At 64.4% G+C, this 55,135-nt stretch carries 56 protein-coding genes, 1 tRNA gene and 1 pseudogene (2 of these 58 running past the window's edge); 23 read left to right on the top strand and 35 right to left on the bottom strand.

The annotated features are described in order from the left end of the window. Window positions 1–479, bottom strand: the 5' portion of a protein-coding gene (gene tenA, locus IVB24_RS36015; protein WP_247771403.1) for a thiaminase II. It extends 196 nt beyond the left edge of the window; the window shows 479 of its 675 coding nt (coding positions 1–479); it begins with the start codon at window positions 477–479; the stop codon falls past the left edge of the window. 332 nt (window positions 480–811) lie between these two features. Here tenA and IVB24_RS36020 point away from each other — a divergent pair, with 332 nt between their 5' ends. From IVB24_RS36020 to IVB24_RS36035, 4 genes are all read left to right on the top strand, one after another. Then, window positions 812–2,134 carry a DUF262 domain-containing protein gene (locus tag IVB24_RS36020; protein ID WP_247771404.1) on the top strand — a complete coding sequence of 441 codons (1,323 nt, stop codon included), beginning with the start codon at window positions 812–814 and terminating at the stop codon, window positions 2,132–2,134. A gap of 5 nt (window positions 2,135–2,139) precedes the next feature. Continuing rightward, window positions 2,140–2,736: a hypothetical protein gene (locus tag IVB24_RS36025; RefSeq protein ID WP_247771405.1), complete on the top strand. Its 597-nt coding sequence runs from the start codon at window positions 2,140–2,142 to the stop codon at window positions 2,734–2,736. Window positions 2,737–3,100: 364 nt separating this feature from the next. Beyond that, a complete protein-coding gene (locus IVB24_RS36030) occupies window positions 3,101–3,952 on the top strand; it encodes a DUF4747 family protein (RefSeq protein WP_247771406.1) in 852 nt (283 codons plus the stop codon). Window positions 3,953–4,040: 88 nt separating this feature from the next. Then, on the top strand, window positions 4,041–4,688 hold the full coding sequence (locus IVB24_RS36035; protein ID WP_247771407.1) for a hypothetical protein: 648 nt from the start codon (window positions 4,041–4,043) through the stop codon (window positions 4,686–4,688). 14 nt (window positions 4,689–4,702) lie between these two features. Here the strand turns inward: IVB24_RS36035 and IVB24_RS36040 are convergent. Beyond that, window positions 4,703–4,779 (bottom strand) — tRNA-His (locus IVB24_RS36040). Between the two features lie 315 nt (window positions 4,780–5,094). After that, the gene (locus IVB24_RS36045) at window positions 5,095–5,526 is read right to left on the bottom strand and encodes a phasin (protein ID WP_247771408.1); all 432 of its coding nucleotides are present in this window, start codon (window positions 5,524–5,526) and stop codon (window positions 5,095–5,097) included. 633 nt (window positions 5,527–6,159) lie between these two features. On the opposite strand from IVB24_RS36045, the gene IVB24_RS36050 reads away from it, so the two are divergent. After that, window positions 6,160–9,612: a PAS domain S-box protein gene (locus tag IVB24_RS36050; RefSeq protein ID WP_247771409.1), complete on the top strand. Its 3,453-nt coding sequence runs from the start codon at window positions 6,160–6,162 to the stop codon at window positions 9,610–9,612. Between the two features lie 111 nt (window positions 9,613–9,723). On the opposite strand, the gene IVB24_RS36055 is transcribed toward IVB24_RS36050, so the two are convergent. From IVB24_RS36055 to IVB24_RS36110, 12 genes are all read right to left on the bottom strand, one after another. After that, entirely contained in the window at window positions 9,724–11,697 is a 1,974-nt protein-coding gene (locus tag IVB24_RS36055; RefSeq protein ID WP_247771410.1) for a methyl-accepting chemotaxis protein, read from the bottom strand. 202 nt (window positions 11,698–11,899) lie between these two features. Further along, window positions 11,900–13,072: an acetyl-CoA C-acyltransferase gene (locus IVB24_RS36060; RefSeq protein WP_247771411.1), complete on the bottom strand. Its 1,173-nt coding sequence runs from the start codon at window positions 13,070–13,072 to the stop codon at window positions 11,900–11,902. A 267-nt stretch (window positions 13,073–13,339) separates the two neighbouring features. Further along, window positions 13,340–14,929 carry a phosphoglycerate dehydrogenase gene (gene serA / locus IVB24_RS36065; RefSeq protein ID WP_140482876.1) on the bottom strand — a complete coding sequence of 530 codons (1,590 nt, stop codon included), beginning with the start codon at window positions 14,927–14,929 and terminating at the stop codon, window positions 13,340–13,342. Window positions 14,930–15,056: 127 nt separating this feature from the next. Continuing rightward, window positions 15,057–16,229 (bottom strand): phosphoserine transaminase, encoded by a 1,173-nt coding sequence (locus IVB24_RS36070; protein ID WP_094973000.1) that lies wholly within the window; start codon window positions 16,227–16,229, stop codon window positions 15,057–15,059. A gap of 79 nt (window positions 16,230–16,308) precedes the next feature. Then, window positions 16,309–16,515, bottom strand: coding sequence for a hypothetical protein (locus IVB24_RS36075; protein WP_094973001.1), 207 nt, complete (start codon window positions 16,513–16,515; stop codon window positions 16,309–16,311). Between the two features lie 157 nt (window positions 16,516–16,672). After that, entirely contained in the window at window positions 16,673–17,137 is a 465-nt protein-coding gene (locus tag IVB24_RS36080) for a GNAT family N-acetyltransferase (protein WP_094973002.1), read from the bottom strand. Between the two features lie 17 nt (window positions 17,138–17,154). Beyond that, window positions 17,155–17,745 carry a glutathione S-transferase family protein gene (locus tag IVB24_RS36085; RefSeq protein WP_247771412.1) on the bottom strand — a complete coding sequence of 197 codons (591 nt, stop codon included), beginning with the start codon at window positions 17,743–17,745 and terminating at the stop codon, window positions 17,155–17,157. A gap of 74 nt (window positions 17,746–17,819) precedes the next feature. Then, window positions 17,820–18,581 carry an outer membrane beta-barrel protein gene (locus IVB24_RS36090; RefSeq protein ID WP_166467123.1) on the bottom strand — a complete coding sequence of 254 codons (762 nt, stop codon included), beginning with the start codon at window positions 18,579–18,581 and terminating at the stop codon, window positions 17,820–17,822. Window positions 18,582–18,749: 168 nt separating this feature from the next. Continuing rightward, window positions 18,750–19,577, bottom strand: coding sequence for an outer membrane beta-barrel protein (locus IVB24_RS36095; protein WP_094973005.1), 828 nt, complete (start codon window positions 19,575–19,577; stop codon window positions 18,750–18,752). A gap of 226 nt (window positions 19,578–19,803) precedes the next feature. Then, window positions 19,804–21,051 (bottom strand): MFS transporter, encoded by a 1,248-nt coding sequence (locus IVB24_RS36100; RefSeq protein WP_247771413.1) that lies wholly within the window; start codon window positions 21,049–21,051, stop codon window positions 19,804–19,806. A gap of 257 nt (window positions 21,052–21,308) precedes the next feature. Beyond that, window positions 21,309–22,652, bottom strand: coding sequence for a phosphoglucosamine mutase (glmM, locus tag IVB24_RS36105; protein WP_094973007.1), 1,344 nt, complete (start codon window positions 22,650–22,652; stop codon window positions 21,309–21,311). 221 nt (window positions 22,653–22,873) lie between these two features. Then, window positions 22,874–23,041 carry a hypothetical protein gene (locus tag IVB24_RS36110; protein WP_162848620.1) on the bottom strand — a complete coding sequence of 56 codons (168 nt, stop codon included), beginning with the start codon at window positions 23,039–23,041 and terminating at the stop codon, window positions 22,874–22,876. A 114-nt stretch (window positions 23,042–23,155) separates the two neighbouring features. Here IVB24_RS36110 and IVB24_RS36115 point away from each other — a divergent pair, with 114 nt between their 5' ends. After that, window positions 23,156–24,292: an alpha-hydroxy acid oxidase gene (locus tag IVB24_RS36115; protein WP_247771414.1), complete on the top strand. Its 1,137-nt coding sequence runs from the start codon at window positions 23,156–23,158 to the stop codon at window positions 24,290–24,292. Between the two features lie 110 nt (window positions 24,293–24,402). Here IVB24_RS36115 and IVB24_RS36120 read toward each other — a convergent pair whose 3' ends face one another. The 7 genes from IVB24_RS36120 to IVB24_RS36150 all read right to left on the bottom strand — a co-directional run bounded on the left by IVB24_RS36120 (window position 24,403) and on the right by IVB24_RS36150 (window position 32,546). Continuing rightward, on the bottom strand, window positions 24,403–25,029 hold the full coding sequence (locus IVB24_RS36120; protein WP_247771415.1) for a hypothetical protein: 627 nt from the start codon (window positions 25,027–25,029) through the stop codon (window positions 24,403–24,405). A 65-nt stretch (window positions 25,030–25,094) separates the two neighbouring features. Next, window positions 25,095–25,928, bottom strand: a complete 834-nt coding sequence (locus IVB24_RS36125; RefSeq protein ID WP_247774238.1) for a shikimate dehydrogenase — start codon at window positions 25,926–25,928, stop codon at window positions 25,095–25,097. 111 nt (window positions 25,929–26,039) lie between these two features. Further along, window positions 26,040–27,782: a SulP family inorganic anion transporter gene (locus IVB24_RS36130; protein WP_247771416.1), complete on the bottom strand. Its 1,743-nt coding sequence runs from the start codon at window positions 27,780–27,782 to the stop codon at window positions 26,040–26,042. An 89-nt stretch (window positions 27,783–27,871) separates the two neighbouring features. Further along, a complete protein-coding gene (locus IVB24_RS36135) occupies window positions 27,872–28,144 on the bottom strand; it encodes a helix-turn-helix domain-containing protein (protein WP_094973011.1) in 273 nt (90 codons plus the stop codon). A gap of 322 nt (window positions 28,145–28,466) precedes the next feature. Next, window positions 28,467–30,515 carry an elongation factor G gene (locus tag IVB24_RS36140; RefSeq protein WP_247771417.1) on the bottom strand — a complete coding sequence of 683 codons (2,049 nt, stop codon included), beginning with the start codon at window positions 30,513–30,515 and terminating at the stop codon, window positions 28,467–28,469. 187 nt (window positions 30,516–30,702) lie between these two features. After that, on the bottom strand, window positions 30,703–31,185 hold the full coding sequence (locus tag IVB24_RS36145; RefSeq protein ID WP_140482862.1) for a DUF992 domain-containing protein: 483 nt from the start codon (window positions 31,183–31,185) through the stop codon (window positions 30,703–30,705). 158 nt (window positions 31,186–31,343) lie between these two features. Then, window positions 31,344–32,546: a pyridoxal phosphate-dependent aminotransferase gene (locus tag IVB24_RS36150; RefSeq protein WP_094973483.1), complete on the bottom strand. Its 1,203-nt coding sequence runs from the start codon at window positions 32,544–32,546 to the stop codon at window positions 31,344–31,346. Between the two features lie 528 nt (window positions 32,547–33,074). Here IVB24_RS36150 and IVB24_RS36155 point away from each other — a divergent pair. From IVB24_RS36155 to IVB24_RS36180, 6 genes are all read left to right on the top strand, one after another. Next, complete coding sequence (locus IVB24_RS36155; RefSeq protein ID WP_094973014.1) at window positions 33,075–33,725, top strand: glutathione S-transferase family protein; 651 nt, start codon at window positions 33,075–33,077, stop codon at window positions 33,723–33,725. A gap of 155 nt (window positions 33,726–33,880) precedes the next feature. Then, window positions 33,881–34,057, top strand: coding sequence for a hypothetical protein (locus IVB24_RS36160; RefSeq protein WP_162848619.1), 177 nt, complete (start codon window positions 33,881–33,883; stop codon window positions 34,055–34,057). Window positions 34,058–34,094: 37 nt separating this feature from the next. Next, window positions 34,095–34,289, top strand: a complete 195-nt coding sequence (locus IVB24_RS36165; protein ID WP_094973015.1) for a hypothetical protein — start codon at window positions 34,095–34,097, stop codon at window positions 34,287–34,289. Between the two features lie 129 nt (window positions 34,290–34,418). Further along, window positions 34,419–35,231, top strand: coding sequence for a PAS-domain containing protein (locus tag IVB24_RS36170; protein WP_247771418.1), 813 nt, complete (start codon window positions 34,419–34,421; stop codon window positions 35,229–35,231). Window positions 35,232–35,302: 71 nt separating this feature from the next. Next, the gene (locus IVB24_RS36175) at window positions 35,303–35,758 is read left to right on the top strand and encodes a GNAT family N-acetyltransferase (protein ID WP_094973017.1); all 456 of its coding nucleotides are present in this window, start codon (window positions 35,303–35,305) and stop codon (window positions 35,756–35,758) included. A 251-nt stretch (window positions 35,759–36,009) separates the two neighbouring features. Continuing rightward, window positions 36,010–36,951 carry an aldo/keto reductase gene (locus tag IVB24_RS36180; protein WP_247771419.1) on the top strand — a complete coding sequence of 314 codons (942 nt, stop codon included), beginning with the start codon at window positions 36,010–36,012 and terminating at the stop codon, window positions 36,949–36,951. A 16-nt stretch (window positions 36,952–36,967) separates the two neighbouring features. Here IVB24_RS36180 and IVB24_RS36185 read toward each other — a convergent pair whose 3' ends face one another. From IVB24_RS36185 to IVB24_RS36195, 3 genes are all read right to left on the bottom strand, one after another. Beyond that, window positions 36,968–37,282: an antibiotic biosynthesis monooxygenase gene (locus IVB24_RS36185; RefSeq protein ID WP_094973019.1), complete on the bottom strand. Its 315-nt coding sequence runs from the start codon at window positions 37,280–37,282 to the stop codon at window positions 36,968–36,970. 83 nt (window positions 37,283–37,365) lie between these two features. Continuing rightward, complete coding sequence (locus tag IVB24_RS36190) at window positions 37,366–38,583, bottom strand: DUF1501 domain-containing protein (protein WP_247774239.1); 1,218 nt, start codon at window positions 38,581–38,583, stop codon at window positions 37,366–37,368. Between the two features lie 2 nt (window positions 38,584–38,585). Next, a complete protein-coding gene (locus tag IVB24_RS36195) occupies window positions 38,586–40,139 on the bottom strand; it encodes a DUF1800 family protein (RefSeq protein ID WP_247771420.1) in 1,554 nt (517 codons plus the stop codon). Window positions 40,140–40,253: 114 nt separating this feature from the next. On the opposite strand from IVB24_RS36195, the gene IVB24_RS36200 reads away from it, so the two are divergent. Continuing rightward, entirely contained in the window at window positions 40,254–40,469 is a 216-nt protein-coding gene (locus IVB24_RS36200) for a cysteine-rich CWC family protein (protein WP_247771421.1), read from the top strand. A gap of 63 nt (window positions 40,470–40,532) precedes the next feature. Here the strand turns inward: IVB24_RS36200 and IVB24_RS36205 are convergent, their stop codons facing one another. The 3 genes and pseudogenes from IVB24_RS36205 to IVB24_RS36215 all read right to left on the bottom strand — a co-directional run bounded on the left by IVB24_RS36205 (window position 40,533) and on the right by IVB24_RS36215 (window position 42,409). Beyond that, complete coding sequence (locus IVB24_RS36205; protein ID WP_247771422.1) at window positions 40,533–41,231, bottom strand: glutathione S-transferase family protein; 699 nt, start codon at window positions 41,229–41,231, stop codon at window positions 40,533–40,535. A gap of 172 nt (window positions 41,232–41,403) precedes the next feature. Continuing rightward, a complete protein-coding gene (locus tag IVB24_RS36210; protein ID WP_247771423.1) occupies window positions 41,404–41,634 on the bottom strand; it encodes a hypothetical protein in 231 nt (76 codons plus the stop codon). Continuing rightward, window positions 41,631–42,409: pseudogene (locus IVB24_RS36215) on the bottom strand (sulfite exporter TauE/SafE family protein). Before IVB24_RS36215 ends, IVB24_RS36210 begins: the two are co-directional and overlap by 4 nt. A gap of 203 nt (window positions 42,410–42,612) precedes the next feature. On the opposite strand from IVB24_RS36215, the gene IVB24_RS36220 reads away from it, so the two are divergent. The 4 genes from IVB24_RS36220 (at window position 42,613) to uvrB (ending at window position 47,188) form a co-directional block, all read left to right on the top strand. Further along, the gene (locus IVB24_RS36220) at window positions 42,613–43,527 is read left to right on the top strand and encodes a LysR substrate-binding domain-containing protein (protein ID WP_247774240.1); all 915 of its coding nucleotides are present in this window, start codon (window positions 42,613–42,615) and stop codon (window positions 43,525–43,527) included. 71 nt (window positions 43,528–43,598) lie between these two features. After that, a complete protein-coding gene (locus IVB24_RS36225; protein WP_094973027.1) occupies window positions 43,599–43,823 on the top strand; it encodes a hypothetical protein in 225 nt (74 codons plus the stop codon). A 54-nt stretch (window positions 43,824–43,877) separates the two neighbouring features. Continuing rightward, window positions 43,878–44,108 (top strand): hypothetical protein, encoded by a 231-nt coding sequence (locus IVB24_RS36230; RefSeq protein WP_094973028.1) that lies wholly within the window; start codon window positions 43,878–43,880, stop codon window positions 44,106–44,108. A 92-nt stretch (window positions 44,109–44,200) separates the two neighbouring features. Next, on the top strand, window positions 44,201–47,188 hold the full coding sequence (uvrB, locus tag IVB24_RS36235; protein ID WP_247771424.1) for an excinuclease ABC subunit UvrB: 2,988 nt from the start codon (window positions 44,201–44,203) through the stop codon (window positions 47,186–47,188). 89 nt (window positions 47,189–47,277) lie between these two features. Here the strand turns inward: uvrB and IVB24_RS36240 are convergent, their stop codons facing one another. Beyond that, complete coding sequence (locus IVB24_RS36240; protein WP_247771425.1) at window positions 47,278–47,664, bottom strand: hypothetical protein; 387 nt, start codon at window positions 47,662–47,664, stop codon at window positions 47,278–47,280. 170 nt (window positions 47,665–47,834) lie between these two features. Then, entirely contained in the window at window positions 47,835–48,074 is a 240-nt protein-coding gene (locus IVB24_RS36245; protein WP_094973031.1) for a hypothetical protein, read from the bottom strand. A gap of 248 nt (window positions 48,075–48,322) precedes the next feature. On the opposite strand from IVB24_RS36245, the gene IVB24_RS36250 reads away from it, so the two are divergent. The 5 genes from IVB24_RS36250 to IVB24_RS36270 all read left to right on the top strand — a co-directional run bounded on the left by IVB24_RS36250 (window position 48,323) and on the right by IVB24_RS36270 (window position 51,672). Beyond that, window positions 48,323–48,769, top strand: coding sequence for a nuclear transport factor 2 family protein (locus tag IVB24_RS36250; protein WP_140482839.1), 447 nt, complete (start codon window positions 48,323–48,325; stop codon window positions 48,767–48,769). Between the two features lie 219 nt (window positions 48,770–48,988). After that, entirely contained in the window at window positions 48,989–49,429 is a 441-nt protein-coding gene (locus IVB24_RS36255; protein ID WP_247771426.1) for a nuclear transport factor 2 family protein, read from the top strand. Window positions 49,430–49,701: 272 nt separating this feature from the next. Then, complete coding sequence (locus tag IVB24_RS36260) at window positions 49,702–50,622, top strand: hypothetical protein (protein ID WP_247771427.1); 921 nt, start codon at window positions 49,702–49,704, stop codon at window positions 50,620–50,622. A 245-nt stretch (window positions 50,623–50,867) separates the two neighbouring features. Beyond that, window positions 50,868–51,290: a hypothetical protein gene (locus tag IVB24_RS36265; protein ID WP_028140177.1), complete on the top strand. Its 423-nt coding sequence runs from the start codon at window positions 50,868–50,870 to the stop codon at window positions 51,288–51,290. A gap of 244 nt (window positions 51,291–51,534) precedes the next feature. Next, on the top strand, window positions 51,535–51,672 hold the full coding sequence (locus tag IVB24_RS36270) for a hypothetical protein (protein WP_162848618.1): 138 nt from the start codon (window positions 51,535–51,537) through the stop codon (window positions 51,670–51,672). 41 nt (window positions 51,673–51,713) lie between these two features. Here IVB24_RS36270 and IVB24_RS36275 read toward each other — a convergent pair whose 3' ends face one another. From IVB24_RS36275 to IVB24_RS36285, 3 genes are all read right to left on the bottom strand, one after another. After that, entirely contained in the window at window positions 51,714–51,860 is a 147-nt protein-coding gene (locus tag IVB24_RS36275) for a hypothetical protein (RefSeq protein WP_162859507.1), read from the bottom strand. Between the two features lie 198 nt (window positions 51,861–52,058). Then, window positions 52,059–52,541 (bottom strand): MaoC family dehydratase, encoded by a 483-nt coding sequence (locus IVB24_RS36280; protein WP_247771428.1) that lies wholly within the window; start codon window positions 52,539–52,541, stop codon window positions 52,059–52,061. Next, entirely contained in the window at window positions 52,541–52,993 is a 453-nt protein-coding gene (locus tag IVB24_RS36285; RefSeq protein WP_247771429.1) for a MaoC family dehydratase, read from the bottom strand. The genes IVB24_RS36280 and IVB24_RS36285 overlap by 1 nt, the downstream gene beginning before the upstream one ends. 166 nt (window positions 52,994–53,159) lie before the next feature. On the opposite strand from IVB24_RS36285, the gene IVB24_RS36290 reads away from it, so the two are divergent. After that, complete coding sequence (locus IVB24_RS36290; RefSeq protein ID WP_094895030.1) at window positions 53,160–53,456, top strand: DUF4282 domain-containing protein; 297 nt, start codon at window positions 53,160–53,162, stop codon at window positions 53,454–53,456. A 102-nt stretch (window positions 53,457–53,558) separates the two neighbouring features. Here IVB24_RS36290 and ychF read toward each other — a convergent pair whose 3' ends face one another. Then, window positions 53,559–54,656: a redox-regulated ATPase YchF gene (gene ychF / locus IVB24_RS36295; protein WP_094895029.1), complete on the bottom strand. Its 1,098-nt coding sequence runs from the start codon at window positions 54,654–54,656 to the stop codon at window positions 53,559–53,561. A 5-nt stretch (window positions 54,657–54,661) separates the two neighbouring features. Continuing rightward, window positions 54,662–55,135 carry the 3' portion of an aminoacyl-tRNA hydrolase gene (pth, locus tag IVB24_RS36300; RefSeq protein ID WP_247771430.1) on the bottom strand. It continues 132 nt past the right edge of the window, so only the last 474 of its 606 coding nucleotides appear in the window; the start codon falls outside the window, past its right edge; it ends in the stop codon at window positions 54,662–54,664.

Here is a 55,135-nt window from a genome sequence, read left to right on the forward strand (position 1 = left end):
CGATAGGCGTTGCTCGCCGCGTCCGCGAGGGGGAGCGAGGCGAGCCGCGTCGCGATCTCCGCATACCCAATCACGCAAGGCGCAAGCGCCACCTTGAGCGCAAGCAGATCGCCGCGCATTCCCGCATCCAGCACGTAGCGCGTATAGGCCAGCATCTCGGCCGCCGGAGGGGCTTGTTCAAGGTCGCTCGGGGATAGGCCCCATTCGGCACAGAGCTTCACATGCAGGTTCATCTCGACATCGAGGATGGCCGACAGGCCGGCCGCTGCTTCTCGCATGTCGGCAAGTGTGGGCGACTTGTAGACCGCGAGCGCGTAGGCACGTGCGAATTCGATGAGGAACAAATAGTCCTGAACGAGGTAGCGACGAAACGCCGCTTCGGGGAGCGAGCCGTCTGCCAATCCGTTCGTGAAGGGATGCTCGGTATAGGCCCGCCACTCAACGGATGCTGCTGTCTTGAGACGCTCGAAGAAATTCACGATGGTTTTTGCCGGGATTGCTTGTCTGTGAATGTATTTGGCAAGCTACCGATAGCGCATTGCGACCCGAGGAGCTACGGCGACTGCGGACAGAATTGGCTTTGAGCGGAGTTGCGGACACTCTTGGCGTCGAGAGTTTTGGGCACTGTCAGCGTCCGCGCATATCTTCGCGGTGCAGTAACAGCGGCTGGTGAACCCGATATCGGGCGCGGTGGCGCTGACGACGCTTCTGGCGGCCGTTACGCTGCCGGGGGGGGGGGGGGCGGATCGTACGGTTGATGGTTGGCTGAATTTCAACTATCCGTTATGGTAGCGCAAATGTCGGGGGGCAAATGCAGAAATCAGCATCTACGAAGCACAAAGCAACGACTAAGAGCGTGCTCGATCTCTGGAATTTGTACGAGCGCAATCATTTGAACCTTGAGCCAGGTTTCCAGCGCCAATCGGTTTGGAATGAGCGCGATAGGGCCAAACTCGTAGACAGCATCCTACGGAACTATCCTCTTCCTGCTATCTTCTTGTACAAGCGTGAGGAGGACGGCCACTTAGTGTTCGACGTGATCGACGGAAAGCAGCGGATTGAGTCCCTGCTGATGTTTATCGGCGCGTTGCGCGGTCGATTTTATACACGCACTCAGCTTCCAGGTTCTGATGAATTGGAGTGGATCGACTGGCCTCTTATGAAGAGAAGAGGCCTACAACATCTCATCACAGGTTATGAGATACCCGTTATCGAGGTCGATGGCGAGCTCGGAGAAATCATAGAAGTTTTCGTTCGAATTAACTCGACCGGCAAAGCACTGACACGACAAGAGAAGAGGCATGCCCGTTACTATCGTAGCCCATTCCTCAAGGAAGCATCGAGACTGGCAAACCGATTCACGAAGTACTTCTTGAAGAACGGAATTCTTACTGCCGGTCAAATCGATCGGATGAAGCACGTTGAGTTCGTGTCAGAATTGATGTTGTCGCTCGTTCAAGGCGACGTTCTAAACAAGAAAACTGCTCTAGATAGGGTTATGCAAACGAACTCCTTCGATGGTCGGCAGTTAAGAAGAGCTGTGTCGCTGGCAACCGCAACGCTGAACCGGGTACAACGAATGTTCCCGGACTTAAAGAGCACCCGTCTGAAGCAAATCACAGACTTCTACACTTTGGCAGTCCTGATCGGAAAGTACGAGCAAGAAGGACTCGTCCTCACTGATCGTCGTCGAAATCAGCTTGCGTGGGACTTGCTCAAGGCTTTCGCAAACCGCGTCGACGAAGTTCGTGAGCTCCAGCGTAAAGCGAAGGGAGCTCGTCCAGACCAGGAACTCTACCGAGAATACTTAGTCACGGTGTCGCAGATGACCGATGACGTAAGTCAGAGGCGAAAGCGCGAACAGATCCTTGGTAGCATCTTGAAGAGTCTCTTTTCGAGCAAAGACTCGCAACGGGGGTTTACCGCCGAGCAGCGCCGCATCATTTGGAATACCTCCGCGAATCGCGTTTGCTCTCATAAGGGGTGCACAACCAAACTGAGTTGGAACGACTTTACAATCGATCATATAGATCCACACAGTAGAGGTGGTCGGAGTAAGTTGGAGAACGCCGCTCTGATGTGCAGAAGGCACAATTCGTCAAAGGGAAATGGAAACCGTAGATTGGCGGCGTAACAGCTATGGCTATTGCAGACGACAATGAGCTGAAGGCTGCAGCTGCAAATGCAGGCTCTTTAGTCCAAGACATCCAAGACTATTGTGGGCGCGCGTTCAAGCCAGAGGCTAAATTCAGCTTCCCGCGTGGAATGATCGGAACCGCTGCCCAATACAGGGTCCGGTGCCCTGCATACTTGACGCGAGATCAAATCAGCAGTTGCGCTTACGGATTCATGTTCCTTGACGTTCTTTGGTGGGTGGTTTCGCGTACGGATATCGCTAGCGTCGGCAAGCAAATGGCCTTGAAGTCTGCCATCGTAACTTTAGGAACGATATTGGAGGTATCGCTCTGCGTTCCCAGCCTTTCACGAGATAAAGTGCTATCCGCAAAAAACGGCGCCGGTGTGAATCCTCGGTTAACGAAGGCTCAAGAAGAAGGATGGATCTCCCAAGAGCAATGCGCAACTCTCAAGCAGCTTTGGAAGCATCGAAATAACGTGCACCTCAAGATTTTGGCCGAAAGCGAACTAGATTTGTATCAGCCGGAGCATGTCAACGAGCCATATGCCGCCCTCCTAGTTCTGCTCGGCCGATTGAAGGACTGGAACGGTGGCTGGTAGAGCGGCTAGATAGGTGTTTTTCGTGCACTATCACCGTAATCTGCACTGAGAGCACGAAATGGCACCAGAGTGGCCGATGGGGCTATTCTTAATTTAGGGACGCATCTCGCTAGTGACTTTGGCAATACACTGAATTGACGATCAGAGTCGTGGATACCGCCCCGGCGCGATCAGGAAGTTTGGTGCACTGTCACCGGCATTCCCCAAAGACAATCCGCAAACGCTCGATGGCTCTGGACCCCCATTCGTAAACAACGCACGTAGTCCTAAGGTATGGGCCTATTGCGACGCGGATTTAAACCTGAAAATTGACTCCTCTTTGGGTTGTGCAATTGTTCCCGCGGGGTAATCCGAGGGGGAGTTGATGGCGGGTAATCCGAAAATCCAGGTTGGCGCGTTGAACATAGCTGCGTCTCCGCACCCAGTCGGTGTTTATCGCAGACTACTGGAGCTCGCGGCAAACGTGGAAATTCATCTTCACGGCAGTGATTGGGGCAAAATCACCGCCGTGACTCCGCTAGAAGATCGACCAGAACTTTTGACGGGCAGGGTCGTGCTTTGGGCACATATAGATAAAGACGGAAAGTGGCTAAATAAGAAAAAGAACATCGAGGCCACGCCCATCGAAAAGCAGAGCATTGTGCTCCCGCCGGATTTCGAGCCGAACTTTCGCAGCTTTTATTTCGTATTCAATGAACCGACACATCGACTAGTTGTCGAGCTTAGGAACGAGCTGGGCCAAACGTTCGGCCCTTCGCGTGCAGAAAAATTCTTCGCAAAACTATTTAATCATTCTGCCTTGGCTGAGGTCGAGGTTGAAGTAGCCGTCACAGTTATCCCTACCGAAGATGCGCTCGATAGAATTTTTGATATCCCTCGTTTGCGATGGCTTCGAATACACAATACGCGCCCAAATGCCGAGGACCTCAGCGACGAGGCTGAGATACTGCATGCTAGGCTCAAAGCCATGGGCGCTAAAAGTCAGGACCTGGAATTGGCCAAGGCCGCAAAAGTCACAACGATTAAACCTGACGGCGAAATTAGAGCGCTAGCGGACGCAGCGGCAGTTGACGGCCATGTTGAAGGGCGCGGAAAGACCGAGGCTGGAGCCAATGTCTACGAATCCACGAAGCTTCATCCGAAGGTGGTTGAGATTGAGGTCCAAGGTGGCTCGTCTTTCACGGCGTTTCTATCGAGTCTGCTCAGTCTCTTATGATCAATTTCTCAGATGGTTTAAGGATCAATACGGACCATTCCGCTCGCGGATGCTTGCTCTCTTTCGAAAATTTGAGAGCAAGTTACTCATGGCGACACACGTTTTACGAATCTGGCGTAAGGCCTGCAAACGCTCTTATGATTGGTGCTTTCACTATTGGAAGAATCAGTATCGAGCATTTCTTCGATACTTCGATATTTACGGCGGACCGCGTGCCCTTCTACGCTCACCCTACGTCCACGTAGCGGTTTTCCTGACCGTTGGCTGTCGCCTTCGTTGGAGCCCATCGGTCAGTGCTTCCGACATAGCGGTAAGCGTCATTCCAAATTTGCTGGGCTTCACCGTGGGCGCCTTGGCGATCGTCTTGGCGTTCTCCTCCGCACCCATTTTCAAGATGCTTGCGCAGGATGGTGATCCGCGATCGTATTTCATGAGACTGACAGTCAACCTCGTACACTTCATCGTCGTACAGGCCTGCGCGTTGATCGTCGGCATCGTAGGGAAAGCGACAGCAAGCGCCTCGATAGACGTACTAGCGCTTTTTTTTCTGTTCTACGGCGTGCTGATCACGGTTTCAGCGGGCATCCAACTTCTCCAAACGGCAAGCCTTTACAATCAGTATGCTAGCCTTGAGGAACAGGGGAACCGAGTGGATCAACCGAAAGAATCGCGATTCTCTGAAGCACACCCAATCAGTGAGAAATCCAGCACGGGCGTCGACCGAGAAACAGATTAAAAGCAGGATCACACTGGTACAGTTGGGTGGGCTCGAACCACCGACCTCCTGTTCCACAGACAGGCGCTCTAACCAACTGAGCTACAACTGCATCCTTGCGAGCCGCGCCGCAGGCGAGCCCTTGACGGGCCGGTCACCGAGGGGGGCTGGACGGGGCGGAAACTAGGTGCAACGGCCGTTTTTGGCAAGGCCGCAAACGGACGAAAAACCGGGGTAAATCACCTTCAGCGCGATGAAATCAGGCTTGATGGCGACCGAAGCGAGGTTGCGGTCGCCCTCGCCCGCCTGGCGGCGACACTCCCCGCGGGGAGAGAGCCCTCTCCCAGCCTCTCCCGCAAGCGGGAGAGGTGAAGAAAAAACCCGGGCACTGGGCCCGGGTTTCTTAATCAATTCAGACCCGATCCGCTCAGGCGGCGGGGTAGAGCTTGGCGGCGCTGGCCTTGATCGGCTCGGCGGCGGCGGTGGCCGCGCGCTGGGCGATCTCGGCGAGCTCCTTGGCCTGGGACTGGAAGGTCTCGAGCTGGGTCTTGGAATGGCCGGTCCACAGCGCGAATGCGTCCTGCGGCGACTTCACGCTGAACAGCTGCTGGGTGAACTCGAGCTGGGCGGTGGTGTTCGCCTTCATGAACTCCATCACCTTGGCGGCGTATTCGCTCGCGCCCTTGTGGGCGGAGGAGAACACGGCCTCGACGGTGCCGTTATGGCTTTCGGCGGCGTCCTTGAACTTGGCGTAGTTTTCGCGGGCCTGCGAAACGCCCTTCTCGGCGAACGCACGCATCTGCTCCGGAACCTCGAACGGAATGACGGAGGCAGAGAATGGATCAGTCGCACCTGTCATGGTTGTCCCTCACGCTAATTGGAAAATGAAGTGAGCCTTCTGGCGCGCCCGCCGGCCAACCGGGGCCTTGTCTCAGCTTTGGAAACTGGCGGGAACGAAGACTGGAAACGCGAAACAAACGAGATGGCTCGTCCAGTGCCCAGTATTATGGCTGCCTATCATGTCAACATTGTGCAACGCAACGCGCCAACAGGGTGCGGTGCGAAATTTAATCTCGGTAAGGGTGAGGTTCCGGTATGGGGGAACCGGGGGTTGAGGGTCGGGATGGTCGGCCATGCAGGCGGTTTGCTCCCTCTCCCGCCTGCGGGAGAGAGTCGGGGAGAGGGTGCTTCCGCAATGGGACAGCCCCAATGAGGCGAGAGCCCTCACCCGCGCGCGGGACGATGCTTCGCATCGCCCGGGGCGCGACCTCTCCCGCAAGCGGGAGAGGTGACCACCCAGGTCCCCCCGAATCCCCAGGATGAACCGGGCTGCGGCTTGCGGGTTTGGGCCGATTAAGGTTATCGCGGCTTAGGGCCGCCGCCGGGGCGTGGGGCCGTGGACCTGCCCGCGGGCGCGGGCGATACTAACCCTTTCTTAAGGCTGTCATTCCCGGCAGCCGCCACCCTCCTACGTGAGACCAAAGCCGGTCGGATGACGAGTTCGGATTTCCAGTTGCGAGGTGTGGGCGATCCCCGGCTGGCCGTGCACGCGACCTCGCCGCTCGCGACCTGGCTGTGGTCGATCGACGGGACGCGGGTGCTGTGGGCCAATCCGGTCGGCGCAAGACTGTTCGGCGCGGCGAACGGCGCAGCGCTCGCGGAGCGGACTCTTGGCCCGGCAGACGGCCATCGCCGCCAGATCGCCCGGCTCGCCCGGCAGCTGCCGGCCAACGGCACCGTGCGGCTGGAACGGCTGCGCGGCTTCGGCGCCCGGCTCGGCACGCTGATGACCTGCGCCTGCGCCCGGATCGACTTTGCCGATGGCGGACACGCGGTGCTCGTCACCGCGATGGACCCGGCCTTGCGCACCATGCCGCTGGTCGAGCGGCTGCATCGCCTGGTCGAGGGCGCGAAGACGCCGATGGCGGCGTTCGCGCCCGACGGACTGTTCGTCGGCGCCAGTGTAGCCGCCCGCGCCCTGCTCGGCTTTCGCGATCTCGGCGAAGCGGGCCTCGAACAGGCGCGCAGCGATGCGCTTCGCGACGGCCGCGCCGAGACGCCGATCGGCATCGGCCAGATGGTGCTGCAGCGGGTCGGCCGAGGTGCCGATGTCGGGCTGGTTGCGCTGATCGAGCCTGCCGCGCAGGCTGCGCCGGAAGCGGCCGTGCCCGAGAGCACGCCCGAGGTCGCAGCAAGCAACGTGCCGGTCGAACCCGCGCCGCAAGCTGTGGAGATGCCAAGCGAGCCGCCGCCATCGCACGATGCGCAGGCGGGCATCGCCCTGTTCGACGCCTTCGCCGAGCCGGTCGAAACAATTGCGGCTGCGGCACTGCCACAGGGCGAGGCGACCGCGGAGATCGCAACGGACGAGCAAGCTGTCGCGGATCCGGTCGAGGAGACTGTGCTCGAACCGGAGCCGGACGCGCACGAGCAGAGCGCTGACGTCGCGCCAAAGACTCCGGTTGAAAACCCGCATCAAGCCATGGTGTCGCCGCAGGCTGCGCCGATCACATCGGGCATGGTCGAGCCGTCGTCGGGCCGGGAATCGTCGGGCCATGAGCCGCCCGCACCGCGTCAGCATCCGCTGCGCTTCCTCTGGCAGTTGGATGCAGAGGGCCGCTTTGTGCTTCTCTCCGATGAATTCATCCACCTGATCGGCGCGCGCACCGCCTCGGCCTTCGGCCGCCCCTGGCGCGACATCGCCGGGCAATTGTCGCTCGATCCTGATGGCCGCGTCGCAGAGGCGCTTGCAAGCCACGACACCTGGGCCGGGATCACCGTCAACTGGCCGGCTGACGGCGGCGAACATCTGCCGGTCGAGCTCGCGGGCTTGCCGGTCTACGATTCCTCGCGCAACTTCGCGGGCTTCAAGGGCTTTGGCGTCTGCCGCGATCTCGACGGCCTCAACCGACTGGAAGCGCTGAGGCGTTTTGAGCTGGTGGCCGAGCCGCCGGCGCAGCACGCCCTGCCAGCCGAACCGGTCGCGCCCGAGCCCGAGGCCGAGCCGGTCGCGGAGGCGCCGCCTCCGCCGATCGAGCCGCCCGCACCCGAGCCCGAGCCGATACCCGAACCTGAACTGCCAGAGCCCACCAGCGACGCGAATTCACACCCAACCGATCCGGACAGACAAGTGGAAACGCCAGTCGAAACCCCTCCGAATGTCGTGCCGTTCCGCCAGCACGGCGATGTCAGATCACTCAATGATCAGAGATCGCCGACGCTGACGCCGGTCGAGAACAGTGCGTTCAACGAGCTCGCCCGGCAATTGTCCGAACGGCTCGAACGCGAGCGCGAGACGATCGCCACTGAGGCTTCCGAGCCCGTGGTGGAGATCACCACCGAGCCGCCGGCGCCGGAGCCCGAGCCGCAGCACACTGCGGCCGAATGGCTGACCGAGCCCGCGCCGCCGCCACGCGGCGCCAGCGCGCGCGACCGCACCCTGCTCGACCTGTTGCCGACGGGCATCCTGATCTACCGGCTCGACCGCCTGCTTTACGCCAACCCGGCGTTTCTCGCGCGCATGGGCTATGCCGGCCTGAGCGCGCTGGAGGACGCCGGCGGGCTCGATGCGCTCTATGTCGAACCCGGCGTGTCCTTGGCCAGCAGCACCTCGCAAGCCGGCACGCCTGTCACGATCAGCGCGACGCTCGCGACCGGCGAAGCGCCGCTTGCAACCACGGAAGCGCATCTGCACACGATCGACTGGGACGGCGAGAGCGCGCATGCGCTGATCTGCGCGCTGCCGCAGGCATCGCCTGTCATCGCTGAGACGATCGTTGCCGAATCCGTCGTCGCCGAATCCTTCCCCTACGCGCCCGAGCTGGACTCCACGGCCGGCGAAGCCGAGGCCGAAGATCTTGCCGCGATCCTCGACACCACGGCCGAGGGCATCGTCATGTTCGACGCCGAAGGCAACGTCTACGCCTGCAACCGCAGCGCCGAGGCGCTGTTCGGCTATGACGGCGAAGCGTTGCTCCAGCAGAATTTGGTGACGCTGTTCGCGCCCGAGAGCCAGCAGATCGTCGTCGACTATCTCGAGAGCATGAAGAGCCAGGATATCGCGAGCCTGCTCGACCACGGCCGCGAGGTGCTGGGACGCGAGAAGAAGGGCGGCGTCATTCCGCTCGCGATGATCATGGGCCGCACGCGGCCCGACGGCCCGAACTTCTTCGCCGTGTTCCGCGATCTCTCTCAGAGCAAAAAGGGCGAGAACGAGCTGACGCAGGCCCGCCACCTCGTCCACAGCGCGGCCAACGCCAAGGCCGACATGCTGGCGCGGATCAGCCACGAGATCCGCACGCCGCTCAATGCCATCATCGGCTTTGCCGAGGTGATGATCTCGGAGCGCTTCGGCACGCTCGGCAACGAGCGCTACGGCGAATACATGAAGGACATCCGCGCCTCCGGCGAGCGCGTCATCGCGATCATCGACGATCTGCTGGAGCTGTCGCGGATCGAGACCGGCAAGCTCGACCTGAACTTTGCCAACCTCAACCTCAACGACCTCGTCGAAGCCTGCGTGACCGTCATGCAGCCGCAGGCCAATCGCGAGCGCATCATCATCCGCACCTCGCTCGCGCATGCGCTGCCGCAGGTCACGGCGGACGCGCGCGCGATGCGGCAGATCACCATGAACCTGATCTCGAATTCGATCCGGCTCGCCAGCGCCGGCGGCCAGGTCATCGTCTCGACCGCGCTGTCAGACCGCGGCGAGATCGCGCTTCGCGTCCGCGACACCGGCCATGGCCTCAGCGAGCGCGAGGTCGCCGCAGCGATGGAGCCGTTCCGCACCCCGCCGCCCGGCGATGCCGCCGACAGTGCAGCGCTGAGCCTGTCGCTGACCAAGGCCCTGGTCGAAGCCAACCGCGCCCGCTTCAACATCAAGAGCGCGGGCAACGGCACGCTGATCGAAGTGGTGTTCGCGCCGGTGGTGGCGGGGGCGTAGCATTCACCACAAGCTCGTCATGCCCGGACTTGTCCCGGGCATCCACGTTCTTTGTACCGTGAGTAAGACGTGGATGGCCGGGTCAAGCCCGGCCATGACGACACGACGCCATCACGCCGCGCGCACCGTCTCCAGGAACCTGCTGACCTCGATCTTCAGCCGGCTGCTGTCGTTCGACAGCGACTGGGCCGCGGAGAGCACCTGGGAGGAGGCAGAGCCGGTCTCGGTCGCGCCCTGCCTGACACTGCTGATGTTGGCGCTCACCTGCGTGGTGCCGGCAGCCGCATTCTGGACGTTGCGCGAGATCTCGCCGGTCGCGGCGCCCTGCTCTTCCACGGCGGCGGCGATGGTGGAGGAGATCTCGGACAGCCGCTCGATGGTGCCGCCGATGGTCTTGATGGCGCCGACCGAATCTTCCGTCGCAACCTGGATGCTGGAAATCTGCTGACCGATGTCGCCGGTGGCCTTCGCGGTCTGCTCGGCCAGCGCCTTCACTTCCGAAGCCACCACGGCAAAGCCGCGCCCGGCTTCGCCGGCACGCGCGGCCTCGATGGTAGCATTGAGCGCCAGCAGATTGGTCTGGCCCGCGATGGCGCTGATGAGCTCGACCACGTCGCCGATGCGCGCCGCCGCCCTCGACAATTCGCCGACCCGGTCGTTGGTCTGCCCGGCCTGATTGACGGCTTCGCCGGCGATCCGTGCCGAGGCCTGCACCTGGCGGCTGATCTCGTGGACGGAGGCGGTCAGTTCCTCCGCGGCGGAGGCCACCGACTGCACGTTGGTCGCGGCCTCTTCGGAAGCCGCCTCGACCAGCATGGCGAGCTCGGTCGAGCGGCTGGCTGTGGTGGTCAGCGAGGTCGCCGATGCCTCGAGCTCGTTGGCGGCAGACGACACGGTCTCGACGATCTCGCCGATCGCGCCTTCGAAATCATCGGCCATCCTGATCATGTCGGCGCGGCGGCGCTCGGCGGCGAGCTTGTCCTGCCTGATCTTCTCTGCCGCCTCCTCCTGCGCCTTCCGCTCGGCATTGACCTTGAACGTCTCGACGGCCTGCGCAATCTCGCCGATCTCGTCGGGACGGCCGAGCCCGGGGAGCACCACGGCGAAATTGCCGTTGGCGAGCTCGATCATCGCCGCCCGCATCGCCGACAGCGGCCTGGAGACCGAGCGGCCGATGAAGATGCCGAGGCCGAGCACGAGGGATGCGATCAGCGCGATCGCGACGCCGATCCACCATTGGATAGTGTCGCGCTGGGCATCGTTCAGCCGGTCGGCTTCGGCGCGGATCTGGTCGACCGATTTCGACACCTGCTCGATGACGGGCTCGACGGCGGAGAAGGCCTCCGACATCGCCTTCAGTTCGCTCGCCAGAGTCAGTGCGGTTTCCATCCAGGCGGAGAAGTCACGCTGGTAGTCGGCGAGCTTCTGGCGCAACTCGGCCTTCGCATCGCCGGGAATGGAGGGGTCGTCGAGGCCGGTCACAAACTCGGCCGCGCGCTTCCTGATGTCGTCGCCGTATTTGGCGTCGCGACGCAGCATGAAGTCCTTCTCGTGCCGGCGCATCATCAGCATGGTCACCTTGAGCGACGGATTCCGGAGCTCATCGACCTTGGTCTCGATGCCGTGGACCGAGGCCCGCAAGCGGCCTTCGAGACCGGACTTTTCGTCGAGCCCGAGCCGCTGTCTCTGCTCGACCACCGCGGCGAAACGGGCCTGATAGGTCTTCAGCGATGCGGTCATCGCGTCGATTCTTGCGACCAGCTCGGGCTTGCCGAGCGCCGAAATCCCGGCGCGAAGCTTTTCGATATCGAGGGAAACCTGCTGGCCGATCTCGGCCTGGCGTTGCGCCCTGGCCGGCTCGCTGCGCAAGAGGAAGTCCTTCTCGGCGCGGCGTCCCTCGAGCAACTCGACGGCGATCCTGTTGTTCAGCTCGGAGATGGTGCGCGCGTTCTCGGCGGCGCTGCGATAGAACGCCATCGCGTTCTCGCCATAGAGGTGGATGCCGCCGATCAGGACGACACCGATGACGCCAATGACGCCGATCGCCGTGATCTTGTGCGTGAGACGAAGGGAGAACAACCGCATCTGACGAATACCCGGTGGTGGCAGATACGGTTGATGAAACGATAACGGGTAAAAACTTCCGTTAATTTGCGGGCACGTATGAATACGTGTATTTGCAGCTGCACTCGCCCACTATGCACGACGAGGTGCACAAGGCGGCTTTCAGAAAGAAACACGGCGCTGATGGCGCCGTGCTTGGTTACCTTTAACGCTCAGCGAGCGATCAGCTGTAGATCTCGAACAGGCCGGCGCCGCCCTGGCCGCCGCCGATGCACATCGTCACGACGCCCCACTTGGCCTTGCGGCGTGCGCCTTCCTGCAGCAGATGGCCTGTGCAGCGTGCACCCGTCATGCCGAAGGGATGTCCGATCGCGATCGAGCCGCCATTGACGTTGTACTTGGCGGGATCGATGCCGAGTTTGTCGCGCGAGTAGAGGCACTGGCTGGCGAAAGCTTCGTTGAGTTCCCAGAGATCGATGTCGTCGATCTTCAGGCCATGGCGCTTCAACAGCTTCGGCACCGCGAAGATCGGGCCGATGCCCATCTCGTCGGGCTCGCAGCCCGCGGTCGCCCAGGCGACGAAGCGGCCGAGCGGCTTGAGGCCACGCTTCTCGGCGTCCTTGGCTTCCATCAGCACCACGGCGGCGGCGCCGTCGGAGAGCTGGCTGGCATTGCCGGCGGTGACGTACTTGCCGGCGCCGCGCACGGGCTCGAGCTTGGCAAGGCCTTCCAGCGTGGTCTCGGGACGGTTGCACTCGTCACGGTCGACGACGTAGTCGACGATGCTCTCGGCCTTGGTCGCCTTGTCGACGACCTTCATCCTGGTCTTCATCGGGACGATCTCGTCCTTGAACTTGCCCGCCTGCTGCGCGGCCGCCATACGACGCTGCGACTCCAGCGAATACTCGTCCTGATATTCACGGCTGAGCTTGTAGCGCTCGGCGACGATATCGGCGGTGTCGATCATCGCCATGAAGATGTCGGGCGCGACCTTGAGCAATTCAGGATCGATCGATTCCTTCGGCGTGCCGCCGCCCGGCATCGAGATGCTCTCGACCCCGCCGGCGACGATGCAGTCGGCGCCGTCCGAGCGGATCGAGTTGGCGGCCATCGCGATGGTCTGAAGCCCCGAGGAGCAGAAGCGGTTCACCGAGACGCCGGCGGTGGTCTTCGGCATACCGGCGAGCAGCGCGGCCTGGCGGCCGATGTTCGGCGCGCCATGGGCGCAATTGCCGAGATAGCAGTCCTCGACATAGTCCTTCTCGACGCCGGCGCGCTTCACCGCGTGCTGGATGGCGTGGGCCGCGAGCGACATCGGCGGCGTGATATTGAACCCGCCGCGGCCGGATTTTGCGAGGCCCGTGCGCGCATAGGAAACGATGACGGCTTCACGCATGTGTTTCTCCCTTGTCGAACGATTTTGAACGGAGCGTGGATACGAGGCGTTCTGGGCGCCATTGGTACACAAAGATTGGAGGCTACGGAAAACAAAAACGCCGCCTCCGGTGAGGGAGGCGGCGTTGTTCCGCGGGTCGGAATATCAATGTGAGCGTCACTCTACCCACACGTCATGCCCGGGCCTGTCCCGGGCATCCACGTTCTTGGTCATGCGTGAATAGGCGTGGATGGCCGGGACAAGCCCGGCCATGACGACGGTGAGAGTTTAGAACGTCAGCGCCTTGGCCTGCTTGACCTGCGGCAGCGCCTGCACCTTGGCGAGCAGATCGGCCGGCACCGCGCCGTCGACCTCGACGAGGGCGATGGCATCGGCGCCGGGGGCGACGCGGCCGAGATGGAAGGTGGCGATGTTGAGCTTGGCATCGCCCAGGAGGCTCGCGAACTTGCCGATGAAGCCCGGCTTGTCCTCGTTGGTGATGTAGATCATCGACTTGCCGAATTCGGCATCGACGCGGATGCCCTTGATGTCGACGAGCCGCGGCTTGCCGTCGGCATAGACGGTGCCCGAGACTGAACGCTCCTGCCGCTCGGTGGTAACCGTGACGGTGATCAGGCTCTCGTAGTCGCTCTGCGCGGCGCGGACGATCTCGTCCACCACCATGCCGCGCTCCTTGGCGACAACGGGCGCGGACACCACGTTGATCTCACCCAGCATCGGCCGCAGCAGGCCCGACAGCACGGCGGAGGTGATCGCCTTGATCTTCATCTCGGCGACGTGGCCCTCATAGGTGATCTCGACCTTGAGGATGCCGCTCTCGGTGAGCTGTCCCGCGAACGAGCCGAGCTTCTCGGCGAGCGAGATGAACGGCTTCAGCTTCGGCGCTTCCTCGGCCGTGATCGAGGGGAAGTTGACCGCGTTCGAAATCGCGCCGGTGAGCAGGTAATCCGACATCTGCTCGGCGACCTGGAGCGCCACGTTCTCCTGCGCCTCGGTGGTGGAGGCACCGAGATGCGGCGTGCAGATCACGTTGGGATGACCGAACAGCACGTTCTTGGTCGCGGGCTCCTCGACGAAGACGTCGAAGGCGGCGCCGGCGATGTGCTTGGAATTGAGCGCATCGACCACCGCCTGCTCGTCGACGAGGCCGCCGCGGGCGCAGTTGATCAGGCGCACGCCCTTCTTCATCCTGGCGATTGCGGCAGCGTCGATGATGTTCCTGGTCTTCTCGGTCAGCGGCGTGTGCAGCGTAATGAAGTCGGCACGCTTGAGCAGATCGTCGAGCTCGACCTTCTCGACGCCGATGTCCTTGGCGCGCTCCGGCGACAGGAACGGATCGAACGCGATCACCTTCATGCGCAGACCGAGCGCGCGGTCGGCGACGATCGAGCCGATGTTGCCGCAACCAACGACGCCCAGCACCTTGCCGGTGATCTCGACGCCCATGAAGCGGTTCTTCTCCCACTTGCCGGCCTGGGTCGAGGCGTCGGCCTGCGGGATCTCGCGCGCAAGCGCCAGCATCAGGGTGATGGCGTGCTCGGCGGTCGTGATCGAATTGCCGAACGGCGTGTTCATCACGATGATGCCCTTGGCCGTGGCGGCGGGGATCTCGACATTGTCGACGCCGATGCCGGCGCGGCCGATCACCTTCAGCTTCGCCGCCTTCTCCAGGATCTTGGCGGTTGCCTTGGTCGCGGAGCGGATCGCAAGGCCGTCGTAATTGCCGATGATCTCGGCAAGCTTGTCCTTGTCCTTGCCGAGGTTGGGCTGGAAGTCGACCTCGACGCCGCGGTCCTTGAATATCTGCACGGCAGCGGGCGAGAGCGCGTCGGAAATCAGAACTTTGGGTTTGGTCATGGGAATGATCCGTGGTGCGAGCTGCAGTTACGGAATGTCACCCGCGGGCCTGACCCGCGGGTCCATCTCTCTTGGTCGATGGATGGCCGGGTCAAGCCCGGCCATGACGAGAATGAGTTGGAACGCGTTACGCCGCCTTGGCGAGCGTGGCCTTGGTCTCGGCAAAAGCCCAGTCGATCCACTGCGTCAGCAGTTCGACATCCTTGGCCTCGACCGTGGCGCCGCACCAGATGCGCAGGCCGGCCGGCGCATCGCGGTAATACGCGAAGTCGTAACCGGCGCCTTCCTTCTCGATCAGCGCGACCAGCTTCTTCGAGAACTCCGCTTGCGCGTCGTCGGAGAGCGAGGTGATCGCGGGATCGGTGAACTTCAGGCACACCGAGGTGTTGGAGCGGATCGCGGCGTCCTTGGCCAGGAAGTCGATCCACGGCGTCTTCGCCTTCCAGTCCGCCAGCACCTTGGTGTTGGCATCGGCACGCGCGATCAGAGCCTTGAGGCCGCCGATCGACTTGGCCCAGTTCAGCGCATCGAGATAATCCTCGACGCACAGCATCGACGGCGTGTTGATGGTCTCGCCGACGAAGATGCCTTCGTTGATCTTGCCGCCCTTGGTCATGCGGAAGATCTTCGGCAGCGGCCAGGCCGGCTTGTAGGTTTCCAGCCGTTCCACCGCACGGGGCGACAGGATCAGCATGCCGTGCGCGGCTTCGCCGCCGAGCGCCTTCTGCCAGGAGAAGGTGACGACGTCGAGCTTGGCCCAGTCCAGCGGCTGCGCGAATGCGGCCGAGGTGGCGTCGCAAATGGTCAGGCCTTCGCGGGTCGCGCTGATCCAGTCAGCGTTCGGCACGCGCACGCCGGAGGTGGTGCCGTTCCAGGTGAAGACGACGTCGCTCTTGGGATCGACCTTCGACAGATCGGGAATTTCACCGTAAGCCGCGTTCAGCTTGGTGACGTCCTTGAGCTTCAATTCCTTGACGATGTCGCTGACCCAGCCTTCGCCGAAGGATTCCCAGGCGAGGGTGGTGACGGGCCGCGCACCGAGCAGCGACCACAGCGCCATCTCGACCGCGCCGGTATCCGACGCCGGCACGATGCCGATGCGATAATCGGCGGGCACTTCAAGCACTTCGCGCGTCAGATCGATCGCGAGCTTGAGCTTGGTCTTGCCGACCTTCGCGCGATGCGAACGGCCGAGGGCTGCGTCCTTGAGATTTTGGGCGTTCCATCCGGGGCGCTTGGCGCAGGGGCCGGAGGAAAAATGCGGCACGTTCGGCCGCGAAGCGGGCTTCGCTACAGTCATATTCTACCCTTCCAGATAGTAAGCCTCCCGTTGGGGGGAGGTGTCCCGCCGCGGCTGATACGGGAAACGGGAAGAGTCGTCAAGGAAGTTCCGGGGCCTCACGCGCGAGTGATGGCTCATCCGGTGCAATATCGGGGGATTCGACCGCGGCAAGCGCGTTCAGCAAGCCGGTGGCTTCGCTGATCAACTGCGCGGCACGGCGGCGGCTGCCGACTTTCAAAATGCATTTGTCATTGGCCTGCACAACGTAGTCGTTGCCGACCTTGATCATCGAATAGCTTGTCATTGCAATCCCCGAACCGACCGAGCCCGGTGTCAGACGCTGCCTAGCACCCTTCGTTCCCGGCTCAACGTGAACGACGGCCGGGTAGTTTATCAGCTCTTAATATGAACGCATGCGCGATCCGAATTTGCTGTTGAAGCAACGCACGCGAGGAGCTGCTTCAAAAGCGGACAGTCATGCCGACGTGGCTCGCCGCGAATCCGAGCCGCTTGTAGAAGCGCTGCGCGTCGACGCGGCTCGCATGTGTCAACAATTCGACCAGATTGCAGCCGCGTGCCTTCGCTTCCGCGATCGCCCATTGCACCAACCGCTCGCCGATGCCGCGACTGCGACAATCGGCAGCGACGCGAACGTCTTCGAGCAGGCCGCGCACGCCGCCTTGCGAGCTGATGCCCGGCAGGATCGCGAGTTGCAGGCAACCGACCACCCTGCCCTCGCTCTCGGCAACCACGAGCGTGAGATTCGGATCGCGCTCGACCCGGGCGAAGGCATCGTCATAGGCGGCAGGCAACGGATCCTCGACGCGCTCGCGCGCGCGGCCGAGATGATCGTCGGCGAGCATCGCCACGATTGCTGGAACATCGTCGCGGCGCGCGCGGCGAATGGAGACGGATTCGGCGTTCATGTCAGACAACTCCAACCTCAGCGCGCCGGCGGGAGGCCGAGAAACGCTTCGACCTCGCCGATCCAGCGGCGGAGAGCGGCATAACGGCCGAGATCGAAGCCGCCTTCATGCGCCAGACGGGTATAGGCGAGCAGCGAGACGTCGGCGAGCGAAACCTCTTCGCCGGCGAAGAAGCGGCCGGCCGCAAGATGCTGCTCCATGCGGTCGAGCGCCGCATAGCCGCGCTTGACCTTTTCGGGGTCGAGCTCGGATGCGTCCTTGCCGAGATAGACCATCTGGAAGCGGCACACCGCGATATAGGGCTCGTGGCTGTACTGTTCCCAGAACAGCCATTCGTCCATCTTGGCCGCCGTAAAGGCGTCGCGCGGAACGAGCGCGCTGTCGCGGGCGAGATAACGGATGATGGCATTGGACTGCGCCAGCGTGCGGCCGTCGTCGAATGCGACGGTGGGCACCTGGCCGGTGCCGTTCATCTTCAGGAATTGCGGCGTGCGCGTCTCGCCCTTGCGGGTGTCGATCTCGATCCACTGGTAGGGCGATGCGAGATGATCGCAGACCCATTTCACCTTCAGGCAATTGCCGGAATTGCTGTCGCCGTAGATCTTCATCGCTGCCGCCCCGCTTCTGGAGCAACAGAGCATCAGGGCTCGCGGGCGCTGTCAATCGGCGCCATGCGCGCCGGTCAGAACTTGTAGCCGAGCCCGGCGCGGACGGAATTGACGTTCGACTCGATGTCCGACGTCACCCGCTGGTATTCGTATTCGGCACGGAGGAACAGGCCGCCGACCACCATGACGTCGACGCCGAGGCCGCCGGAGTATCCATAGACCAGCTTGCTCTTGCTCGTGAACGTGGTCGCGGGCAGCACCGGCGACGGGGACGCCGAAGCGTAGCGATCGACGGTCTGGCTGCCGACCCCGCCGCCGATGAAGGCGTAGGGCAGGAAGCATCCCCAGGCGTAGCCGGCCCGCGCGCGCAGCGATCCGAAGTCGGAAACGCCGACCACCGCGGATGTCGCGGCGGTGGCAACGAGTACATTGAAGCCGTTGAACGTCTGTCCTACCGAGCTCGACGTCGACTTGAAGCCACCGTGAATGTAGTTCGCCTCGATACCGAGCACGACATCGTCCCATTGCCCGTTATAGCCGGCAAACGCGCCATAGCCGGCGCTGTTGCTGTGCGCAAACGCGAGCGGTTGCCAGTTGTAGGCGGGCCCCGGCGAAACGAAGGTCGACTGGATGTCGCTGTTGATGCCGGGAGACACCTTCGACGTGATCGCGCCGTACTCGCCCTGGCCACCGACATAGTAGCCCTGCCAGTTGACGCTGGAGTTGCTAAGCCCGTCAGTGAAGCTGCCGCGAAGGATCGGCATGTCCGGCATGTCGGCCGCATGCGCGGCAGACGCCGTCCCCAACATCGCCGCCACCAACAAAAGCCCACGCATCGCAACGCTCCATCGAACTCGAACTTTCACCCGTGATCATGGCTCGTTAACCTTAACCAATGGTTGCGTTGGGCACTTTCATCACAACGCGCCATGAAAAATTCGCACAGCAAAACGGCGCGGGATGATCCCGCGCCGTTAAGAAGTCCTAACCGATAAGTCTGCCGATCAGCCCTTGGTGACGAGCGGCGGCATGTAGGCCGGCGGGCTGTTGAGATCCCAGCGCACGCCGATCTTGACGTCGTGCGAAGTGATGTCCCTGACCTTGATCGAGGTGGGGCCCGAAGCGCTGTTGTCGAACAGGCGGTAGTTGCCGGGCGCACCGTCGCCGAGATTCATGTAGCTGTAGGCCAGTTCGACGGTGAATCCGGGATTGACCCTGTAGGCGAGACCGGCGTGGGCGGCCCAGGCCAGGTTCCACTTCCCATTGTCGGCGAAGTAGGCGACGCTGTTGTTCAGACCGGGGCTGTACGACACGCCGTCGTCGCGGAAGCCGCTGATCTTGTTGTAGGAGCCGCCGACACCGGCGCCGATGAACGGGGTGATGCACCACCAAGTGCCGAGATCGACGTAGGCGTTGGCCATCACGACCCACTCGGACTTGCTGCCGGTGTAGTTGTTGACGCCGACGAAGCCGGGGCCGACGACGTTGTCGCTGCCGTGCAGATTCGATTTGCCGCGATACTGGCCGATCAAGTCAGCGCGGAACCAGTTGTTGAAGCGATAGCCGACGCCGAGATCAAACAGTCCCGCCGAGTCGAAGCCGAGGCCCTCGGTTGTCTTCGAATACCCGGCCGGCAGGGCGCTCTCGATGCTCTTGGCGCGCTGGTTGGTCATGCCGACATCGCCGCGCAGATACCAGCCGCCGAAGTCGGCGGGCGGGGCGACCGGCGCGTACATGGGAGGCGGCGCCGCGATCGGCATGTCGGCAGCGAACGCCATCGACGAAATCAGGGTTGCCGCACCCGCGGCAAGGAGAGACTTAACGCTACGCATTGGCTTCGTCCTTTTGGCCGGTGAGGCAAATACACAGGCCTCACGTTCTGGAAACTCACGACGCGGACGATGCCAGCAAATGTTTAAGCGCCACTTAACCCTAATTTTTAAGGTTGATTTTTCGTGATGGCTCGCGCGCAGGGACGGGAAGCGTTGCAAAAATGCAGCGCCTCGCGCGGCAATTGCTAACGATGCGTAAAGCCGCAATGCAGCCGGAGAGATTCCGTTAACGCGCGTGCCGCGGCAGCTTGGGCAGAAACACCGCAAGCAGGCCGATCGCGGGCAAATAGGCGCAGATCTGGTAGACGAACTCGATCGAGGTGTGGTCGGCGACCTTGCCGAGCACGGCGGCGCCCAAGCCACCGATGCCGAACGCAACGCCGAAGAACACGCCGGAGATCATGCCGAATCTGTGCGGCACCAGTTCCTGCGCGAACACGATGATCGACGACGTCGTCGAGGAGATGATCAGGCCGATGACGACCGAGAGCACCGCGCTGCCGACGAGCCCGGCATAGGGCAGCGCCAGCGTGAACGGCAGCGCGCCCAGGATCGAGATCCAGATCACGATCTTGCGGCCGAAGCGATCGCCCAAGGGACCGCCCAGAAACGCGCCGACGGCGTTCGCCGCGAGGAAGATGAAGAGGTACATCTGCGCCGCCTGCGTCGACACGCCGAACCGGTCGATCAGGTAGAAGATGTAATAGCTCGACAGGCTCGAGACATAGAGCTGTTTTGAGAACAGCAGCGCCACCAGCACGAGCAGCGCAACGATAACGCGGCGCGAGTTCGGCGCGTCGGGATGGGCCTGCACCGCCGCCGTCTTCTTCGCCTTGATCTGCGGCGCATACCAGCGGCCGATGCGCCAGAGGATGAGGATCGCGAGGAACGCGATCGAGGAGAACCAGGCGATGCTGCCCTGCCCGAACGGCACCACGATCAACGCTGCCAGCACCGGCCCCATCGAGGTGCCGAAACTGCCGCCGAGCTGAAACACAGATTGCGCGAAACCGTAGCGCCCGCCGGAGGCAAGCCGCGCGATGCGCGCGGACTCCGGGTGAAACACCGCCGAGCCGAGGCCGACCAGCGCGGCGGCGACGAGAATGACGAGATATTGGTGCGCAGCGCTGAGCAGCAAGAGGCCGAAGAAGGTCGAGGCCATGCCGATCGCCAGCGAATAAGGCTGCGCCTTCTTGTCGGTGTAGTGGCCGACCACCGGCTGCAGCAGCGAGGCCGTGAACTGGAAGGCCAGCGTGATCATGCCGATCTGCGCGAAGTCGAGCGCGTAGGTGTCCTTCAGGATCGGATACACCGAGGCGATCAGCGATTGCATGGTGTCGTTGAGGAAGTGCGAGAAGCTGATGCCGGCGAGCACGACATAGGCGGGCCCTGCCGCTTTGGCGGCGGGTGCCAACTCAGCGACGACGACGGGCTCGGTCAGCGTTTCCTCTGAGACGACGACAGGCTTGTTCAATTGAGCGTCCCGGCAGGCGCGGCGAATCGCCGCACTGTCTAACTACGATGCAAGCTGCGGCCGAACCACCGCCAATCGTCGATGGCTGGAATGCGCTTCCTGCTCCGGGTTCACCTCTGCGGAACAGCGCGGCCTGCATGGTTCGAGACGCCCGCCTTTGGCGGGCTCCTCACCATGAGGGTCTGGGATTTCGCCGAGAAGCACGACCTCATCCTGAGGAGCCCGCGAAGCGGGCGTCTCGAAGAATGGCTGCGAGCTCAGGCGGCCGCCTGCCCCAGGGCGGAGACGATGGTGTCGACGACGTCCTCGACCAGGATGCGGTCTTCGCCCTCGCCCATGACGCGGATCACGGGCTCGGTGCCGGAGGAGCGGATCAAGAGGCGGCCGTGACCGTTGAGGCGCTTCTCGCCGTCGGAGATCGCCGATTTGACGTCGGAATCGTCGAGCGGCTTGCCGCCCTTGTGGCGGACGTTCTTGAGGATCTGCGGCAGCGGATCGAAGCGGTGGCAGACTTCCGACACCGGCCGGCGCAGCTTCTGCACCACCGCGAGCACTTGCAGCGCAGCGACAAAACCGTCGCCGGTGGTGGCGTAATCGGACAGGATGATGTGGCCCGACTGCTCGCCGCCGAGATTGTAGCCGCCGTTCAGCATCTGCTCGAGCACGTAGCGGTCGCCGACGGGCGTGCGCACCAGATCGAGCCCCTGCCCTTTCAGGAAGCGCTCGAGCCCGAGATTGGACATCACGGTGGCGACGATGCCGGGACGCGACAGGCGGCCGTCTTCCTTCCAGCTCTGCGCGATCACCGCCAGCAGCTGGTCGCCGTCGACGACATGGCCGCGCTCGTCGACCAGGATGACGCGGTCGGCGTCGCCGTCCAGGGCAATGCCGATGTCGGCGCGCATCTCGCGCACCTTCCGCGACAGGGCTTCCGGCGAGGTCGAGCCGCAATCCTTGTTGATGTTGAAGCCGTCGGGCTCGACGCCGATCGGCACCACGTCGGCGCCCAATTCCCACAGCGCCTCCGGCACCACCTTGTAGGCCGCGCCGTTGGCGCAATCGATCACGACGCGCAGGCCGTCGAGCGAGAGGTCGCGCGGCAGCGTGCGCTTGGCGAATTCGATGTAGCGGTCATGCACGCCGTCGATGCGGCGGGCACGGCCCAGGCTCGCGCTCTGTGCGAGCCGCTTCTCGATGGGCTCGTCGAGCAGCAGCTCGATCTGCTTCTCGACGTCGTCGGAGAGCTTGAAGCCCTGCGGGCCGAACAGCTTGATGCCGTTGTCCTCGAACAGATTGTGCGAGGCCGAGATCATGACGCCGAGATCGGCGCGCATCGACTTGGTCAGCATCGCGACCGCCGGCGTCGGCATCGGCCCGACGAGCAGCACGTCCATGCCGACCGAGGTGAAGCCAGCGACCATGGCGTATTCGATCATGTAGCCGGACAGACGGGTGTCCTTGCCGATCACGACCCGGTGACGGTGGTCACCGCGCTGAAACGCAAGGCCTGCGGCCTGGCCGACCTTGAGCGCGAGCTCCGGCGTGATCAGTCCGTTGGCGCGGCCCCGAATCCCGTCCGTCCCGAAATATTTGCGGCTCATATCGTCCCCCAAGCAACAACCAGGGGATCCCCTCTACAACCACGGGCTGCCCGAACGGGACCCGCATCCCTGATTTGCTGGGGGTCTTATAAGCCTTGCGCGGCTAACTTGGCTTCAAAAAATATGATGAATCATTACGGAACCGGGGCGTCGCCGCTCCGGTAAGATCTTGTTAACATTATATTTCCTGCCCATGGCGCCGGAAAAGGGCGGAACCCGCTTCAATCGCTGCGCTTCACGTGGCCGTCGCCGCGGCTCGGAGCCGGCTGAGTGACGTTGACGGGATCGGAGCCGGGAAAGGTCTCTTCCAGACCCTCTTCGAGGGCTTCCTCGAGATCATGCTTCTCCTTGATCTCTTCCGGCGAAAGTCCAGCGTGCGGCTTCGTCATGACGCCCTCCTGCAAAACGTTCTGCAAACGGATTTGGCTGTGCGGCCAACCATGCTAGATGACCCCGAAATCTTCCAATGCAAGACTGCGTAGAAGACGGGCCGGGGAACGATCATGAAGCATATCACCTGTATCGACGATCTTCGCGCGCTGCATAAGCGCCGCGTGCCGAAGGCGTTCTTCGACTATTGCGACCGCGGCTCCTATGCCGAGGAGACGTTGCGGGCCAACCGCGAGGACATGCAGGCGATCAAGTTCCGCCAGCGCATCCTGGTCGACGTCTCCAAGCGCGACACCTCGACCACGATCCTCGGCGAGCCCTCGACCATGCCGCTGATGCTGGCGCCCGTCGGCCTGCTCGGCATGCAGCATGGCGACGGCGAGATCCACGCCTGCCGCGCCGCGCAGGCGGCGGGCATCCCGTTCACGCAATCGACCATGTCGATCTGCTCGATCGAGGACATCGCCGCCAACGTCGAGAAGCCATTCTGGTTCCAGCTCTACGTCATGAAGGACCGCGGCTTCATCAAGGAATTGATCCAGCGCGCGATGGCGGCCAAGTGCAGCGCGCTGGTGCTCACCGTGGACCTCCAGGTGATCGGCCAGCGCCACGCCGACATCAAGAACGGCATGACGGTGCCCCCCGAGTGGTCGCTGTCGAAACTGCTGGATTTCGCCAGCAAGCCCGCCTGGGTCTCCGGGGTGCTGCAAGGCAAGCGCCGCACCTTCGGCAACATCGCCGGCCACGTGAAGAACACCGAGGATCTCAATCGCCTCGCCGAGTGGACGGCCTCGCAGTTCGACACCTCGCTGAACTGGAAGGACGTCGAGTGGGTCCGCAGCATCTGGCCGGGCAAGCTCGTCATCAAGGGTATCCTCGACGCCGAGGATGCCGAGGAAGCCGCCAAGACCGGCGCGCAGGCCCTCGTCGTCTCCAACCATGGCGGCCGTCAGCTCGACGGCGCGCCCTCCTCGATCGAGGTGCTGCCCGAGATCGCGGATGCGGTCGGTGACAGGATGGAGATCATGTTCGACGGCGGCATCCGCTCGGGCCAGGACGTGATGCGCGCGCTCGCGCTCGGCGCAAAGTCCTGCATGCTCGGCCGCGCCTACGCCTACGGCCTGGGCGCCGGCGGCCAGGCCGGCGTCGCCAAGGCGATCGACATCATCCAGAAGGAGCTGCTCACCACCATGGGCCTGTGCGGCGTCAACCGGATCGACGAGATCGACGATCATGTGATCGCGATGTGAGGTGCCGCAGGGTGGGCAAAGCGGAAGCGTGCCCACCACCTTTCGCGGAGCGAGAAAAGACGTGGGCACGGCGCAAGTGCGCCTTTTCCCACCCACCGATTGCTGTCGCCTCACATCGGCGGCGTCAGGCCGTCGCGGCCGACGCTGACGCGGTTGGTCTCGAACGAGCCGTCCGGCAATTGCTTCATGAAGGCGATGACCTTGGCGCCCGGCTTCAACTCGGATTTGTCGCTCGGCACGAAGGTCACCACCGGCGTGTTGTCGGCGACGAAGACTTTCTTCTCGCCGTCCTTGTACTTGACGAGCAGCGTATGCCCATCGTTGCCGACGACGCTTTCCGCCACCGTCGCATTGGTCATGCTCGAATTCGGCCTAAGGTCCCAGGGCCGCGAGCCCTCGCCGGTGCCACGCATGCTCTCCGGAAAGACGTGCACCTCGACGGCGTTCTGGCCACCGTCCGGTCCCGGCACCGTGGTCGCACCGATGAACGAACCCGGCTTGATGTCGGCGAGTGAAATCTTGGTAATGCCTGATACGTTCACATCAGGCGCGATGTGAAGCTTGACGTCCTCGCCGCTGCGCGACTTGACCTGCATGGTGTCGCCGTTGACGGCTTCGATGGTGCCGCGCACCCGCGTCGGCACCGGCGCCCTTTGGGCGAAGGCGCAGTAGGTCGAGACGGCCACCATCGCGACGGCGATCAGTGGACGTGTGAAACTTGCACGTTGAACAGGCATGACGGTCTCCGATTGTCCCACGACGGTAGAACTCCGGAGATGGTGTGCTATTCGCCGTGTCCCTCTCAAGTCTTTGTGAGATCGGCCTCGACCAATGCGCGCAGCTCGGCGGTGACCTCCGGCCGCCGGCCGAACCAAAGCTCGAAGCCGCGCACCGCCTGATGCAGCAGCATGCCGAGCCCGTCGGCGGTCTTCAAGCCACGTGCATTTGCGGCGGCGAGCAGCGGCGTCACCAGCGGCACATAGACGAGGTCGGCGACCACCGCCGCCTGCGGCAGGCGCGCGACATCGACATCGAGTGAGGGCTGGCCGTGCATGCCGAGCGAGGTCGTATTCACGAGAATTTTTGCACGCGGCAGCACGTCGTCGATCCCGTCCCACCTCACGGGATGCACGTTCGGCCCGAACTGTCCTGCCAGCGTCTCAGCCCGCGCGATGGTGCGATTGGCCAGATGGATGCGCTTGATCCCGCGCTCGAGCAGGCCGAACACGACCGCCCGCGAGGAGCCGCCGGCGCCGAGCACCAGCGCCTCCTCGGCGGCATCCCAGCCGGGCGCGCTGGCGTCGAGATTGCCGATAAAGCCTTCGACGTCTGTGTTGGTCGAGCGCAGCTCTCCGTCGGCAAACCACAGCGTGTTCGCCGCGCCGACGGCCCTGGCGCGGGCGTCGGGCGCCGACAGCGCCAGCACGCCTTCCTTGTGCGGGATGGTGACGTTGGCCCCGACGAAGCCGCGCAGCGACAGCCGCAGCACGAAATCCCTGAGGTCCTCGGGCGGCACCGCCTCGATGACATAGCCGCCCTCGATGCCCAATGTGCGCAGCCAGTAATGATGGATCAGCGGCGAGCGCGAATGCGCGGCCGGCCATCCGATCAGACAGGCTGCAGGAGCTTTGGGCATCGTTTCCTCGGTGTCGTATCCGAGGCGATCCATTTCGCCTCGCGCCCGCTCTGTCAAGCACGTGGGCGCCGCAGCGTCGGTCAAGCCGGCCGGCGCGAGAGCGGCGCGCCGTCAGCTCGCGGCAGCCTCCTCGCCCGCGCCGCCCTTGATGTCGGCAATGGCGCGCTCGAGGCTCTGGCGATAGCGCGCCCGCGGCGGCGTCACGCCATGGGTGAGCAGCGCGCGGCGGACTGCGGGCGAGGCCCCCGTGATGAACAGCCGGATGCCCTGGCGGTGGGCCTTGGCGGCGACGCGGCCAAGCACGTTGGCGGCCGTCGAATCCAGGAACGGCACCGCGGCGAAATCGACCACGAAGGCCTTGCGCTTGTCGGCGACCTCGTCGAGCACGCCTCCGATCGCGGAGGCCGCACCGAAGAAGAACGCGCCGGTGATTCGATAGACCAGCACGTCGCGATCGACCGCAAGCGCAGGATCGTAGCGAACGCGATCGCCGTTGCCGTCGTCGGGACGGTCGCCGGCGACCAGAGGCGAGCGTTCCTCGATGCCCGTCATCTCCGCCATGCGATGGATGAACAGCACCGCGCCGAGCGCGAAGCCGACCAGGATGCCTTCGGTGAGATCGCGGAAGATCGTCAGCAGGAAGGTCGCCAGCAACACGACGGCATCGCCCCAGGACGAGCGCACGAGCGTCGCAAATTCGTGCTTCTCCGCCATGGTCCAGGCCACCACGACCAGCACCGAGGCGAGCGCGGCCAGCGGGATGTAACTTGCGAGCGGCGCCGCGATCAGCATGAACAGCAGCAGGAACACGGAGTGCAGCATGCCTGCCAGCGGCCCGCGCGCGCCGGCGCGGATGTTGGTGGCGGTACGCGCGATCAGGCCGGTGACGCAGATGCCGCCGAACAACGCCGAGCCGATATTGGCGGCGCCTTGCGCCACCAGCTCGCAATTGGAGCGGTGACGGCGCCCGGTCATGCCGTCGGCCACCACCGCCGACAACAGCGATTCGATGGCGGCCAGCAGCGCGAACGAGATCGCATCCGGCAGCACGGCGGTCGCCTTCGCAACCGAGAACGTCGGCAGCGCCGGCGAGGGCAATTCGCGCGGAATGCCGCCGAAGCGCGAGCCGATGGTTTCCACCGGCAGCGACAGCACGGCACATGCGACGGCCGCTAGCACGACCGCGATCAGGATGCCGGGCCAGGACGGCCGCCAGATCCGCAAACCCGCGATGATGGCAATGCTGACGATGGCGACCGCGACCGCGGATGGATTGATGGTGTTGAGGCTGCCGGCGAGCGCGACCAGCTTTGGAACGAACTCGCTGGGCTCTTTCCCCGCAAGCGTGATCCCGCCGAGATCGCGGAGCTGGCTGGCGAAGATGATCACGGCGATGCCGGCGGTGAAGCCGACCGTCACCGGATAGGGAATGAACTTGATGTAAGTGCCGATCCGCAGGAATCCGGCGGCAACCAGGAAAAGCCCTGCCATCAGAGTGGCGAGAATGACGCCGTCGGCGCCGTGGCGCTCCGCGGTCGCTGCGACCAGGACGATGAACGCGCCGGCGGGTCCGCCGATCTGGAACCGGCTACCGCCGAGCAGCGACGCGATGAAGCCGCCGACGACAGCGGTGTAGAGGCCGCGGTCCGGCGTCACGCCCGAGGCGATCGCGATCGCCATCGAGAGCGGCAGCGCCACGATCGCAACCGTCAGGCCCGCGAACACGTCGGCGCGGAGATCCGCAAGACCATAGCCCTCGCGCCATACGGTCACGAGCTTTGGCAAATAGAGTTCGGTAAAGGTCGGCTGACGACGCCCGTGCAGCTTGCCTGCGTGTTCGCCCGTGATGCTCATGCCCACAATGCTCCGATGCATCGTGCGGCCGCGTATCGGGGCGCGACGGTGCGTTGGTTCAACCTGCTCCGAGCATGATCATCGCGGGATCACGCTCCCACCCGGCGTGGCGGCCCCGGCTCTTTCAGCCGAACACCACGTCCGCCGCCTTCGCTGCGCGCCTGTTCGCCGATCAGCTCGACGCCGGCCCGCTCGAACGCATCGACCACCCGCATCAGGGTCTCGACCACGCCACGAACGTTGCCGGTGCTCGCCTCCATCCGCTGGATGGTCGGCAACGACACGCCTGCGAGTTCCGCCAAGGTTCTCTGGTCAATGCCGAGCAGCGCGCGGGCTGCCCGCATCTGGAATGACGTGATCACCTTGGCCTCACGTATGAAAGCTTATATGTGATATCTAGAACATGTACAATGATGTAAAATACATCATCTGGCGATAAGCGCAAGGGCCGCCGCGTCCAGAAACACCGCTCTCGTGTCCCGGACGCAGCGCAGCACGCCCGGCGATGCGAAGCATCGTCCGGTGTGATGCGCTGCAGAGCCGGGACCCAAGCAACCGCGAAGTCCGTGGCTTTCTGGGTCCCGGCTCAGCGGAGCAATGCTGCGCATCGCAGCGCGTCCGGGACACGCTGTAGGGATCAGCGCACCCTCCCCCCGCGAGCGCGGAGAGAGTTGCGTCGACAGCTCACGCCGCGTGCTGATGCGCGGCGATGATCTGGTCGGCGGCGCGGCCGGTGACTTCGGCCATGTGGTCGAACGTGCGGGTGAAGCTGCCGGCGCCGGCGGTGGCCGAGCGCAGCTCCACGATCAGTTCGCCGATCTCGGCTTCCGGCATCATGGCGCGGACGCAGTCCCAGCCGCCCCAGCCGTCACGCGTGTCGAAGCCGAGGATCTGGCCGCGCCGCGCCGACAGGATCGCGTTGATCTTGGCGGTGGCCTCGGTCGGGCAGACGATCTCGACCACGTGGATCGGCTCCAGCAGCACCGACTGGCACAGCGGCAGGCCTTCGTTCAGTCCGATCCGCGCCGCCGTGCGGAAGGCGAGGTCGGAGGAATCGACGCTGTGATAGGAGCCGTCGGTCAGCGTCACCTGCAAATCGGTGACGGGGAAACCGAGCGGACCTCGCGTCAATCCGTCGACGACACCTTCTTCCACCGCGCCGATGTAGTTGCGCGGCACGGCGCCACCAACGACCTTCTCGGCGAACTTGAAGCCCTCGCCGCGCGGCAACGGCCTGATGTCGAGCACGACGTCGCCGAACTGGCCGTGGCCGCCGGACTGCTTCTTGTGTCGGCCGCGCTGAACGATCTGCTTGCGGATGGTCTCCTGATAGCCGATGGCGGGTGGATGCGAGGTGATCTTGACGCCGAAGCGGTCGCGCAGCCGCTCGCCGGCGACGCGCAGATGCATTTCGCCCTGCCCCCACAGCACGGTGTCGTGGGTCTGGGCGTTCATCACGATGACGAGCGAGGGATCCTCCTCGTGCAGCCGCGTCAGCGCCTGCCCGAGCTTGACGTCGTCCTTGCGATCGGTGGCCGCAACCGAGATCGCGAGCACCGGCGGCGTCGGCTCCGCGACCGCGAGCGCCGCAGGCGGGGTCTTGCCGCTCGAGACCGTGTCGCCGGTCTTGATCGAATCGAGCTTGGCGAGCGCCACCGTGTCGCCGGCTTCGGCCGCGGTACGCTTGGTGTCGTAGGCGCCGTTGACGGCGAGGATGCCGGAGATGCGCCCCGGTCCTCCGGAAGCGGATTGCAGCGTGGCGCCGTCGTCGAGATGGCCGGCGAGCAGCCGCGTCAATGACAGTTTGCCGCCATGCTGCGAATGCAGCGTCTTGAACACGAAGCCGAGCGCATCCCTGGTCTCGGCAACGCCGAGACGTTTTGCGGTCTCCGCTATTCCCGGCGCCTCGTGGCGCAGGGCCTTCATCAGGCGCAGCACACCGTTCTCGCGCGCGGCAGCGCCCAGCAGCACGGGGCAGATCAGCCCTTCGCGCAATTCACGGGCGAGATCGTCGAACACGGCATCACGCGGGGGCTGGATGTCTTCGAGCAGCTGCTCCATCAGCGCGTCGTCGTGATCGGCGAGCTTCTCCAGCATCGAGAAACGGGCTTCCTTCTCGCGATCGAGATCGCCGCCTTCGAGCGCGACCACCTCGGAGGCCTTGTGCTCGCGATAGACGAAGGCGCGTTCCAGCGCGAGATCCACGAAGCCCTCGATCAGCTCGTCCTTCCAGATCGGGATCTGGCGCAGCACCAGCGGCACGCGCGAGGCGGGCTGGAGCGTTGCGAGCGTCTCGCGGATGCGCTTGTTGGCGCGGTCGATCTTGTTGAGGAACAGGAAGCGCGGGATATTCATCTCCTCCAGCTCGCGCAGGATGATCTGAAGCTGCGGCAGCTTCTTCTCGTCGGCCTCGCAGACCACGATCGCGGCATCGACCGCGGGCAGCGCGGCGCGCATGTCGTGGGCGAACTCGACGGAACCGGGACAATCGAGGAAGGTATAGCTGTCGCCCATGAAACTCGTGGTGGCGGCAGTCAGGCCGACGCTCATCTTGTGATGACGGGCCTCGGGCGTGGCGTCGCCGACGGAGGTTCCGGCATCGACGCTGCCGGCGCGCGGGATTGCGCCCGTTCGCGCCAGGATTGCTTCCAGAAGTGTAGTTTTACCGCTTTGGAAAGGGCCCACCAGCGCAATGCACCGTGGACCTCGGGGACTTCTGACGTCTTGTCCCATTCGCCGCCTCCTTGGTGTGGAGCTCGGCCCATGATTGGGTCGGCAAGCGCAGATGCTCTGCCCGTCCCCGAGCTTTGGCAAGCGTCAAACGTCGCTGCGGTGCGTAGTCAGTTGTTTGTTACCGCTATCGCGCGGTGTTCACCTCTCCACGATGGGGAGAGGTGAACCAACACCTCCAGTGAGGCGCTTAACGGCCCGGACGGAGTTCCAGGCTTTCGAGGCCGGCGGCAATGTTGAGGCCGACCTGGCCCTGCAGGCTGAGCGGCTGCAGCGCGATCGAATTGTTCGAGCCGCCGATCAGCACATTGCCGCCAAGGCCGACGCCGACCGAGGCGCTGCCCTGCGCGCCCGCATAATTGCCCGCGAGGTCGCCGGGGCCAAGCCGGTCGACCGGCGCGAACACGCCCCAGGCCAGCGCCGTCTCCTGGGTGATGCCGATGTCGAGACCCACTTTGCGGATCGTCGCGACGTAGCGATCCTCGGGCAAGCCGTCGGCGCGCAGCACGCAGCCGAGATGGGTCACGGAGCCCACGATGAAGCCGACGCTGGCGCCGCCGCGGCATTCGAGCACACCGACCCGCACCATCCGCTGCTGCTGTGCGCCGCTGCTGGCGACGGAGGCAACGAGGCTGACTGCGGCGAGCCCGGCGAAGATGAACGAACGGCGCATGAAATATCTCCGGCGATGAATGTGATGCGAGCATTGGAAGGTGCAGTACAAGTCACGCAGGAGTCCTATGCCACAAGAGTGATGCCGGTGCCAGATTTCGCGAAGCAATAAAAAAGGCCCGCCGAAGCGGGCCTTTTCAAAATCCTGTCGCGACAGGCTCAGCGCAAATTACCGCAAAAACGCTGGATGCGCTTGCAGGCGTCTTCGAGGTCCGAGGTCTTGGTTGCGTAGGAGATGCGGAAAGCCGGACCGAGGCCGAAGGCCGAACCCTGCACGACGGCAACGCCTTCGGTCTCGAGCAACTCGGTCACGAAGGTCTCGTCATTGTCGATCACCTTGCCCGACGGTGCGGTCTTGCCGATCGTGCCCGCGCAGGACGGATAGACGTAGAAGGCGCCTTCGGGACGCGGGCATTCGATGCCCTTGGCCTGGTTGAGCATGGAGACCACGAGGTCGCGGCGCTCCTTGAACACCTTGTTGTTGGCGGGGATGAAGTCCTGCGGACCGTTCAGCGCTTCCACCGCGGCCCACTGGGCAATCGACGACGGGTTCGAGGTCGACTGCGACTGGATCGTCGCCATCGCCTTGATCAGCTGAACTGGGCCGCCGGCATAGCCGATGCGCCAGCCGGTCATGCAATAGGCCTTCGACACGCCGTTCACGGTGAGCGTGCGGTCGTAGAGTTTCGGCTCGACCTGCGCCACGGTGGTGAAGACGAAATCGTCATAGACGAGATGCTCGTACATGTCGTCAGTCATCACCCAGACATGCGGATGCTTGACCAGCACGTCGGTGAGCGCCTTCAGCTCGGCCCTGGTGTAGGCCGCGCCGGTCGGGTTCGAGGGTGAGCACAGGATGACCCATTTGGTCTTCGGCGTGATCGCGCGTTCGAGCGCCTCGGCCTGGAGCTTGAAGCCGGTCGCTGCGGTGCAAACCACCGGCACCGGCTCGCCGCCGGCGAGCGCCACCATCTCGGGGTAGCTGACCCAGTAGGGCGCGGGAATGATCACCTCGTCGCCCGGATTGATGGTCGCCATCAGCGCGTTGTAGAGCACCTGCTTGCCGCCGGTGCCGACGATGATCTGGTTCGGCTTGTAGGTGAGACCGTTCTCGCGCTGAAACTTGCCGATGATGGCTTCCTTCAACTCGGGAATGCCGTCGACTGCGGTGTACTTGGTCTTGCCGGCTTCGATGGCGTGGATTGCCGCCAGCTTGATGTTGGCGGGCGTGTCGAAGTCGGGCTCGCCGGCGCCTAGGCCGATGACGTTGCGGCCCGCCGCTTTCAGCGCACGTGCTTTATCCGTGACCGCGATGGTCGCGGACGGCTTCACACGGTCGAGCGCAGCGGCAAGGAAGGACATCGTCATCTCCTGACAAGCGTCGTGAACCCTTTGGCCTCACGACTCCGATTGTGGGAATGAGACACCCTAAAACGTGTGCCGCTGCACCGCAAGAAACTTCGGCCAGATCTCGGAAAAACTTACGGATCTGGAGCGGTTCAAGCAGCGATTTCCAGCAATTTTCCGCAACTTTACCGCGCGAATCGCTCATATTTCAGAAGGCTTGTCCTCGGAGCAATATTTGCGCGTTGCGGTCATCATGAAATCGATACGCCGTCATGCCCGGGCTTGTCCTGGCCATGACGAGCAGAGACACATATCGTCCAACCCGCACACGATCACGCGACGCGATGCGTCGCATGTTGACGCAAGCGTGAACTGCGTTGCATGGCCGCACGGAAACGATCTTCCGCCGCATTGCAGTGCGGTAGGGTTTTCGAGTTTTTCTATTGGCCGGCCCTTGCGGCGGATTCGCATCGGCATCATTGTTTAGCCGCGTCGCGGGGCAACAAGCGCCGCGCCTCCCCGTCTTTCGGATTCATTCCCAGAATGTACAAGCTCTATTCGATGCAACGCTCGGGCAACAGCTACAAGGTCCGCCTTGCGCTGGCGCTGCTGAACGTGCCTTACGAAGCGGTCGAGGTAGACATTCTGCGCGGCGAGAGCCGCACGCCTGACTTTCTGACCAAGAACCCGTCGGGACAGGTACCGCTGCTCGAGGTCGGCGACGACCGCTTTCTCGCCGAGTCCAATGCCATCCTCTGGTACGTCGCCGTCGGCACGCCGCTCGCACCGGAGAACCGCATCGACCGCGCCGAGGCGCTGCAATGGATGTTCTTCGAGCAGCACGCACTCGAGCCGAACATCGGCGCAGCCTATTTCTGGCTGTCGCTGGTCAAGGGCGGCCGCGACCTCCAGACCCATTCGCTGGAGGACTGGATGGAGCGCGGCTATGGCGCGCTTCAGGTGATGGAGAATCACCTCAAGACCAACGCCTATTTCGCCGCGCGCCAACTGACCGTCGCCGACATCGCGCTGTACGGCTACACCCACCTCGCCGACCGCTGCGACTTCGATCTTTCGACCTTCCCGGCGATCCGCGACTGGCTGAGGCGGGTGGAGGCTGCGCCGGGCTTCGTGCCGATGGACTGGCGGCCGGCCGACGTCGACGATCCCGCCAGCATTGCCGCCGGCGCCTGAGCGCGTCATGCGCTCCGGCGAATAGCGGGCACAAGCGCCATCTTTGCCGCATTGTCGCCATTTTCAGTAGGATAGCCGCCGCAATATTGCCGGTTGAAACTGGGAAATTCCGGAAGGTCGCGGGTGATTCGCTCGCGTGTTGAAGGATTTAGACCATGATACGGGCGTCCGGCACGGCAGGCTTTCAGGGCCAACCCGCTACCGTTTCGTCTTCCCGGCTGACCAACGCGGTCGCGGCCTCGCTCGCCATCGCCGCGCTCTCGCTGTGCCTGATCGTCACCCTGACGGTGCTGTCGACCAAGGCGACCATGGCGATGGGCCTGCCGGTCTGATTCCCGTTTCATCCTGGACCCGCTTTCAAGGCGCCGCGTGGCCCGCGCCGACCGGCATCGCGACAGGACGTTGATGAAATCACCCGTGGTAGTCGTTGCAATCACCCTGACTGCGGCCATCCTCGTCGCGGCGTCGCTGTTGATATTCGTCGGCACGCGCAAAGGCCCGGGGATATCCACGCTGAACGCGCCCGCGCTGCAACAGCGCGAGCGGTCCGTGCATTTAGTCTAAAAACAACCGAAAGCTTTGCACTTGCAGGCAAGCGCACCTTAAGCGCCCCGCACGAAATCGCATTGCGCTCCTGCAACCATGGGTCAGTCTGGCGGCCTTATCTCGTTCAGGGAGGAACGGGCCAGGCTCATGCGGTTCGGATGGCGTGCCATTTCCGGTCCGGCGCTGACGGCAGCGATCACGCTGCTGGCGATCCTGCTCGATCGTTTTGTCCCCGTCCCCTCGCCTGCGCCGCTGTTCGTCTGCGTCATAGCCTTGGCCGGCGCATTGTCGGGCTTCGCCTCCGCCATGAGCAGCGCGGCGCTCGCGGTGATCGGCGCAGCGCTGCTGTTCCTCGCCCACGGCGCCGGCCCGTTCCATGCGCCGGCAGATCTGCTCCAACTCGGCCTGCTCGCGATCGCGGCTGCCGCCACCGCGGGGATCACCGGCGTGATGCGCGCGCGGCTGCTCGGCAGGTTCGCGACCGAGCGCCGGAGCCACGCCGCGGCGGCACGGTTGTCGGCAGCGCTCGACCAAGTCGATATCGGCATCGTGCTGCTCGATGCCGAGACGCGGGTCGAGTTCATCAACCGCGCGTTCCGCGATTATTTCGCGGTGCCGGACGAGATCGCCGACGGCAAGCCGCCCTTCATCGCGCTGATGTATCACGGCCGCGACACCGGCGCGTTCGAGCTGCCTGAGGACGAGCTCGGTACCTTCATCGCGCAGCGCATGGAGATGGTGCGGATCGGCGATGCCACGCCGATCAACATCGCCTTGCGCAACGGCGAGGTGCTGCGCTTCGTCTGCACCGCCCTGCCCGACGGCGGACGCATGCTCAGTTACACGCCGGTGACCGACCTCGTGCGCCACACCGACGCGCCCTCACGGGCCGACTACTACCGCTCGCTGCGCGATCCTGCCGGCCGCAGGCTGATCCGGTACCTGCGCGTCGCGGAGTGATGCGACTTGCGATTGATCGGCACGCCCGTCTTCACGTATGAAGGACCTCCCATCGATCGCAGGAAATTCACATGTCGCTCACCATTCGCGCCGTCACCAGGCAGGACTATGATCAATGGCTGCCGCTGTGGAACGGCTACAACGCTTTCTACGGCCGCTCCGGCCCGACCGCGCTGGCACCCGAGATCACGCGCGTGACGTGGCAGCGTTTCTTCGATGCCTACGAGCCGGTGCATGGGTTGGTCGCCGAGAGCGACGGCAAGCTGCTCGGCATGACGAACTACCTGTTTCATCGCAGCACCACGGCGATCGAGCCGTCATGCTATCTGCAGGACCTGTTCACCTCCGAAGGAGCGCGCGGCAAGGGCGTCGGCGCGGCGTTGATTCACGGCGTGTACGAGCGGGCGAAACTGGCGGGATCGCCGCGCGTCTATTGGCAGACGCACGAGACCAATCTCACGGCGCAGCGCCTGTACGACAAGGTCGCGGAGCGTTCCGGCTTCATCGTCTATCGCAAGCTGTTCTGATCCCAGCGCGCACCTGTGGATAACTCCGCCTGTCACCCGCGCGTAACATAGCCGGACTACGCTGCACCTGCGTCTGATCAGGCCCCCCGTCACCGATCAAGCGCCCCAAGCGGTCCCCGTCAGTCGCCGCGTCTGACAGGGGCCGCATTTTTTTGTCCGCTTTGTTGGCATGGCAGCAGCGCGGCGCGCGCCTTGCTGCTGCGGCGCACGATGGTCACAATGGGTGGCTGCTCTCTCTGACAGGATCCACCATGGAAATTCGCAATCTCGGCGCCTCCGGCCTTCGTGTGTCCGCGGTCGGGCTCGGCTGCAACAATTTCGGCCAGCGCACGGATCTGGAGACCTCGCGCAAGGTGATCCATCGCGCGCTCGATCTCGGCATCACGCTGTTCGACACCGCCGACATCTATTCGAACATGGGCGGCTCGGAGACCGTGCTCGGCGCAGTGCTGGGCGATCGTCGCAAGGACATCGTGCTGGCGACGAAATATTCCAAGCCGATGGCCGAGGACGGCACCAAACAGGGCGCCTCGCGCCGCTATATCATGGACGCCGTGGAAGCGAGCCTGAAGCGGCTGAAGACCGATTACATCGATCTCTACCAGCAGCACGACTATGACCCGCTGACACCGATCGAGGAGAGCCTGCGCGCGCTCGACGATCTCGTCCGCCAGGGCAAGGTGCGCTACATCGGCAATTCGAACTTTCCGGCCTGGCGCGTCGCTGAAGCCGAGTACGTCGCGCGCGCGATGAATGTCAGCCGCTTCGTCTCCTGCCAGGACGAATACTCGCTCGTCGTGCGCGACATCGAGAAGGACCTGCTGCCGGCAGCAACGGAATACAAGCTCGGCCTGTTGCCATTCTTCCCGCTCGCGAGCGGACTTCTGACCGGCAAGTACCGCAAGGGCGAGGCCGCGCCCGGCGATACCCGCTTCGGCAGGATGGAACGGCTGCGCGACCGCTACGTCACGCCCCGCAACGAGGACATCGTCGAAAAGCTCCAGGCCTTCGCCAAGGCGCGCGGCCACAGCATGCTCGAGCTCGCCTTCTCCTGGCTCGCCGCCCGCCCGCAGGTGTCGAGCGTGATCGCCGGCGCCACCCGCGTCGAGCAGATCGAGCAGAACGTCAAGGCGATCGCCTGGAAGCTCAGTGCCGAGGAGATGGCGGAGATCGACAAGATCACCCTGGGCTGACGTTTGCGGCGCGGCGCTACTTCGCCACGGTCTGTATCACCTCGAAGCCTTCGAACTGGGGATGGCCGAGATAGGTGGGCTTGTGATCCCCGGCCCGCGCATGCGCCGCGCGAAACGCCTCCGACTTGGTCCATGCCTCGAATACGGCGTGGTTCGCCCACACCGTGTGCGAGGCATAGAGCGTGTGGTCCTCGGCTTCCGGTCCGCGCAGCAGATGGAATTCGACGAAGCCCGGCACCTTGTCCAGATGCGTGTCGCGGCCGAGCCAAACCTGCTCGAAAGCGGCCTCGGAGCCCTTGGCGACACGGAAGCGGTTCATGGCGATGTACATGGGTGATTTCTCCTGATGCTCGGCTCATCATGTCGTCATTCCAGGACGCGCCGCAAGGCACGGGTTCGGAATGACGGTCTTGATTAAGCCACCAGCCCCTGCATCGGCCGTGCTCCCGCACTATCCGGAAACACCGTCTCGGCCAGTACGCGATCCGAGAGGCCAAATTGCCCTTGCAGCACACCCTTGATCACGGAACGCAGATCGGCGGTGGGCTTGAGGTCGCGCCCTTCGTAGAGATTGGCGAGCTTGAGGCCCGGCCAGTCGGAGATGACGCGGCCGCCTTTCACGGCGCCGCCGGCGAGCAGCGCGATCGTGCCGGTGCCGTGATCGGTGCCGTCGGTGCCATTGATGCGCGCGGTACGGCCGAATTCGGTGGCGACGACGACGACGGTGTCGCGCCAGCGCTCCCCCAACCCGGTTTCGAGTTCGGCGAGTGCGCCGTCGAGCCCGCCGAGCAGGAAGGCGAGACGACCGACCGGGCCGCCCTCCTTGGCATGCGTGTCCCAGCCGTCGAAGGCGAGCGCGGCGATGCGCGGGCCGTCATCCGCCGCCATCAGCTTGGCCGCGCCGCGCGCGACCTGGCGCATCTGCGCCACCGCATTGCCGGGTTTCGGCTTCATGTCGGCGCCGCTCGCGGCCTTGTCGAGCTGAAGGCCTTGCGACAGGGCCATCGCCAGCGCGGGATCGCGATGACGGTAGAGATCGACGAGGCGCATCGCGGTATCGTCGTCGGCGTGCGGCAGCGCCACCGGGGCCCAGCCGACGGTCGGCGCGTTGCCGCGCAGCACCAGCGGCGTGGTGGGCCCGACGGCAAGAGCGCTCGATACCCGCTCGCCGCGCGGCAGCGCTTCCAGCGCGCGATTGAGCCAGCCGGACTGCACGCGGCCCGGCCCGGCATAACCGCTTTCGAGCACATCCTGGCCGTCGAAATGCGAGCGGTCGCGATAGGGCGTCGCCACCGCATGGATCACCGCCGCATGCCTGTCGCGATACATGCGCGCAAATTCCGGCATCGCCGGATGCAGCGCAAAGAAGGAATCCAGCATGATCGCGGGATGCGCTCCATCCGCGGCGAGCGCGATCGAGCCGTGCAGGCCGGCATAATCAGGATCGCCGATCGGCGCGACGGTCGAGAGACCGTCGAGCGCGCCGCGCAGGATCACCACGATCAGACGGGGATCGCGGCCGTCGGCTGCGCGGGCGAATTTCGGCAAGTAAGCCCAGGCTGCAAACGAGGCGCCGCCGAGCAGAAGGCTACGACGCGAGGTGAGGAGGCGGTTCTCGACGCAGTCGATCATCATCATCTCCGCTGCATTTCCGGCGACATCAGCAGCAGCGCCAGCGCCTGCTGGCGCGACTCCGCGCGCTCGACGGCTCGCCGCGTTTCGATGGAGGCCGCATCGGCCGCCGCGAATTCCAAGAGGTCAAGCGGATCGATATTGTTGCCGAGCCGCGCCCCGATCTGCGCGGCGATATCGAGCCTGAGTTTCATGCCCTCGGGTGCGGCCCAGGCGGCATTGGTATCGGCGAAGCCGTTGGGGCCCGACGGCGACCATAACGGTTGGCCGAGCAGGTTGAGACCATTGAGATAGCGGCCGGGATCCTCCGGCACGCGCGCGAGCAGCCGCCCGCTCGCGACCAGGAAATCGTAAGGACTGCGCATCTTGGTCAGCGGCGCCTTCCAGGCCTCGTCGGAATCGACCAGTGCCGTCGCAAGCGCCTTGAGGTCGCCGTCGGTCTTGACGAAGATTTCGCGTAACCGCGCGACCAGCGCCGGCGGCGGCTCGTCGGCGACGAAATGGCGGACGAATTTGGCGGCGATGAAGTTCGCGGTCGACGGATGGCGCGCGATGTCGGCGAGCGCGGCCTCGCCTTGCGCAAGGCCCGTCGCCTCGTAGCTCTTGCCGAGCAGCATCTGCGCGCCGGGCTGGTGCGCATTGGTGTTGAACACGAAGGAGCCGGGCGTGCCGAGCTGCCCCTGCCGTCCGGCAAAGGTCCAGCCGGTGATGATGCGTGCGAGCGAGGTGACGTCGCTTTGCGTGTAGCCGCCGCCGACGCCAAGCGTGTGCAGCTCCATGATCTCGCGCGCGAGATTCTCGTTGAGCCCGCGCTTGCGATTCTGGCCCGCGCGCGAATCCGGCCCGAGCGATTGCTGGTTGTCGAGGAAGAACAGCATCGCGGGATGCTGCTCGACCGCCTTCAGCATGTCGGCAAAGCGTCCGAGCACATGCGGGCGGATCGCCTCGCGCTCGAACGCGCCGGCCCAGATCCGCGCCAACTCGCCCTTGCCGGCCGAGATGCAGAAATGGTTGGACCAGAACACGACGAGGCGCTCGGTGAAGCCGCATTCGACCAGCGTCGCGCGCTGCAACCGCGCCAGCGCTTCGGCGCGGAAGGTCTTCTGAATCACGTTGAGCGGTTGCGGAGCCGGCTTTGCCGCCGGCGGTGCAGCGGCGTTGGGCTGCATGGTGTCCGGCTTCGCCAAATTGTCGGCCGGTTTCGCCTCTGCCATCTGGCCGGCGATCTCGGTCGCGGCCGCGTTGAGCGAGAGATTGCGACGCAAGACGGGCTTCTGTTCGGCGGTCGGCTGCGCCTCGGTCGGCACGGCAGCCTTCGCCGCGGCGTCGCGCGCCTGCTTGACCTGATCCTGATAGGCGAACACGGCCTGGCCGAGTTGCGGCGTCGACTGTAGCCCCGGCGCTTCCAGCAGCACGCCGTTCGGGCGACCGAGCTCCGCCTTGACGAAACCTCTGGGATCGGAGGCTGCGTTGATGAGATCGCCGGAGGCGCCGCCGCGGGCGCCGAAGCCAAAACGGTTGAGCGCGACGAGCGCGGCTTGCGAATCGCGGGCCATCAATTTGTCCTTCGCGTGTCGGGAGCCGCTTTCGGAGTCCGCGCGCGACGCCTAATATACCGCAGCGACAGATGAACCCGACATGAAAATCACGGCGAAGCTTCGACGTAAATCATGACAGATCCGAAAGAATCCTCAGCCCCGGAACCGCGCCGCCTCGCCTGCGCGCGCTGCGGCACCGAGTTCGGCTGCGACCTCTCAGGCAGTTGCTGGTGCACGGAGGAAACCGCAAAACTGCCGATGCCGGTCGAGGGCGAAGACTGCCTGTGCCGGGAATGTTTGAGGAAAGCGGCGGAGGAAGCCCGTAGCCCGGATGGAGCGCGAGCGTAATCCGGGAATCGTTCCGTCGGCGGCGGCCCCGGATTTCGCTGCGCTCCATCCGGGCTACGAAGCTTACACTGCATGCCCCGGCGATTTCCGCGCCATGCCGTCGAACGCGTCGAGCAGTTTTTCGCGCCAGGCATAAACCGGATCATCCGCCTCGAGCAGCTTGAACGGGCTGACCACGCGCGCCCACTGAAAGCCGCCGAACACGATGTAGTCGGCATAGTTCGGCGCAGCGCCGCCGATGAAGGGCTGCTTCTTGACGGTCTGCCGCATCACCTCCAGCGATTCGCGGAACGCGACCACGCCGGTGTCGCGGCTCGCCATGACCTGTTCCAGGCTCTTGCCGCCGAAGCGCGCCTCGCGCGACTGGCGGAAATAGGCGGCGTCGACCTCGGCGAGATTGTTCGGGATGTCGGCAACGATCAGCGGGAAGATGCCGCCGACGATCGCGATGTCGCCGAAGGCGTTAAGCATGCGCGCCATGGCGCGGCCGCCCTCGCCGCCGAACAGCGACGGACGGTCGGGGAAATGATCTTCGAGATAGGTCGCAATCGTCCAGGAATCGACCACCGGCTTGTCGTCGTGCAGCAGCACCGGGACCTTTTCCGAGCCGTGCGGCGCGATCGCGCTCTTCTCGGTGAAGCGCCAGGGCAGCGATTCCGCGGACAGGCCTTTATGCGCCAGCGCCATCCGCGTGCGCCAGCAATACGGGCTGAACGGGCGCGCGGCGTCGGTGCCGACGAGTTCGTAGAGCTTGAGTGACATGGCATTCCCTGTCAGACCCTCATCCTGAGGAGCGCGGAACGCGCGTCTCGAAGGATGAAGGCCCGTCTCGGCCTCGCCCTTCGAGACGCGCGCGAGATGCACGCTCCTCAGGGTGAGGGTCTCCTATTCTGGATTGCTTCGCTCGCGCTCGCAATGATGTTGTAGTGAGGCATCACCGTCCGTTCGTGCGCAGCAGCCTCTCGCCGCCTTCCGTCACCGCGATCACCAGCCCCACACCTGCAATGGTCTCGCGCGCGACGTAGCCGCGGTCGGCGGCGTCCTCCCAGATGGTGAGGCGCGGACACGAGGTCTTCCAGGTCGCGATCACCTCGGCATAGGCGCGCGGCTCGCGCGCGACCCATTCGACGAAGTCGAGCACCAGCGGATCGGCAATCTCGCTCATTGCAAACCTCCCTTGTCGAAGGCGGCGAGCACCGGAGCGCGAAGCATGAGCCAGCCGCCATAGGCGATGTAGTAGCAGGCGATGGTGGTGATCAGCTTGTTCGACCAGGCCACGAATTGCTGGTCGGTCATGGCTTCGAGGATGCGCCGCGCCAGCGTGGTGCCGAGCATCGAGGCAAGGATGGCGACGCCGGCGAGCACGGGATCTAGGCTCGCGGCCTGGTCGATGATGCCGCCGAAATAGATCAGCTTGGTGAAGTGGCTGACGAGCTGGCACATCGCCTTGGTCGCGACCTTCTCGCGCCGGCCGAAATCGCCGCCGAGGAAGAAGGTGTCGAGCAGCGGGCCCGACACGCCGGTCATCAGCATCAGTCCCATGCAGATCGTTCCGTAGACAGTGCCCTGCCAGAGACGGTCGGATCCGGCTTGATAGTCGACGGCAACAGCCGCGCCATGAACGGGGTGATGCCGAGCAGCAGCAGCGCCATCGGCTTGTCAGGCACATAGCGGGTGAGCGACCAGGCCGCGAGCGCGATTGCGGCGCCGACCATAAAGTTCGCGACCGGCCGCCAGCGGATATGCGCACGCCACAAAAAGGCCCGCCAGCCGTTGGAGGCCATCTGCGTGATCGCATGCAGCACCATCGCGGTCGGCAGCGGCATCAGCGCCAAGAGCACGCCGATCAGGATCAGCCCGCCCGCCATGCCGAACAGCCCCGACAGGAACGCGGTGCCGACCATCAGCAATCCGAGGGCAGCGATCATGATGGGCGTCACGTGGGGTTTCCTCTCGGCAGGCAAGGGACGCAGGCTGCCTCAATTCCTCGCCCCGCTTGCGGAGAGCGAAGAGGTCGTGGCGCTTCCCGGCAAATCAGCCTGAAACTACGCTGTAAAATCTGCCCCGCTTGCTCCACCTTCGCAAACTGAGTTATCTTGGCCTGGCCTCAGCTTTCCTGAGGGTCTTGTATGAGGTCCTGCATTTGCGGCGTCTGCTGTTTCTCAACGGCATCAAGGCATTCGAGGCGGCGGCGCGGACCGGCAGCTTTGCTGCGGCCGGGCTCGAGCTGAGCGTGTCGGCGGCCGCGGTCAGCCGCATGGTGCATCTGCTGGAAGAGCGGCTCGGCGTCGCGCTGTTCGAGCGCAAGGCCAACAAGCTGGTGCTGACCCAGGCCGGCCGTGCCTATCAAAGCGGGCTGACGCCGATCTTCGATGCGCTGGCCAGCCTGACCGCGCAGGTGACCGCGCCGGCAAGCGTTCGCGTGCTCACCATCGGCGTCGGCCACACCTTTGCGATGCGCTGGCTGATCCCGCGCCTGTCGGAGTTTCGCAGCGAGGAGCCCGACATCGAGGTTCGCTTCACCACCGGCGGCGCGTCGGTGCCGTTCGGCGAGGACTGGAGCTGCGGCATCAAGCTCGGCACCGGCGACTGGCCCGGGCTGGTCGCCGAGCCGCTGTTCGCCGGCGATCTCACCCCGGTCTGCGTGCCCCGCCTCGCGAGCGTCCTCAAGCGCCCGGCCGACCTCAAGGGCCCGAGCCTGATCCGGGTCGAACATTCACCCGAGGACTGGCCGATCTGGCTGAAGGCCGCGAACCTCCCTCGCATCAACCCGCGCGGGCCCGAGTTCCAGTTCTACGGCCAGGCGCTGCAGGCCGCCGCCGACGGGCTCGGCATCGCCATGGGCATCCGCCCCTATATCGACGACGACCTCGCCGCCGGCCGGCTGGTCGCCCCGTTCGACCTCTCGGTGCCCAAGGGCATGCGCTGGTATCTGGTCTATCGCAGCTTCCAGACCGAGCAGCGCGACTTTGCCGCGTTCCGCCGCTGGATCATGCGCGCGGCCTCGGAACCCGCCACCCGTCCGACGCCGGGAAGCAAAAAAGCCCGCCGTTTGTGAACGGCTTCACATTCCGCAATCCGCAATCGTGGTCCCCTGACCCTCCGAAAAGAAACGTGGGACCGACTGGAATGACGACCCTTTACGACGGCTTTGACATTGAATCCTTCGAGGCCGGCAAAGGCCTCTGGCACGCCCGCATCCGCCGCGCCGACCTCAGCCCCGTCGCCATCGACGGCGTGCTGTTTCCGGCGATGGAAGTCGGTTTCGCCTGGCCCGATCAGAGCGCCGCGATCGCCGACGCCAAGCACCATATCGACCGCTTCCGCCGCCGGGCCGACAACGACGACGAATAGCGGGCGGGACGGCAAGCAGACCAGGGACAACGCAGCGCCAAGGGGGGAACTGTCATGTCAGTCATCGAAATCGAAGACACGTCGCGACCGAGGATCTACAGCCGCGATGTGTTGTCGACATGCCCGGAATGCAGCGGCGACCTGACGGTGCTCCGCGTGATCGGCGGTCGCACCGGATGCGAGTACTGGGCCATGCGCTGCGACGAGTGCGGCGGCATCCACCTCGACATCCTCGAGCCGCGCCTGATGGTCGTGGACGGCGACGGGCCGCTGCCGGCGGTGTGAGCCCTGCCCAGCTGCCAACCTGCTGTCAGCAGGCTGCATGGCGACGGTCATTCGCCCTTTTCTGAGGGGCGGACTCGTCCCATATTCGCCCTATGGCGAAGAAACCTGCTCCCCCGAAATCCACCAAATCCAAGGCTCCCAACTCCAAGGCTCCCAACTCGAAGGCACATCGGCCCGATGTGCAGCCGATCGGGCCGGCGCTGGCTGAACTTCTGAATCCCGCGATCAATCGCGGCGACGCCGGGCTTGGATCGGGCACCGGGCTGCAGCCGCCGCCGGACAATTCGCGCGACCGCCGCTCGGGCGGCGAGGCTGCGGCGCACCGGGCACGGGCCTCGACGCCCAAAGACCTTCAAAAGCAGTTTCCGCAGGACAATACGCGGCCGATGCCGCTGCGGCCCAACCCGCAGCCGCCGGGGGCCCGCGCCTCCGAGAGCGGTGGCTTCGACGAGGCGCCGCAGGCCAATTACGGCACCGCGGCCACGATCCCGACACTCGATCCGGAACTGGCGCGGCAACTCGGTTTTCCCACCGAGGAGGACGATGCGGAAGCGCTCGCGCGTCCGCCGCGGAACAAGATGGAGGCGCTCGGCGTCAAGGCGACCGCCGACGCGCTGGAATCGCTGATCCGCGAGGGGCGGCCGGAGTTCCGCAAGAACGACGGCTCCACCAAGGTGTGGACCCCGCACCGGCCGCCGCGGCCGGAAAAGTCCGAAGGCGGCGTGCGCTTCGAGATCAAGTCGCCCTATGAGCCGCGCGGCGACCAGCCGACCGCGATCGCCGAACTGGTCGAAGGCATCAACCGGAACGACCGTTCGCAGGTGCTGCTAGGCGTCACCGGCTCGGGCAAGACCTACACCATGGCCAAGGTGATCGAGGCGACGCAGCGCCCCGCCATCATCCTGGCGCCGAACAAGACGCTCGCCGCCCAGCTCTATGGCGAGTTCAAGAGCTTCTTCCCGGACAACGCGGTCGAGTATTTCGTCTCGTATTACGACTATTACCAGCCGGAAGCCTACGTTCCGCGCACGGACACCTACATCGAAAAGGACTCGTCGATCAACGAGCAGATCGACCGCATGCGCCACTCGGCGACGCGCGCGCTGCTCGAACGCGACGACGTCATCATCGTCGCTTCGGTGTCCTGCATCTACGGTATCGGCTCGGTCGAGACCTACACCGCGATGACCTTCGCGCTGAAGAAGGGCGAGCGGATCGACCAGCGCCAGCTGATCGCCGACCTCGTCGCACTGCAGTACAAGCGCACCCAGCACGATTTTACCCGCGGCACGTTTCGCGTGCGCGGCGACGTCATCGACATCTTCCCGGCGCACTACGAAGACCGGGCCTGGCGCGTGAACCTGTTCGGCGACACCATCGAGACCATCGAGGAGTTCGACCCGCTCACCGGCCACAAGCAGGACGAGCTCGAATTCATCAAGATGTACGCCAACTCGCACTATGTGACGCCCCGCCCGACGCTGGTGCAGGCGATCAAGTCGATCAAAGCGGAGCTGAAGCAACGGCTCGACCAGCTCCACGACCAGGGTCGCCTGCTGGAAGCGCAGCGGCTGGAGCAGCGCACCACATTCGACCTCGAGATGATGGAGGCGACGGGGAGCTGCGCCGGCATCGAGAACTATTCGCGCTATCTTACCGGGCGCCTGCCCGGCGAGCCGCCGCCGACGCTGTTCGAATACGTCCCCGACAACGCGCTGGTGTTCGCCGACGAGAGCCACGTCACGGTGCCGCAGATCGGCGGCATGTTCCGCGGCGACTTCCGCCGCAAGGCGACGCTGGCCGAATACGGCTTCCGCCTGCCGTCGTGCATGGACAATCGCCCGCTCCGCTTCGAGGAATGGGACATGATGCGGCCGCAGACGGTCGCGGTGTCGGCGACGCCGAGCGCCTGGGAGCTGAACGAGAGCGGCGGCGTGTTCGTTGAGCAGGTCATTCGCCCGACCGGACTGATCGATCCGCCTGTCGACATCCGCCCGGCCCGCACCCAGGTCGACGATCTCGTCGGCGAGGTCCGCGCCACCGCGCAGGCCGGCTATCGCTCGCTGATCACGGTCCTCACAAAACGCATGGCGGAGGATCTCACCGAATATCTGCACGAGCAGGGCATCCGCGTCCGCTACATGCACAGCGACATCGACACCATCGAGCGCATCGAGATCATCCGGGACTTGCGCCTGGGCGCGTTCGACGCGCTGGTCGGCATCAACCTGTTGCGCGAAGGTCTCGACATCCCCGAATGCGCGCTGGTCGCGATCCTCGACGCCGACAAGGAAGGTTTTCTGCGCAGTGAAACGTCCTTGATCCAGACCATCGGCCGCGCCGCGCGCAACGTCGACGGCAAGGTGATCCTCTATGCCGACCAGATGACGGGTTCGATGGAGCGCGCCATCGCCGAGACCAACCGCCGCCGCGAAAAGCAGGTCGAGTACAACACCGCCAACGGCATCACGCCGGAGAGCGTGAAGAAGCAGATCGGCGACATCCTCAACTCCGTCTACGAGCGCGACCACGTGCTGGTCGAGGTCGGCGGCCATGACATGACCGACGACGTCATCTCGATCGGCCACAATTTCGAGGCCGTGCTCGCCGATCTCGAAACCCGGATGCGCGAGGCCGCCGCCGATCTGAACTTCGAGGAAGCCGCCCGCCTGCGCGACGAGGTCAAGCGCCTGCGTGCCACCGAGCTCGCGGTGGTCGACGATCCCACCGCCAAGCAGCGCGTTGTGCAGGGCAAGGCCGGCGCCTATGCCGGCAGCAAGAAATATGGCGACGCCGCGAACTTGCCGGTCAGCGCGATGAAGAAGAAGACCGTGAGCTCCGCGCTGAAGGCGAGCGGCGGCGGCAGCGGCTCGAAGGTGCACAAGCCGCATCTCGACGAGATGCACGGGCCGGAGTCGCTGCCGTACCGCGAGAAGCAGACGCTGCCGTCAAAGCCGTTCGGTAGCACTAGCCGGATTATCCAGCCGACGGATTCACGGCAGTCGGGGCCGGAGTTCGGGCCGGCGCCGAAGTCGACGGGTGGGATGCCGGGGCGGCGGGGTGGGTGGAAGAAGAGGTAGGGCCTAAGTCGGCAGCGCCGTTTGTGGGTATGGATTCCGGGCTCGCCGCTTTGCGGCCCCCCGGAATGAGGGCGGAAAGACTTCCGCCCTCACCCCACGCTCGCCGTCACCACGGCCATCACCGACAGCAGCAGCACGATCGTCATGAGCTGGAGCGAGGCGACCGGCTGGGTGCGCCAGGCCGTGATCTTGTCGGACAGCGACAAATGGGCCTCGAAGAATTTCGGCTCGTAGACGGTCTTGAAGAAGCCTGGGAAGCTCGGGCCCAAAGTGACCGCCAGCATCGCATGGGCGAGCGAGGCGATGGCCACGAAGATGGCGACGCCGGGGTCGCCGACGAGGTCGTGGTTGCCGACGAGCTTGAGCAGGAACGCGGCGGCGGCGAAGGTCGGGAAGCTCTGCAGGGTCGCGGTCAGCGCGAGGCCCTCGAGCGCGTTATGCAGGCGGGACTTTCTGGCGGTGGCGATGGCGGCCATGGCACGTCTCCCTGATGACATGGAGATGACGATAGCCGCCCTTGGCGCTCGGCGATGTGAGATGCGTCACGCCCTGCTCTTCCACCGGGGCAAGCGGCGAGATGGATTCTCAGATGCGCAATTGCGCATCTCAGTTCGCGCCAAATGGCGCGCCCGGGAATGACAGAGAATTACAGCTTCCCCTGCCCGTTCACCTGGCTTTGCTGCTGCTGCCGCTGCTTTTCCTGCTCCTTGGCGTGGTGCCGGCCATAGAGGCAGCCGGCGGCGGCGCCCAGCACGCCGTGATGGCCGGCATAGTGGCCGGCGACGCCGCCGACGATGGCGCCCTTGATGCAGCCCTTGGCGTTGGCGGCGGAGGTCGCGCCGAGCATGAGCAGCGCGGCGGTGACGGCGAGAAGCGGCGATTTCATGGGTCGATGTCTCCGGATGCGACGTTGGACCCTCAACGAACGCGGGAGGGTCCGGGTTCCCATCCGGGCAAGGCCCCGCCGATGGGCCTGCGGCGTCATCGCATGGTACAGAGGCCCGCACGCAGACAAGTGCGCAACCCGCAGCCCCCCATGAACGCGGCATGGCGCTGGCGTGTTTTTGCGGATTTATGAACCCGCGACACCCACGGTAGCGTTGCAATCCCACGACCAACGAGGACGGGAGCGGCATGACGGTCGAAAAGCTGAACAGGCAACGCGTGCTGCATCTGCTCGACGCCTTCGCGCGGGGCGATCTCGAGGCCGCGCTGGCGTGCTGCACCGAGGACGTCGACTTTCTCACCCATGCGCCGATCGACGTGCTGCCGCACATGGTGCCGCGCCACGGCAAGCAACAGCTGCGCGAACTCTGGCAGACGATCTGGTCGCGCTATTCGGAGGTCCGCTACAAGGCGCGGCACATCGTTGCCGAGGCCGACCAGGTCGCAACCTACATGCACACCTATTTCAGGAAGCGAAGCAACGACCGCATCGTGCAGTTCGACATGGCGGTGTTCTACAGCTTCCGCGGCGGGCTGGTGGCGGAGATCCGCGAGATCATCGATTCCTACGATCTGGTGCAGCAGGTGCTCGAGCGCGAGATCGGGCCGCTGATCGTGGGTCAGCGGACGGACTGAGCCTCCCCTGCCCTGGAACCCGCCGACACCCGGGAGATTACGGGGTTCTGTTGCAAATTTCACATATCGCCATCAATTGTGCATTGCAAAAACGTGAATTGCGTTTTGGCCGAAACCACCTATTTTGTTTGCATACAAATGAGTTGAGCCTCACCGCCTGACGGCGCCCGGGGTCGTTTTCCGTTTTTTATCGCAAAGCCAGCGTCAGGACTGCCCAAAATGACAGAGCACAGCCTCTGGCGTTTCTCGCGCTCGTTGCACCGCGCGATCAACGACCGGCATTTCGAGGACATCGAGGCCCTGATCGACGAGGACGTCGAATGGGCGCTCTACGGCCCGATCGACATGTTTCCGTTCCTCGGCGCGCGCCAGGGCAAGGACGCCGTGCTCGACGTCATCCGCCAGCTCGCCGACAATTTCCAGGTCCGCCGCTTCGACCGCGAGAGCATCATGCTGGGCGTCGATTCCGCCGCCTCGATGCTGCGCTACTCGCTGACGGCACTGGACTCCAACAAGCCGATCAGCTTGCGAGTCGCGCAGTTCGCCCAGTTCAGGGCGGGCAAGCTTGCCAGCATGCGCGTCCTGATCGACACCTTCGACCTGGTCGAGCAGGCACTCGGCCGCGCCATTCATCTGCCGAAGATGACCGGCGTCGGCTGAAGGGGGACACCAACGGGCCCCGCTGTTCGGGACCGATGACGATGCCTGACGCGACGTCCTGGCCTCCAGCCCCGCCGGATGCCGTCGCATCGAGAGCTGTCGTCGGGCGCGCGCCTTTCGCGCGGCCCGTTGGTTCGCGTCCCCCACGCGAGGTGCCACAATTTCGCAACGATAAATCCGCATTGATGCAAGCAGACCGAATGGCGCATGGTCATCACCGAGGACCGCCTTATACTGGCGGACAACATGCGCCGGGGTTCGCGGGCAGGACGATGGAATTCTCGACAGGTTTTGGCTGGACCAGGCTGCCGGTGCTGGCGGCCGCGTTCATCTTGGGCTCGGTGCTGACGGCTTCGGCGCAGATCATTCCGCCCTTCTCCCCACCCGCGGCCGTAGCCGACGACGAGGCCGAGACCGAGACGGCAGAGGTCCCCGACGTCAACGACCCCGACGTGATGAAGGGCATCGACGTCGACAAGCTCGACTGGAGCCAGCTTGCGGTCGACGCCGGCACCGGCATCGACCCCATGGCCGCCAGGAAGCGCGCGCAGGCCGCCGCCAAGGACGGCCTCGACTGGTCATCGAACGCCAATGCCAACGGCTCCTCGGCGGTGACGGTGAAGCAATCCGTGTTCTCGTTCTGGGATACGCGGATCGGCGCCGACATGACGGTGGCGCGCGAGCCGCGGACGATGTCCGAGTTGCTGGCGCAAAAGGCCACCAATGGCGGCAACCTGCCGCAATCCTCCGGCAGCGCCTGGGCGACGGCAACCGCGCCCGGCGCGGGCGTGATCTGGGACAAGACCGCGGTCGAAGCCCGCGTCGACCCCGGCTCGGAACAGAGCAGCCTCGGGGCATCGCTGATCAAATCGGTGCCGCTGTCCGGCGACACTTCGCTGACGCTGCAGAACGGCTACAGCGTCAACCAGCAGGGCACGAGTGCGGTCCCCGGCATCGGCGGCCACGTCACCCGCAATTACGAGACCGACCAGTCCGCCAAGGTCACCCTCACCGACACCGGCACCAGCGTCACCGCCGGCCAGACGTTGTCGACCACCGACGACAAATGGCTGCGCAAGGTCGGCGCCGAGCAGAAGCTGTTCGACAACGTCACCGTCTCCGGCTCGGTCGGCGAGACCTCGCAAGGCGCGATCAACAAGAGCGTGACGGCGGGTTTCAAGAAGAGCTGGTGAGTTCCTTCGCCTCTCCCCGCCTGCGGGGCGAGGGAGTCGGGCGCCGCCCGAGCCGCGCATTGGCCATGCATCGGCGGCGTTCAGACTCTCGTAACCATACGCCACGGCAAAACCCCCGAATGGTCCGCCCTTGCCGCATCTCGGCCCATTTGCGGCCAAAATCGGACGTCCAGATGAGCAAGCCTCACAGACGTCGTCGTGCGGGGGACACTCGCGCTGCGCTCAACGCGAACAGGGGAATAACGATGAACGCCATGCGTCCGGAAAAGACCGAAGCCGCCGAGACCGAGACGGTCGACACCAACCTCGCTGCAGTCACGGAAGTCGAAGCCGGCATCCGCGATTTCGTCCGCAACGATATCGCCTATCTGCGCCGTCCGGCGGCGACGACCACCGACGCGCCGCCGCTCGACCCGAGCGCGGAAGCCACCGTCACCAACGTGAACTCGCTGATCCAGCGCGTCGCCGGCACTTCGCTCGCCGAGATCGAGAATTTGATCTCGGAGCTCGAGAGCCTGCGCGACCTGCTGCATGCCGAAGGCCAGCGCGTCCAGCGCGAGATCTCCGGCTACGCCCAGCTCAGCCAGGCCGCGATGAAGTCGACCCGGATGATCGCCGACAACGTCGCACAGTGGAAGCGCGCCGCCGACGGCCTGCGCAACAGCTGATCGCCGATACCACGCATCACCAGCCGCCGCGTTCCGAAAGGGCGCGGCGGTTTTGATTCTGGGGCTGTACGGACGCGAAGTGCTTGCCCTCACGCAGTCTCCCCAACACAGGTGTCAGCCATGTCTCCGGACTAAACATCGAGCCGGGGCATGACAGCGGTGGCTGTAGTTTGAACCCTCTGCCGCTCCCCAACGACCAATGCCGAGCGCCCGTGCCGCTACGGCCGGGCTTGGGGACATTCAGATGGAAAGCATTCGGCCCGATACCACGGACCCGATACCCTTGCGGCGCGCGCCGAATCAATTCGGCACGATCATGCTGCGCTTTGTCGGGTTGTTGGCGGTTTCGATCGCGGTCCTGGCGTTGGTCTATAGCCGCTGAGGGCGGAGGCCGCTTCGCGGTCCCGCGGATTTAGCGAACGCTTACCGGCTCGCGTCGACAGCCGAGGCTTCCAGGGTGTAGGCGCCATCGGCATAGCCCTTCACCACCATGCCGGCGACCAGCATCACTGCCAGCGTCGCGGTCGCGAAGAGAAATCCAACAAACTTGAGTGCGCCGCGATCAGCCATGGTCCTCGTCCCCTGTCGTCTGCCCAGTTCGTTTCAAATAGACAGCGACAGGTTCATAATTAGTTAGCAACTGACTGGTTCCGCAAAACTGCTTCGCGGTAACCATCTTGCGCAGGCTTATGGCAGCCGCCCGGAATCGCGTCCATAGCGCGCGGGCAACACTCGCGCATCATTTGCCGCGTTCATCTTGGAACAGGTCTAAGCGCTCTTCGCACGCATCGGCACGAAGGCGCTGGCGGTGATGGAATAGACCTCCTCGCCGCGCTGGTTGGTGCCGGTGGTGCGGGCAGTCAAGATGCCCCAGCCGGGGCGCGAGGCGGAAATACGCTTGTCGATGACGACGTTGACGTAAGCGACGGTGTCGCCGGCGAGCACCGGCCGGATCCAGCGCAGGTCGCGAAAGCCCGGCGATGGCCCCCACACCGCGACCTCCTCGCCGCGCGATGCGGCTTCGCGCGCCAAGCGCTGGCCGTCGGCGACAAGCAGGCTCATGCAGGCCGAGCCGACATGCCAGCCCGAAGCCGCGAGCCCGCCGAACAGCGAGTTCTTGCCCTCCTCCTCGTCGAGGTGAAAACGCTGCGGATCGAACTTCGCGGCGAAATTCTTGATGGCCTCGGCCGTGAACGTATAGGTGCCGATCTCGCGGCGCTGGCCGATCTCGATGTCGTCGAAGAACCGCATCAGACCGCCCCCTCGCGCCGCTCGATCAGGATCGGCGAGGTCATCTCACCCAGCGCCTCCCCCCTGGCGTTGCGCACGGTGCATTTGAACTTGACGATGCCGAGCTCGGGCCGGCTCTTCGAGGGGCGCGCCTCCAACACGTCGACGTCGAGCATGAGATCGTCGCCGGGCCGGAGCGGCGACAGCCAGCGCACCTCGTCGACGCCGGGCGAGCCGAGCGAGGCGGCACGGGTAATGAAACCATCGGCCATCATGCGCATCATCAGCGAACAGAGGTGCCAGCCCGAGCCGGAGAGGCCGCGCAGCATGCTCTTGGCTGCGGCCTCCTCGTCGAGATGCATCGGCTGCGGATCGAACTCGGCGGCAAAGGCCAAGATCTCATCGCGGGTGACATGGCGCGGGCCGAATGTTCCGAACCGGCCGGGCGGGAAATCTTCGAAGGTCAGGGTCATCTTGGGATTGCTTGCGGAAATGACAGATTGTGGCCGCACTTTGCGGCAATCTCAACCCGCCGGCCCGCATGGCTCGTGCTACATACGGGGTGGCAGCGTTGGTCTTGAGTCGGATCGACCGAGGGCCAAGATCCATTTACCAAGGCCCGATGCCCTGGGGAGAGCAATGTTTTCATTCAGCGATCTGTTTCAGTGGGACCGCTTTATCACGCCGACGATCATCAAGACCTTCTATTGGCTGGTGATCGCGCTGATCTGCCTGTTCGGCCTCTCCGGAATCTTCTCAGGGCTCGCTGCGATGGCGATCAGCCCGTTCGGCGGTTTCCTGGTGCTGCTGTCGTCGATCGCGAGCGTCGTCGTCGGGATCGTGTTCTCGCGCATCCTCGCCGAGCTGATCCTGATCGTCTTCCGCATCAACGAGCATCTCGGCGCGATCCGCGACCAGGGCGGCGGACTGCGGTGAGGGTGGTCTCGTAGGGTGGGTTAGGCGAAGCCGTAACCCACCTCTTCTGTTTCCGCGGATCGAGCCATTGGTGGGTTACGCTACGGGACCGCTGTTCGCAGCTTACGTATTGAACCGGAAATGCATCACGTCGCCGTCGGCGACGACGTATTCCTTGCCTTCGAGACGAAGCTTGCCGGCATCGCGGGCGCCGGCTTCGCCGCCGAGTGCCACGTAATCCTCATAAGCAATCGTCTCGGCGCGGATGAAGCCCTTTTCGAAGTCGGTGTGGATCACACCGGCCGCGCCCGGCGCCTTGGTGCCGCGGTAGATGGTCCAGGCGCGCGCTTCCTTCGGGCCCACCGTGAAGTAGGTGATGAGGTCGAGCAGCGTGTAGCCGGCGCGGATCAGACGATCGAGGCCGGCCTCTTCGAGACCCAGCGTCTCCAGGAAGTCGGCACGCTCATCGCGTGAAATGGTGGCGATCTCGGATTCGATCTTGGCCGAGATGACGACGGCGACGGCGCCTTCCTTGGCGGCCTGCTCCTGCACCGCCTTGGAGAACGCATTGCCCGTCGCGGCCGAGCCTTCCTCGACGTTGCAGACATAGAGCACGGGCTTGGACGACAGCAGGCCGAGCATCCCGAAGGCGCGCTCCTCTTCCGCCTTGCGCTCGACGAGGCGCGCGGGCTTGCCCTCGCGGAGAAGCACCAGGGTGCGGTTGACGAGGTCGAGCTGCTCCTTGGCGTCCTTGTCGTTGCCCTTGGCCTTCTTGGTGAGGTTGTCGACGCGCTTCTCGAGGCTGTCGAGGTCGGCGAGCATCAGCTCGGTCTCGATGGTCTCGATGTCCGCGAGCGGGGCGATCTTGCCCTCGACATGGGTGATGTCGGAATCCTCAAAGCAGCGCACGACATGCGCGATGGCGTCGACCTCGCGGATGTTGGCGAGGAACTGGTTGCCGAGGCCTTCGCCCTTGGAGGCGCCGCGGACGAGGCCGGCGATGTCGACGAAGGTCAGCCGGGTCGGGATGATCTGGCCGGATTTGGCGATCGCTGCGAGCTTGTCGAGCCGCGGATCCGGCACGGCGACCTCGCCGACATTCGGCTCGATGGTGCAGAACGGATAGTTCGCCGCCTGCGCCGCGGCCGTCTCGGTCAGCGCATTGAACAAAGTCGACTTGCCGACATTGGGCAATCCGACGATCCCGCATTTGAATCCCACGAGCGTTATTCCTTGCCGTTGTCGTCCTTGGTCAAAAATCCCTTCGCCTGCATCGCGAGATGCACCCTGTTGGCAAAGGTCGCATCCGTGCCCTTGGCGACCAGGCCTGCGTGCTCGGCCACCGCCTCGCACAGCGTCGTCACCCAGTCGTTGTCGGCCTTTGCGAAGTCCGACAGCACGTGGCCGTGCACCAGTTCCTTGACGCCGGGATGACCGATGCCGAGCCGCACACGGCGATAGTCGTTGCCGATATGTGCGGAGATCGAGCGCAACCCGTTATGGCCGGCGATACCGCCGCCGATCTTCACCCGCACCTTGCCCGGCGGCAGCTCGAGCTCGTCATGAAACACAGTGACGTCGCCCATGGCGATCTTGAAGAAGCTTGCGGCTTCCTGAACGCTGCGACCGGAATCGTTCATGTACGTCGTGGGCTTGAGCAGGATCACGCGCTCGGTGCCGAGCGTGCCTTCCGAGGTCTC

It is taken from the genome of Bradyrhizobium sp. 192 (assembly GCF_023100965.1).
GTDB lineage: Bacteria > Pseudomonadota > Alphaproteobacteria > Rhizobiales > Xanthobacteraceae > Bradyrhizobium > Bradyrhizobium symbiodeficiens.

Excerpts from the sequence above, each read along its gene's own strand:
- IVB24_RS36070 (WP_094973000.1), bottom strand. The coding sequence starts at position 16,229 with ATGACTGTAGCGAAGCCCGCTTCGCGGCCGAACGTGCCGCATTTTTCC.
- IVB24_RS36120 (WP_247771415.1), bottom strand. The coding sequence starts at position 25,029 with ATGCCTGTTCAACGTGCAAGTTTCACACGTCCACTGATCGCCGTCGCG.
- IVB24_RS36260 (WP_247771427.1), top strand. The coding sequence starts at position 49,702 with ATGGAATTCTCGACAGGTTTTGGCTGGACCAGGCTGCCGGTGCTGGCG.
- IVB24_RS36055 (WP_247771410.1), bottom strand. The coding sequence starts at position 11,697 with ATGCGGTTGTTCTCCCTTCGTCTCACGCACAAGATCACGGCGATCGGC.
- IVB24_RS36145 (WP_140482862.1), bottom strand. The coding sequence starts at position 31,185 with ATGCGCCGTTCGTTCATCTTCGCCGGGCTCGCCGCAGTCAGCCTCGTT.
- IVB24_RS36075 (WP_094973001.1), bottom strand. The coding sequence starts at position 16,515 with ATGACAAGCTATTCGATGATCAAGGTCGGCAACGACTACGTTGTGCAG.
- IVB24_RS36280 (WP_247771428.1), bottom strand. The coding sequence starts at position 52,541 with ATGCGGTTCTTCGACGACATCGAGATCGGCCAGCGCCGCGAGATCGGC.
- IVB24_RS36155 (WP_094973014.1), top strand. The coding sequence starts at position 33,075 with ATGTACAAGCTCTATTCGATGCAACGCTCGGGCAACAGCTACAAGGTC.
- IVB24_RS36285 (WP_247771429.1), bottom strand. The coding sequence starts at position 52,993 with ATGACCCTGACCTTCGAAGATTTCCCGCCCGGCCGGTTCGGAACATTC.
- IVB24_RS36290 (WP_094895030.1), top strand. The coding sequence starts at position 53,160 with ATGTTTTCATTCAGCGATCTGTTTCAGTGGGACCGCTTTATCACGCCG.
- IVB24_RS36090 (WP_166467123.1), bottom strand. The coding sequence starts at position 18,581 with ATGCGTGGGCTTTTGTTGGTGGCGGCGATGTTGGGGACGGCGTCTGCC.
- IVB24_RS36230 (WP_094973028.1), top strand. The coding sequence starts at position 43,878 with ATGTCAGTCATCGAAATCGAAGACACGTCGCGACCGAGGATCTACAGC.
- IVB24_RS36020 (WP_247771404.1), top strand. The coding sequence starts at position 812 with ATGCAGAAATCAGCATCTACGAAGCACAAAGCAACGACTAAGAGCGTG.
- IVB24_RS36205 (WP_247771422.1), bottom strand. The coding sequence starts at position 41,231 with ATGTCACTCAAGCTCTACGAACTCGTCGGCACCGACGCCGCGCGCCCG.
- IVB24_RS36110 (WP_162848620.1), bottom strand. The coding sequence starts at position 23,041 with ATGACGAAGCCGCACGCTGGACTTTCGCCGGAAGAGATCAAGGAGAAG.
- IVB24_RS36115 (WP_247771414.1), top strand. The coding sequence starts at position 23,156 with ATGAAGCATATCACCTGTATCGACGATCTTCGCGCGCTGCATAAGCGC.
- IVB24_RS36035 (WP_247771407.1), top strand. The coding sequence starts at position 4,041 with ATGGCGACACACGTTTTACGAATCTGGCGTAAGGCCTGCAAACGCTCT.
- IVB24_RS36085 (WP_247771412.1), bottom strand. The coding sequence starts at position 17,745 with ATGAAGATCTACGGCGACAGCAATTCCGGCAATTGCCTGAAGGTGAAA.
- IVB24_RS36150 (WP_094973483.1), bottom strand. The coding sequence starts at position 32,546 with ATGTCCTTCCTTGCCGCTGCGCTCGACCGTGTGAAGCCGTCCGCGACC.
- IVB24_RS36080 (WP_094973002.1), bottom strand. The coding sequence starts at position 17,137 with ATGAACGCCGAATCCGTCTCCATTCGCCGCGCGCGCCGCGACGATGTT.
- IVB24_RS36255 (WP_247771426.1), top strand. The coding sequence starts at position 48,989 with ATGACAGAGCACAGCCTCTGGCGTTTCTCGCGCTCGTTGCACCGCGCG.
- IVB24_RS36275 (WP_162859507.1), bottom strand. The coding sequence starts at position 51,860 with ATGGCTGATCGCGGCGCACTCAAGTTTGTTGGATTTCTCTTCGCGACC.
- IVB24_RS36250 (WP_140482839.1), top strand. The coding sequence starts at position 48,323 with ATGACGGTCGAAAAGCTGAACAGGCAACGCGTGCTGCATCTGCTCGAC.
- IVB24_RS36125 (WP_247774238.1), bottom strand. The coding sequence starts at position 25,928 with ATGCCCAAAGCTCCTGCAGCCTGTCTGATCGGATGGCCGGCCGCGCAT.
- IVB24_RS36225 (WP_094973027.1), top strand. The coding sequence starts at position 43,599 with ATGACGACCCTTTACGACGGCTTTGACATTGAATCCTTCGAGGCCGGC.
- IVB24_RS36170 (WP_247771418.1), top strand. The coding sequence starts at position 34,419 with ATGCGGTTCGGATGGCGTGCCATTTCCGGTCCGGCGCTGACGGCAGCG.
- IVB24_RS36130 (WP_247771416.1), bottom strand. The coding sequence starts at position 27,782 with ATGAGCATCACGGGCGAACACGCAGGCAAGCTGCACGGGCGTCGTCAG.
- IVB24_RS36190 (WP_247774239.1), bottom strand. The coding sequence starts at position 38,583 with ATGATCGACTGCGTCGAGAACCGCCTCCTCACCTCGCGTCGTAGCCTT.
- IVB24_RS36265 (WP_028140177.1), top strand. The coding sequence starts at position 50,868 with ATGAACGCCATGCGTCCGGAAAAGACCGAAGCCGCCGAGACCGAGACG.
- IVB24_RS36140 (WP_247771417.1), bottom strand. The coding sequence starts at position 30,515 with ATGGGACAAGACGTCAGAAGTCCCCGAGGTCCACGGTGCATTGCGCTG.
- IVB24_RS36245 (WP_094973031.1), bottom strand. The coding sequence starts at position 48,074 with ATGAAATCGCCGCTTCTCGCCGTCACCGCCGCGCTGCTCATGCTCGGC.
- glmM (WP_094973007.1), bottom strand. The coding sequence starts at position 22,652 with ATGAGCCGCAAATATTTCGGGACGGACGGGATTCGGGGCCGCGCCAAC.
- IVB24_RS36210 (WP_247771423.1), bottom strand. The coding sequence starts at position 41,634 with ATGAGCGAGATTGCCGATCCGCTGGTGCTCGACTTCGTCGAATGGGTC.
- IVB24_RS36030 (WP_247771406.1), top strand. The coding sequence starts at position 3,101 with ATGGCGGGTAATCCGAAAATCCAGGTTGGCGCGTTGAACATAGCTGCG.
- IVB24_RS36200 (WP_247771421.1), top strand. The coding sequence starts at position 40,254 with ATGACAGATCCGAAAGAATCCTCAGCCCCGGAACCGCGCCGCCTCGCC.
- IVB24_RS36160 (WP_162848619.1), top strand. The coding sequence starts at position 33,881 with ATGATACGGGCGTCCGGCACGGCAGGCTTTCAGGGCCAACCCGCTACC.
- IVB24_RS36025 (WP_247771405.1), top strand. The coding sequence starts at position 2,140 with ATGGCTATTGCAGACGACAATGAGCTGAAGGCTGCAGCTGCAAATGCA.
- serA (WP_140482876.1), bottom strand. The coding sequence starts at position 14,929 with ATGACCAAACCCAAAGTTCTGATTTCCGACGCGCTCTCGCCCGCTGCC.
- IVB24_RS36270 (WP_162848618.1), top strand. The coding sequence starts at position 51,535 with ATGGAAAGCATTCGGCCCGATACCACGGACCCGATACCCTTGCGGCGC.
- IVB24_RS36175 (WP_094973017.1), top strand. The coding sequence starts at position 35,303 with ATGTCGCTCACCATTCGCGCCGTCACCAGGCAGGACTATGATCAATGG.
- IVB24_RS36095 (WP_094973005.1), bottom strand. The coding sequence starts at position 19,577 with ATGCGTAGCGTTAAGTCTCTCCTTGCCGCGGGTGCGGCAACCCTGATT.
- IVB24_RS36240 (WP_247771425.1), bottom strand. The coding sequence starts at position 47,664 with ATGGCCGCCATCGCCACCGCCAGAAAGTCCCGCCTGCATAACGCGCTC.
- IVB24_RS36050 (WP_247771409.1), top strand. The coding sequence starts at position 6,160 with ATGACGAGTTCGGATTTCCAGTTGCGAGGTGTGGGCGATCCCCGGCTG.
- IVB24_RS36180 (WP_247771419.1), top strand. The coding sequence starts at position 36,010 with ATGGAAATTCGCAATCTCGGCGCCTCCGGCCTTCGTGTGTCCGCGGTC.
- IVB24_RS36060 (WP_247771411.1), bottom strand. The coding sequence starts at position 13,072 with ATGCGTGAAGCCGTCATCGTTTCCTATGCGCGCACGGGCCTCGCAAAA.
- IVB24_RS36185 (WP_094973019.1), bottom strand. The coding sequence starts at position 37,282 with ATGTACATCGCCATGAACCGCTTCCGTGTCGCCAAGGGCTCCGAGGCC.
- IVB24_RS36195 (WP_247771420.1), bottom strand. The coding sequence starts at position 40,139 with ATGGCCCGCGATTCGCAAGCCGCGCTCGTCGCGCTCAACCGTTTTGGC.
- IVB24_RS36045 (WP_247771408.1), bottom strand. The coding sequence starts at position 5,526 with ATGACAGGTGCGACTGATCCATTCTCTGCCTCCGTCATTCCGTTCGAG.
- uvrB (WP_247771424.1), top strand. The coding sequence starts at position 44,201 with ATGGCGAAGAAACCTGCTCCCCCGAAATCCACCAAATCCAAGGCTCCC.